52 protein-coding genes, 1 tRNA gene and 1 pseudogene (2 of these 54 cut by a window edge) are annotated in these 57,671 nt (G+C 50.6%); 20 read left to right on the forward strand and 34 right to left on the reverse strand.

What is annotated here, in order from left to right:
• Together Pan161_RS14925 and Pan161_RS14930 are read right to left on the reverse strand one after the other, a co-directional pair.
• Positions 1 to 29: the start of an ROK family transcriptional regulator gene (locus Pan161_RS14925; protein ID WP_145228330.1), read on the reverse strand. The gene continues 1,135 nt to the left of window position 1, outside the view; 29 of the gene's 1,164 nt are visible here — the first part of the coding sequence; it begins with the start codon at positions 27 to 29; its stop codon lies beyond the left edge, outside the window.
• An 841-nt stretch (positions 30 to 870) separates the two neighbouring features.
• Positions 871 to 1,767: a mechanosensitive ion channel family protein gene (locus Pan161_RS14930; protein WP_145228332.1), complete on the reverse strand. Its 897-nt coding sequence runs from the start codon at positions 1,765 to 1,767 to the stop codon at positions 871 to 873.
• Positions 1,768 to 1,972: 205 nt separating this feature from the next.
• Between Pan161_RS14930 and Pan161_RS14935 the strand changes: the two genes are divergently transcribed.
• Genes Pan161_RS14935 through Pan161_RS14945 form a run of 3 tightly spaced genes read left to right on the forward strand, consistent with a single transcriptional unit; the run spans position 1,973 to position 4,795 of the window.
• Positions 1,973 to 2,983 carry a peptidylprolyl isomerase gene (locus Pan161_RS14935; protein ID WP_145228334.1) on the forward strand — a complete coding sequence of 337 codons (1,011 nt, stop codon included), beginning with the start codon at positions 1,973 to 1,975 and terminating at the stop codon, positions 2,981 to 2,983.
• A gap of 36 nt (positions 2,984 to 3,019) precedes the next feature.
• Entirely contained in the window at positions 3,020 to 3,928 is a 909-nt protein-coding gene (locus tag Pan161_RS14940) for a succinylglutamate desuccinylase/aspartoacylase family protein (protein WP_145228336.1), read from the forward strand.
• Between the two features lie 48 nt (positions 3,929 to 3,976).
• Positions 3,977 to 4,795, forward strand: a complete 819-nt coding sequence (locus tag Pan161_RS14945) for an SDR family NAD(P)-dependent oxidoreductase (RefSeq protein WP_145228338.1) — start codon at positions 3,977 to 3,979, stop codon at positions 4,793 to 4,795.
• 11 nt (positions 4,796 to 4,806) lie between these two features.
• Here Pan161_RS14945 and Pan161_RS14950 read toward each other — a convergent pair whose 3' ends face one another.
• Positions 4,807 to 5,760, reverse strand: a complete 954-nt coding sequence (locus Pan161_RS14950; RefSeq protein WP_145228340.1) for an N-acetylglucosamine kinase — start codon at positions 5,758 to 5,760, stop codon at positions 4,807 to 4,809.
• Position 5,761: 1 nt separating this feature from the next.
• Positions 5,762 to 6,658: an N-acetylmuramic acid 6-phosphate etherase gene (gene murQ / locus Pan161_RS14955; RefSeq protein WP_145228342.1), complete on the reverse strand. Its 897-nt coding sequence runs from the start codon at positions 6,656 to 6,658 to the stop codon at positions 5,762 to 5,764.
• Positions 6,659 to 6,907: 249 nt separating this feature from the next.
• Here murQ and Pan161_RS14960 point away from each other — a divergent pair, with 249 nt between their 5' ends.
• Positions 6,908 to 8,380, forward strand: coding sequence for a sodium:solute symporter (locus tag Pan161_RS14960; RefSeq protein WP_232103236.1), 1,473 nt, complete (start codon positions 6,908 to 6,910; stop codon positions 8,378 to 8,380).
• A gap of 12 nt (positions 8,381 to 8,392) precedes the next feature.
• Here the strand turns inward: Pan161_RS14960 and Pan161_RS14965 are convergent, their stop codons facing one another.
• Positions 8,393 to 9,355: a hypothetical protein gene (locus tag Pan161_RS14965; protein WP_145228344.1), complete on the reverse strand. Its 963-nt coding sequence runs from the start codon at positions 9,353 to 9,355 to the stop codon at positions 8,393 to 8,395.
• Positions 9,356 to 9,506: 151 nt separating this feature from the next.
• Positions 9,507 to 12,692, reverse strand: coding sequence for a YCF48-related protein (locus Pan161_RS14970; RefSeq protein WP_145228346.1), 3,186 nt, complete (start codon positions 12,690 to 12,692; stop codon positions 9,507 to 9,509).
• Positions 12,693 to 12,988: 296 nt separating this feature from the next.
• On the opposite strand from Pan161_RS14970, the gene Pan161_RS14975 reads away from it, so the two are divergent.
• Positions 12,989 to 13,073, forward strand: a tRNA-Leu gene (locus Pan161_RS14975).
• 131 nt (positions 13,074 to 13,204) lie between these two features.
• Here the strand turns inward: Pan161_RS14975 and Pan161_RS14980 are convergent.
• From Pan161_RS14980 to Pan161_RS15005, 6 genes are all read right to left on the reverse strand, one after another.
• Complete coding sequence (locus tag Pan161_RS14980; RefSeq protein ID WP_197995307.1) at positions 13,205 to 14,266, reverse strand: site-specific integrase; 1,062 nt, start codon at positions 14,264 to 14,266, stop codon at positions 13,205 to 13,207.
• A 261-nt stretch (positions 14,267 to 14,527) separates the two neighbouring features.
• Entirely contained in the window at positions 14,528 to 14,803 is a 276-nt protein-coding gene (locus Pan161_RS14985) for a helix-turn-helix domain-containing protein (protein ID WP_197995308.1), read from the reverse strand.
• Positions 14,804 to 14,890: 87 nt separating this feature from the next.
• Positions 14,891 to 15,166, reverse strand: coding sequence for a hypothetical protein (locus tag Pan161_RS14990; RefSeq protein ID WP_145228350.1), 276 nt, complete (start codon positions 15,164 to 15,166; stop codon positions 14,891 to 14,893).
• 713 nt (positions 15,167 to 15,879) lie between these two features.
• Entirely contained in the window at positions 15,880 to 16,086 is a 207-nt protein-coding gene (locus tag Pan161_RS14995; RefSeq protein ID WP_145228352.1) for a hypothetical protein, read from the reverse strand.
• Positions 16,087 to 16,377: 291 nt separating this feature from the next.
• The gene (locus Pan161_RS15000; protein WP_145228354.1) at positions 16,378 to 16,800 is read right to left on the reverse strand and encodes a hypothetical protein; all 423 of its coding nucleotides are present in this window, start codon (positions 16,798 to 16,800) and stop codon (positions 16,378 to 16,380) included.
• Entirely contained in the window at positions 16,797 to 17,672 is an 876-nt protein-coding gene (locus Pan161_RS15005; protein WP_197995309.1) for a replication-relaxation family protein, read from the reverse strand. The genes Pan161_RS15000 and Pan161_RS15005 overlap by 4 nt, the downstream gene beginning before the upstream one ends.
• 1,257 nt (positions 17,673 to 18,929) lie before the next feature.
• Here Pan161_RS15005 and Pan161_RS15010 point away from each other — a divergent pair.
• Positions 18,930 to 19,343: a hypothetical protein gene (locus Pan161_RS15010; protein WP_145228356.1), complete on the forward strand. Its 414-nt coding sequence runs from the start codon at positions 18,930 to 18,932 to the stop codon at positions 19,341 to 19,343.
• Here the strand turns inward: Pan161_RS15010 and Pan161_RS15015 are convergent.
• From Pan161_RS15015 to Pan161_RS15035, 5 genes are all read right to left on the reverse strand, one after another.
• Positions 19,280 to 21,040, reverse strand: a complete 1,761-nt coding sequence (locus tag Pan161_RS15015; protein WP_145228358.1) for a type IV secretory system conjugative DNA transfer family protein — start codon at positions 21,038 to 21,040, stop codon at positions 19,280 to 19,282. The genes Pan161_RS15010 and Pan161_RS15015 overlap by 64 nt on opposite strands.
• Positions 21,037 to 21,888 carry a hypothetical protein gene (locus tag Pan161_RS15020; RefSeq protein ID WP_145228360.1) on the reverse strand — a complete coding sequence of 284 codons (852 nt, stop codon included), beginning with the start codon at positions 21,886 to 21,888 and terminating at the stop codon, positions 21,037 to 21,039. The genes Pan161_RS15015 and Pan161_RS15020 overlap by 4 nt, the downstream gene beginning before the upstream one ends.
• 159 nt (positions 21,889 to 22,047) lie before the next feature.
• A complete protein-coding gene (locus Pan161_RS15025; protein ID WP_145228362.1) occupies positions 22,048 to 23,733 on the reverse strand; it encodes a hypothetical protein in 1,686 nt (561 codons plus the stop codon).
• A gap of 237 nt (positions 23,734 to 23,970) precedes the next feature.
• Positions 23,971 to 24,285 carry a hypothetical protein gene (locus Pan161_RS15030; RefSeq protein WP_145228364.1) on the reverse strand — a complete coding sequence of 105 codons (315 nt, stop codon included), beginning with the start codon at positions 24,283 to 24,285 and terminating at the stop codon, positions 23,971 to 23,973.
• 679 nt (positions 24,286 to 24,964) lie between these two features.
• Positions 24,965 to 25,267, reverse strand: a complete 303-nt coding sequence (locus Pan161_RS15035) for a hypothetical protein (RefSeq protein ID WP_145228366.1) — start codon at positions 25,265 to 25,267, stop codon at positions 24,965 to 24,967.
• Between the two features lie 107 nt (positions 25,268 to 25,374).
• Between Pan161_RS15035 and Pan161_RS15040 the strand changes: the two genes are divergently transcribed.
• The 6 genes from Pan161_RS15040 (at position 25,375) to Pan161_RS15065 (ending at position 30,927) form a co-directional block, all read left to right on the forward strand.
• Positions 25,375 to 25,770: a hypothetical protein gene (locus Pan161_RS15040; RefSeq protein WP_145228368.1), complete on the forward strand. Its 396-nt coding sequence runs from the start codon at positions 25,375 to 25,377 to the stop codon at positions 25,768 to 25,770.
• A gap of 7 nt (positions 25,771 to 25,777) precedes the next feature.
• Positions 25,778 to 27,604, forward strand: a complete 1,827-nt coding sequence (locus tag Pan161_RS15045) for an aldehyde dehydrogenase family protein (protein WP_145228370.1) — start codon at positions 25,778 to 25,780, stop codon at positions 27,602 to 27,604.
• A gap of 74 nt (positions 27,605 to 27,678) precedes the next feature.
• Positions 27,679 to 29,124: a sensor histidine kinase gene (locus Pan161_RS15050; protein ID WP_145228372.1), complete on the forward strand. Its 1,446-nt coding sequence runs from the start codon at positions 27,679 to 27,681 to the stop codon at positions 29,122 to 29,124.
• A gap of 35 nt (positions 29,125 to 29,159) precedes the next feature.
• Positions 29,160 to 29,552, forward strand: a complete 393-nt coding sequence (locus Pan161_RS15055; protein ID WP_145228374.1) for a response regulator — start codon at positions 29,160 to 29,162, stop codon at positions 29,550 to 29,552.
• A 78-nt stretch (positions 29,553 to 29,630) separates the two neighbouring features.
• Positions 29,631 to 30,182: an HD domain-containing protein gene (locus Pan161_RS15060; RefSeq protein ID WP_145228376.1), complete on the forward strand. Its 552-nt coding sequence runs from the start codon at positions 29,631 to 29,633 to the stop codon at positions 30,180 to 30,182.
• Complete coding sequence (locus Pan161_RS15065; RefSeq protein ID WP_145228378.1) at positions 30,175 to 30,927, forward strand: hypothetical protein; 753 nt, start codon at positions 30,175 to 30,177, stop codon at positions 30,925 to 30,927. Before Pan161_RS15060 ends, Pan161_RS15065 begins: the two co-directional genes overlap by 8 nt.
• Here Pan161_RS15065 and Pan161_RS15070 read toward each other — a convergent pair.
• Positions 30,919 to 32,055, reverse strand: coding sequence for a hypothetical protein (locus Pan161_RS15070; RefSeq protein ID WP_145228380.1), 1,137 nt, complete (start codon positions 32,053 to 32,055; stop codon positions 30,919 to 30,921). The genes Pan161_RS15065 and Pan161_RS15070 overlap by 9 nt on opposite strands.
• A 267-nt stretch (positions 32,056 to 32,322) precedes the next feature.
• Positions 32,323 to 32,670 (reverse strand): hypothetical protein, encoded by a 348-nt coding sequence (locus tag Pan161_RS15075; protein ID WP_145228382.1) that lies wholly within the window; start codon positions 32,668 to 32,670, stop codon positions 32,323 to 32,325.
• Positions 32,671 to 33,246: 576 nt separating this feature from the next.
• Here Pan161_RS15075 and Pan161_RS15080 point away from each other — a divergent pair.
• A complete protein-coding gene (locus Pan161_RS15080) occupies positions 33,247 to 33,516 on the forward strand; it encodes a helix-turn-helix domain-containing protein (protein ID WP_145228384.1) in 270 nt (89 codons plus the stop codon).
• Here the strand turns inward: Pan161_RS15080 and Pan161_RS15085 are convergent.
• The 6 genes from Pan161_RS15085 to Pan161_RS15110 all read right to left on the reverse strand — a co-directional run bounded on the left by Pan161_RS15085 (position 33,505) and on the right by Pan161_RS15110 (position 39,350).
• Complete coding sequence (locus Pan161_RS15085; protein WP_145228386.1) at positions 33,505 to 34,086, reverse strand: hypothetical protein; 582 nt, start codon at positions 34,084 to 34,086, stop codon at positions 33,505 to 33,507. The two genes, Pan161_RS15080 and Pan161_RS15085, sit on opposite strands and share 12 nt — an antisense overlap.
• 105 nt (positions 34,087 to 34,191) lie before the next feature.
• Positions 34,192 to 35,133, reverse strand: a complete 942-nt coding sequence (locus Pan161_RS15090; protein WP_145228388.1) for an N-6 DNA methylase — start codon at positions 35,131 to 35,133, stop codon at positions 34,192 to 34,194.
• Between the two features lie 60 nt (positions 35,134 to 35,193).
• Positions 35,194 to 35,511, reverse strand: coding sequence for a type II toxin-antitoxin system RelE/ParE family toxin (locus Pan161_RS15095; protein WP_145228390.1), 318 nt, complete (start codon positions 35,509 to 35,511; stop codon positions 35,194 to 35,196).
• Positions 35,508 to 35,792, reverse strand: a complete 285-nt coding sequence (locus tag Pan161_RS15100; RefSeq protein ID WP_145228392.1) for a hypothetical protein — start codon at positions 35,790 to 35,792, stop codon at positions 35,508 to 35,510. Before Pan161_RS15100 ends, Pan161_RS15095 begins: the two co-directional genes overlap by 4 nt.
• Positions 35,793 to 35,815: 23 nt before the next feature.
• Positions 35,816 to 38,173, reverse strand: a complete 2,358-nt coding sequence (locus tag Pan161_RS15105; RefSeq protein ID WP_145228394.1) for a type IV secretory system conjugative DNA transfer family protein — start codon at positions 38,171 to 38,173, stop codon at positions 35,816 to 35,818.
• 292 nt (positions 38,174 to 38,465) lie between these two features.
• On the reverse strand, positions 38,466 to 39,350 hold the full coding sequence (locus Pan161_RS15110) for a replication-relaxation family protein (RefSeq protein WP_145228396.1): 885 nt from the start codon (positions 39,348 to 39,350) through the stop codon (positions 38,466 to 38,468).
• Positions 39,351 to 39,405: 55 nt separating this feature from the next.
• On the opposite strand from Pan161_RS15110, the gene Pan161_RS15115 reads away from it, so the two are divergent.
• Complete coding sequence (locus tag Pan161_RS15115; protein ID WP_145228398.1) at positions 39,406 to 40,620, forward strand: toprim domain-containing protein; 1,215 nt, start codon at positions 39,406 to 39,408, stop codon at positions 40,618 to 40,620.
• A 293-nt stretch (positions 40,621 to 40,913) separates the two neighbouring features.
• On the opposite strand, the gene Pan161_RS15120 is transcribed toward Pan161_RS15115, so the two are convergent.
• The 5 genes and pseudogenes from Pan161_RS15120 to Pan161_RS31385 all read right to left on the reverse strand — a co-directional run bounded on the left by Pan161_RS15120 (position 40,914) and on the right by Pan161_RS31385 (position 45,603).
• Entirely contained in the window at positions 40,914 to 41,315 is a 402-nt protein-coding gene (locus tag Pan161_RS15120; RefSeq protein ID WP_145228400.1) for a transposase, read from the reverse strand.
• Entirely contained in the window at positions 41,315 to 41,662 is a 348-nt protein-coding gene (locus Pan161_RS15125; RefSeq protein ID WP_145228402.1) for a transposase, read from the reverse strand. The genes Pan161_RS15120 and Pan161_RS15125 overlap by 1 nt, the downstream gene beginning before the upstream one ends.
• A 289-nt stretch (positions 41,663 to 41,951) precedes the next feature.
• A pseudogene (locus Pan161_RS15130) lies at positions 41,952 to 42,380 on the reverse strand (DUF1501 domain-containing protein).
• A gap of 42 nt (positions 42,381 to 42,422) precedes the next feature.
• Positions 42,423 to 44,237 carry a SulP family inorganic anion transporter gene (locus Pan161_RS15135; protein ID WP_145228404.1) on the reverse strand — a complete coding sequence of 605 codons (1,815 nt, stop codon included), beginning with the start codon at positions 44,235 to 44,237 and terminating at the stop codon, positions 42,423 to 42,425.
• A 958-nt stretch (positions 44,238 to 45,195) separates the two neighbouring features.
• Positions 45,196 to 45,603, reverse strand: coding sequence for a heavy metal-responsive transcriptional regulator (locus Pan161_RS31385; RefSeq protein WP_390620701.1), 408 nt, complete (start codon positions 45,601 to 45,603; stop codon positions 45,196 to 45,198).
• 207 nt (positions 45,604 to 45,810) lie between these two features.
• Here Pan161_RS31385 and Pan161_RS15145 point away from each other — a divergent pair, with 207 nt between their 5' ends.
• The 5 genes from Pan161_RS15145 (at position 45,811) to Pan161_RS15165 (ending at position 52,550) form a co-directional block, all read left to right on the forward strand.
• Positions 45,811 to 46,947, forward strand: coding sequence for a mercuric transporter MerT family protein (locus tag Pan161_RS15145; RefSeq protein WP_197995310.1), 1,137 nt, complete (start codon positions 45,811 to 45,813; stop codon positions 46,945 to 46,947).
• A 558-nt stretch (positions 46,948 to 47,505) separates the two neighbouring features.
• Positions 47,506 to 48,444 (forward strand): DUF1559 domain-containing protein, encoded by a 939-nt coding sequence (locus Pan161_RS15150; RefSeq protein ID WP_145228410.1) that lies wholly within the window; start codon positions 47,506 to 47,508, stop codon positions 48,442 to 48,444.
• Positions 48,445 to 48,544: 100 nt separating this feature from the next.
• On the forward strand, positions 48,545 to 48,919 hold the full coding sequence (locus Pan161_RS15155; protein ID WP_145228412.1) for a BlaI/MecI/CopY family transcriptional regulator: 375 nt from the start codon (positions 48,545 to 48,547) through the stop codon (positions 48,917 to 48,919).
• The gene (locus Pan161_RS15160) at positions 48,916 to 50,049 is read left to right on the forward strand and encodes a M56 family metallopeptidase (RefSeq protein WP_145228414.1); all 1,134 of its coding nucleotides are present in this window, start codon (positions 48,916 to 48,918) and stop codon (positions 50,047 to 50,049) included. Before Pan161_RS15155 ends, Pan161_RS15160 begins: the two co-directional genes overlap by 4 nt.
• Positions 50,050 to 50,492: 443 nt before the next feature.
• Entirely contained in the window at positions 50,493 to 52,550 is a 2,058-nt protein-coding gene (locus Pan161_RS15165) for an LTA synthase family protein (protein ID WP_145228417.1), read from the forward strand.
• A 310-nt stretch (positions 52,551 to 52,860) separates the two neighbouring features.
• Here the strand turns inward: Pan161_RS15165 and tnpC are convergent, their stop codons facing one another.
• The 3 genes from tnpC to tnpA are packed head-to-tail and all read right to left on the reverse strand — an operon-like array spanning position 52,861 to position 55,183.
• Positions 52,861 to 54,435 (reverse strand): IS66 family transposase, encoded by a 1,575-nt coding sequence (gene tnpC / locus Pan161_RS15170; RefSeq protein ID WP_232103241.1) that lies wholly within the window; start codon positions 54,433 to 54,435, stop codon positions 52,861 to 52,863.
• A gap of 44 nt (positions 54,436 to 54,479) precedes the next feature.
• Positions 54,480 to 54,842, reverse strand: a complete 363-nt coding sequence (tnpB, locus tag Pan161_RS15175; RefSeq protein WP_145225997.1) for an IS66 family insertion sequence element accessory protein TnpB — start codon at positions 54,840 to 54,842, stop codon at positions 54,480 to 54,482.
• Positions 54,836 to 55,183 (reverse strand): IS66 family insertion sequence element accessory protein TnpA, encoded by a 348-nt coding sequence (tnpA, locus tag Pan161_RS15180; protein ID WP_145225995.1) that lies wholly within the window; start codon positions 55,181 to 55,183, stop codon positions 54,836 to 54,838. The genes tnpB and tnpA overlap by 7 nt, the downstream gene beginning before the upstream one ends.
• A 105-nt stretch (positions 55,184 to 55,288) precedes the next feature.
• Between tnpA and Pan161_RS15185 the strand changes: the two genes are divergently transcribed.
• Positions 55,289 to 56,470: a phosphatase PAP2 family protein gene (locus tag Pan161_RS15185; protein ID WP_145228419.1), complete on the forward strand. Its 1,182-nt coding sequence runs from the start codon at positions 55,289 to 55,291 to the stop codon at positions 56,468 to 56,470.
• Positions 56,471 to 56,551: 81 nt separating this feature from the next.
• On the opposite strand, the gene Pan161_RS15190 is transcribed toward Pan161_RS15185, so the two are convergent.
• Positions 56,552 to 57,671 carry the 3' portion of a TolC family protein gene (locus tag Pan161_RS15190; protein ID WP_145228421.1) on the reverse strand. It continues 404 nt past the right edge of the window, so the window shows 1,120 of its 1,524 coding nt (coding positions 405-1,524); its start codon lies off the right edge, out of view — the gene reads right to left on this strand; the stop codon is at positions 56,552 to 56,554.

The following is a 57,671-nucleotide window of genomic DNA, read 5'->3' on the forward strand; positions in this document are numbered from 1 at the left end:
AGTAAGCTCGGTCGGTGTGGGGATTGCATAGTCACTCTACGTATATAGAAAGAAATGAAGTTAACAACGACAGGTTGCCAGATAAATTCAACAAATCACTTGAACATCATTAAAAAGCGAGAACAGGCCCTCATCAGACTGGCGCAACTTGGCGAGTGAAAGCTGCAGAAAAGTGAAACGTCCTGTCGCTGTGACTTAATATAATACGGAATCTTCACATAATTACAAACGCCCCGCAAAATAATGGTATTCATTTTTTCATGTTAGTGATTTTGCCGCCTCGGTTTCAGATATGAAACCGGATCTATCAATTCATTCAGATCAGTACGTAAAAAGACCCGATTGACCAAACAGAAGTCAACTCGGGCCTGCTTGAGTTGGCATCTACCAGGTTTGATCAACCGGGTTACTTATTTAGCTGACATTGGTGATAAAGACTATAAATATAGATTAAAATCAGCCGGGACCTCCGTAGTTCCCGATGACTTCTATAGAAAGTATAAACTACAGTTGAAGTGAATGTGTGGAGGTAACTCCCTGCATATTGGACAAGCAGATCGATTTAATTTCATACCCTTCCGATTATTCCGAATAGTGTCAATTCAAACAGGTATCCTGCTTGCGAATACCTTGCGAATACATAGACTAAAAAACGGATTTGAGGGAAAGGATCAACCGAAAATCAGGTTTTCTTTCATACGAGTTCAGTCGGACGTAAGTGGGACCGGATTTCGAAAAATGCAATCTTCTGGCTAGACAGCTCCGCCTGGAGTAGTTCTGCGGGTAGTTTTGATGTGAAGGAAAAAGTCTCACAACAGAATTCTGTCGCAAGACTTTATGATTTGGATGGAACGGAAACTAAAACTTCTATCAGTCGCCAGAGACCAGAGACTCGTTATAAACATGTAAATCGCGGGTTGGATAGGGAATGTTGAAACCTCGCTCATCAAAGCCCAGTTTGATCCGCTCTATCAGGTCCCAGCGTGTCGTCCAGAAATCTGCATTGTTCACCCAGGGACGCACAACAAAGTTCACACTGCTGTCACCCAGTTCATTTACGGCGACAACGGGTGCAGGGTCAGAAAGTACCCGCTCATCTCCCTGCACGACTTCTTCCAGAAACGACTTGACGGCCCTCAGATCATCGTCATATCCACAACCAATCACCAGATCGATTCTTCTGGTCGGCTTTTTGGAAAAATTCCTGATCGTTCCTCCGGAAATCTGGCCATTCGGAACCACAATCGCAATATTGTCGCCGGTCCGCAGATGGGTGGAGAAGATCTGGATTTCTTCAACTATCCCCGCCGTGCCACCTGCTTCAATATAATCACCCACGCGAAATGGTTTGAATAAAATCAGCATCACTCCCGAAGCAAAATTTCCCAGTGTCCCCTGGAACGCCATCCCAATCGCAAAACCAGCTGCCGCCAATACCGCAGCCAGGGAGTTCGTATTGATTCCCAGTTTTGAAATCGCAGCCAGAATCACCATCACCATCAAGATAGAATAGATGATGTTTGACAGAAAACGAGCCAGCGTGTCATCGACCTTCGCCTGTTTCATCAATCGGTTACAGAATCGACTGAGAATGTTGGTAATCCACTTACCCACCAGAAATATCAGCAGGGCCATTACAATATTAATGCTTAAATGGGTTCCTTCCCTTGCCAGATATTCTTTCACTGTATCCCAGACTCCACTCACTGCATGCAGTGGATCTTCTGCCGTTACAGGCTTTTCCTCTGCGAAAATAATCGACCACATAGACGGGTTCCCTCTGTTAGAAATGAAAACGGAGATGCTCCAGAAACCCGTGTACGCTGGATATTTCCATATACCAGGCCGAACACACGTCGCTGACAGGCAAGATTCTAGGGTGTTTTCTGATTGAGTCCAACTTTGAATTTCATTATTTTGCAAACCAAATTCAGACTGACAAGTCAGCTCCAACACACTACAATCGGCCATCATGCCCAGCATAGCCGGTTTTGATTTCGAATTGATTTTTCGCAGGAAGCAATCTGGAATGTTTATCTCTCTCCGCTCCGTTCTTATCGTCAGCTCGCTGGCTCTCCTGACCTACTCCCCTGCACCCGGCTCACTTTCAGCCGCCGAACAGGCTCCCGCAGCAAAAGACACAACAAAAATTCTGGTCACGGTAAACGGTCATCCAGTCACTCAGGCGGATCTGGATTTCGCGACGCTCACCCGTAGAATGGCCGGCGATCTGAAACCAACCCCTGCAAAAATTCTGGAAAGCCTGATCAACCAGCGGCTGATCCAGGACTTTCTGGCAGATAAGAAAATCACAGTCCCCGCTGAAATCCTCGATCAGAGTGTGTCCCGCGTCCGAGCACTCATGCAGAAAACAGGCAATGATCCGGATCAGGTCCTGTCTAAAATGAACTTCACGCCGGAAAAACTGCGTGCTGCCATCGAACTGCCACTCGCATGGAACATCTATGCCAGCAGTCAGATCACACCGGAAAAAATCCAGCACTACTTCAAAGAGCATCAAGAAGAATTAGATGGCACCCGGATCGAAGCCAGCCATATCTTATTAAAACCGGAAGATCCGTCGAATCAGGAATCCGTCGACAAAACCAAAGCACAGCTTACAGACATTCGTAAACAGATCCTCGAGGGAAAACTCACATTTACAGAAGCAGCGGCACAATACTCAACAGCCCCCAGCAAACAGGAGGGGGGTAAACTGGTCATGTCCGCCTACCGGGGCAAAATGCCTTTGATCTTAACTCAAAATATCTTTCCACTCCAGGAAGGCTCCATCAGCAAACCCTTTCAAACTCCGTTCGGCATTCACATCGCCCGACTCAATAAGAAACATCCCGGACAGTTCAGTCTGGAAGATGTCCGCGGTGAAATCTATCGCAGCCTCTCACGCGCCCTCTGGGAGAAAACGATTCAGTCATTACGCAACTCTGCCAAAATCGACTGGAAAATCGATCGCCCCAGCTGATCTCATAGTTGCATACATCCTCCCAGGAATCGTTCCATGTCAGAGCAGAGCCTGTTTCAAACAGTTATAATCGAAGGCAATCAGCCCGGTCCTCATCTGCTGATCCTGGGTGGTATTCACGGTGATGAATATGAGCCGATGGCTGCGGTTCGCAAATTGATCACAAGCATCGATAACACCAGATTGACCGGCAAAGTCACCCTCGTCCCTGTAGTCAATGAACCCGCTTACGAACGGACCAGCCGAACAGGACCGGACAACCTGGACCTGGCCCGCACGTTTCCCGGATCGCCGGAAGGCACCATTACCGAACAGATCGCCAGCCAGGCGACGCAACTCATTCAGTCGGCCGACTACCTGATTGATCTGCATACGGGGGGCGTGATTTCCAACCTGGCCCCCTTCTCCGGTTACACGCTTCACTCCGATCCCGCGATCCGCGATACACAGCGCAGGATGGCGCTGGCACTGAACCTTCCTGTGGCCTGGGGAACCTCAGCCAATCTGGATGGTCGCTCGCTTTCCGCAGCCCGCGACCTGGGTGTCCCCGCCATCTATGCAGAATGGGGTGGCGGTAGTGGCTGTAATCAGGCAGCCGTCACAGGCTACACGTCAGGCTGTCTCTCCGTGATGACGGAACTGCAGATGCTGGAGTATTCAATCGAACGAAAACCGGTTCTGCATCACATTGAAGACGACCGCAGCGAGAGCGGACATCTGCAGCTGCAAAACAATGCTCCAGAAACAGGCTTCTTTGAGCCTGCCGTAAACCTGATGGATCTGGTACAGGCCGGCGACCCACTGGGAACCATCACCTCCGTCACCGGCGATCAGGTTACGACTGTTTCAGCAAAACAGACCGGCGTGATCCTCGGGCTCCGCACATTACCTTACGTCGAACAAAACGAATGGCTGGCAGTCATTCTGGAAACAGAACGCCATTAATCAGTCCGCGCGACATGTAACACTGAAACAGCATGGAAGGATCAATTTATGAATCAACGCCCCGTAGCCATGATCACCGGCGCCGCAGGAGGTATCGGCGGCGAAACAGCGGTTCGCTTTGCCGAACAGGGATATGACTGCGTACTGTTGGCGCTCCCCGGAGACGACCTGCAGCCTGTCACCAGCCGTATTGAACAGGCCGGAGGCCAGTTCCTGACCTGTCTCGGCGATCTTTCCGATCTGAAGTATGCACAATCCGCCGTCGATCAATGTATCTCAAACTGGGGACGCATTGATGTACTCGTCAATAATGCTGCCTGGCGCGAAATTACCAGCATGCGAAAAATCGAACTCGCCAGCTGGGAAAAAACCCTGCGTGTCTGTCTGACGGCACCCGCGTTTCTCTCCCGCTGGTGCGCTGAACATATGGAAGCTCGGCGGCGTGGCGTGATCATCAATGTTTCCAGCATCCAGTCACAGATGGCAGCCGGCATCAGCCCTGGCTATGTCGCCGCCAAAGGCGGTCTGGACTCACTCACTTATGAATTGGCAACCTTGTATGGACCATCCGGAATTCGAGTCCTCTGCGTCAATCCCGGTGCCATCGACACGGCTATGGGAAAATATGACACCACTCAAAAACAGGAGTCAGGCACAGATCCAGTTCGACAAAGCACACAAGACATGATTCCACTCCGTCGCTGGGCACAACCGGAAGAAATCGCACGCGTCATCGCCATGCTGGCCAGTGATGATGCCAGCTACCTCACCGGAACATCCATCACCGTCGATGGCGGCTGGAAACAGCAGTGCAGCCCCTACTCGATCAAACACCAGCAACTCCCTTCGGAATTTCCCGAAGACTAAATGTCTCTGACTCACTCGGCCTGCAAACCCTTGATCGCCAGCCGAACCGCTCCCAGACTCGCATCATCCACACACTCAATCGTCGTCGGCTGCAACTCCTGCTCCCGTAAACGCTCCAGCAGCGAAACGCGAAAGTCCCGCTGATGCAGCAGGACGCCCCCCGTCAACGCCAGTGCATAGTCGCTGCTGGAAAAAGACAACTGGGAAACGACAGACTGGACCAGGTCCCTCAGTTCGAAAATCGCCTGCTGTAGAATTGTACGGGCCAGCGCATCACCTTGTTCCGCTGCCTCAAACACCAGATGAGACAAACCCGCAATTTCACTTCTTTCCCGTTCCGTATGGTACAGCCACCCAATCAATGCCCGCGGATCATTCAGATCCAGAGCTTCTAGAAAAGCAGGTTGAAGACGCGTGTCCGGTCCACGCCCATCGACGGCGCGAGCAATCCCCCTTAGCGCCGCCAGCGTGATCTGATACCCGCTGCCTTCATCACCCAGCAGATACCCCCAGCCTCCCGCGCGGGCGACCTGACCTGCTGCGTTTGTCCCAAACGCCAGTGAACCCGTTCCCGCAATCAGCGCGACTCCCCTTCCTTCCGGCGTCCCGGCTGCGAGCACGGTTTCCGCATCCGTCACAACGCTTGCCTGTTCTGCAACACCACTCTCCTTAGCCCAACGCATCCAGGCCTGTTGCTCTGCAGTTCGCCCCGCTCCCGACATCCCCAGACAGACCGCAGCAACCCGATGCGGTTCTGTTCCCGCTGACTCAAACGCTCGTTGGATCGCCAGTTGAACCTGTTCCGTCGCAACTTCCCAGACACTGGAATTGAAGTTCGAAGCCCCCGCAGTTCCACGACCCGCAACATGAAACTCAAACGTTTCCGCAACCACCGCCAGCGCAGCGCGGGTGGTAGAGCCCCCTCCGTCGATCCCCAGCACCAGTTGTTTTGACTGCAGATTCATATCACGTTCGCTCTTCCAGAACCCGTCGCAGATGTTCCTCGGCCTGGCTTAACAGTTCACCCGCCGCCTCGGGAGTAACATTCCGTTTGACATGTACGATGGCCGTTTTCAATTTTCCATCACATTTACGAAGCACTGCAGCAGCTTCTTCACGGGATAGATCGGTAAACGCCATCAGAATCCGAATCGAACGATCGACCAGTTTCTGATTCGTCGCCCGCAAATCCACCATCAGATTGCCATACGTTTTCCCCACGCGAACCATCGCCCCGGTCGTCAACATATTCAATACCATCTTGGTCGCTGTCCCCGCTTTCAAACGGGTGGAACCGGTCACCACTTCGGGGCCCACCACCGGGCAGATGGTCAACGCCGCCACTTCAGACAGCAGATTCTTCTGATTGCACGTCAAAGCAATCGTCTGCGCACCCTGCTCTCGCGCGTAGTTCAACCCAGAGATGACATACGGCGTACGTCCACTGGTCGCAATTCCGACCAGCACATCAATTTTACCGAAATTCAATCCCTGCAGATCCGCGATGGCTGATTCACCCAGATCCTCTGCCCCTTCAATCGCATTCGTCAGCGCTGCTTCTCCCCCGGCAATCAAGCCGACCACCAGTTCAGGCGGGCTGTTAAATGTGGGAGGACACTCGCTGGCATCCAGCACTCCCAGTCGCCCCGAGGTCCCCGCTCCCATGTAAATCAGACGACCTCCCTGCAGAAACGCTGCAGTAATCAGATCGATGGCAGCAGCAATCGTCGTTGCTTCCTTCTCCACAGCTGTCGCGATCTTCGCATCTTCCGAATTCATCAGCTGTACAATTTCCAGACTGTTCATTGAATCAATCTGATCTGATGCAGGATTACGCTGCTCTGTCGTCAAATGCTCTAACATGATAATCGTCGGAATCCGCTTGGATAAAACTGTAATAATCCAGATGCGTTCAATACATTGAAATCATCTCGGGCTGTCAAAAACGAAATCGGCCAGCTACTATGATAACCAGGTTCCCGAATCCTGAAAGGATAGAACTCATGATTCTGAATCAGGGGCACTCGCTTCTGATCAGGTTCGTATCGGTTGCCACAATTCGTCCCGGCTCCATAACTCCACAGACCATCCAGAACATCAGGTGTCGTCGCAGTGAATATCGCCATCGGAACCTCAGATATGATCATCCTGGTCCTGTACCTGCTGGGCGTGGTCCTGTTCGGTTCCTGGATTGGTGGTCGTCAGAAAAACCTGTCCGATTACCTGCTCGGTGGAAAAACGCTCCCCTGGTGGGCCATCCTGGGTTCGATCGTCGCCACCGAAACCAGTACCGTCACCTTTCTCAGTGTGCCGGGAATCGCTTTTGAACCAGGTGGTAATCTGCAGTTTCTGCAACTCCCGCTCGGCTATATTGTGGGCCGCTTCCTCGTCATCATGTTTCTACTCCCCTTGTACTTTCGAGGTGAAATCTATTCCGCTTATGAAGTTTTCAAAAAGCGATTTGGGGGCACAACAGAGCGGGTCTCTTCCCTGACTTTTATTGTCATGCGGACACTCGCCGACGGACTCAGGCTCTACCTGACCGCGCTCGTGCTGGAAAAAGTGGTCGGTATCCCACTCCCCCTGTGTGTGGTGGTCATTGGAATTGGCACCATTGTCTACACCTGCCTGGGTGGAATGAAATCCGTTGTCTGGAATGACTGCCTGCAGTTCGTCATCTATATTGCTGGCGCTGTCTTTGCCTTCGCAGTCATTATTAACTCACTGCCAGAGGGCTGGAACAGTTATCAGCAGTACGCTGCCACCAACCACAAATTCATCATGTTTGATTTCGATTGGAACCTCGCGAAGAGTTACACCTTCTGGGCCGGCCTGGTGGGAGGCATGTTCCTCTCCATGGCAACGCACGGAGCCGACCAGCTTATGATTCAACGGTACCTCGGTGCGAAAAACCAGAAAGACGCCGCCAGAGCACTGGGTTTCAGCGGCTTTCTCGTCTTTGCACAATTCGCATTGTTTCTGCTGCTGGGCGTTGCACTCGCCGCGTTCTACGCATCCTTCCCTCCCGCAACTCCTTTCGAGAAACCGGACGAAGTCTTCGCGTCTTTCATTATCGACCACCTGCCTGTGGGAGTCAAAGGGCTGACCCTGGCCTCGGTCTTCGCTGCTGCCATGTCGACGCTCTCCAGTTCACTCAGTTCCACCACCAGCGCCCTCGTCAATGATTTTTATCTGCCCCTGACCTCAACCCACAAACAGCAGTCCGAACTGGTCAGACTCAGCCGTGTTTTCACAGTCTTGTTTGGCTGTGCGCAAATCGCGGTGGGCATTGCCAGTCAGTCTATTTCCAGCAGTGTGGTCGGCAGCGTCCTGGCGATTGCCGGAATTTCCACCGGACTGATCCTGGGCATCTTCTTCCTGGCGACCTTCAGCAGGCAGGCATCACAGGCATCCGCCCTGCTCGGCTTCGTTTTCGGACTCACGGTCGTACTCTACGTGGCCTTCGCCATGAAACAGGAAATCGCCTGGCCCTGGTACACTTTAATCGGCGCCACAACGGTCTTTGTTGCAGGCATTCTCAGCAGCTATTTTCTACCCCAGGCACAGACTCTGGCTGAAGAGTAAGCTCGCTTCGTTTTACTGTCCGCGCCACAGAATCTGGTCTGAAATTTCCAGCTGCTCCTGTGCCACTGCAATCTCACTTTTGAAGCGACGCGCATCGACGGGATACCCCTTCGTCGGCTTCAGATTGTCCACGTGCTGACACCAGTATTGATTGAACTGCTCCATCATCACTTCCCGTGTGTATTTACAGACCATCGAAGACACGGCCACCGGAAAATGTTCCTCCGCTCTCGTCTGAAAACGAACTTCCGTATTGCCAATCTTATACACGCTCTTCTGCGTTGATTCTTCCACGCGAAAGATCATTTCCCCGTCCAGAATCTCGTCCAGAAATTCATCATAACGATTCCGCCCGCCATGTTTATCACCAATGATCAACGTCGGCTCAGATGTCTCACGGTCCCAGACCCGCGTCAGCAGATTCATACACAGCCGCGTCAGCAACACCCCTTTACTGCCATACTCCCGGCACAAAGCATTGAATCGTGCGGGCAACACAATTTCCGAGCAGATCCCCCGCAGTTCAATGCTGGCAGACTCCAGCGCCTGCTGCAGACTTTTTCGAGACTCCTCAACCGCTTCCGCGTCGACGACTGAAGGCAGTTCAAAGCGGCGCTCTCCACTCCAGGGTTCCCCTTGGATTTCCTCCAGATGATCGGGCCCCGCAATCAACACCCGCCATAATTCTCCCAGTGAATCCAGTCGTTCCGTCTGACTGCGCAACTGTAGAAACGGCAGCGTCGAACGTTCCAATGGCTCCAGCCCCGCGCTCGCGGAGTGTACCTGTTTGGAATCGGCTACATGCAGATGTTTGGAATTCTTCCGCGGCTTCTTTTGCGAAACGACCGATTCGAGCGCCGGCCAGAAATCAAACTGACGCGGATCACCGGGTACTTTCCATAAGCTGGCAGTGATGACCAGTGGACCCAGATTGGGACCGTAGCCAGCTTCGTCCATACCAACGATAAATCCCATTTTCAACCACAGTCTGCTCAAGGAAAGTCTTGCAGAGCACACGTCTCTGCTGAAAATCATCTTTGAGACATGATAGGTCATTCACTTTGTCAGCGAAACATTGACCAGTCGCCAAAAACGAAATCATCATCGATTGTGGTTTGCCAGTCGTCTACTCAAAACGGATCAGACCAAACGTATCGGGCCGTGGTTCGACCGTCAGTGGATGATTCCAGCCCTCCAGTCCCATCGCAGGCAGAATCCGCACGACCGAAAGCCCCCACGTACTGCGTTTCAAACGAGTCGAAGGTGCCAGCTCAGACAGGGGAATCGCAATCTCCGTCCGCCAGCTCTGCTGATCCTTTTCCCGGGCCACATACCATCGCGGATTCCAGCTTCGGTCAATCCAGCAGCGGTCACTGGTCCAGCCCCGATGATCGATTTCCATCTGGTAAAACGTGGTGTAATCCCGGTCGATATCAAACGCCAGAGACAGTCGATCCTGCAGCTTCAGATCGGCATCATACCTGCGCCCGGTATCCGGCGCCGCCGGATAATCCAGACCCGCCTTGATCGGAATACTGGCCGCGATGTAAAGGTTTTCATTGTCGTAGGACAACAGCACAAAAGCCCGGTCCAATGGATCGACGCCGGCCCCCGCTTGATTCTCCATCCCGGCGACTGGCTTTTCTGACAGCGTCAATTCCTCAGCGGCTTGCCAGCATTCATCAGACAACAGACCATCCAGGACAGGTCGCGTTTTCGTAAAGCGACACAAATACACAGGTCGTGGCGGCGTATCCGCCGGATGCAGCAACCAGTTCTCCGCTTTGGCTATGTTCCTCCACGATTCATTCGCTTCCGGCTTGTGAAAGTTATGAAAAATATCATCCGCTTTACCATGCGAACCAATCAGCCGATACAACGATGCCAGCGGAATCTGTACTTCGGGTGTTTCAAAAAACGCCGGTGCATACTTCTGGAACCAGCGGACGGCAGACAGCGCCTGCTTCTTCCAGTTCTCCGCAGTCTGCGTACTCCAGTTCTCGGGAGCCCCGGTATTAATCTGCCCCACCTGTCTCACTGTCTCCAGCGACGGAGAAGGCAGTTGCTCTGAAAACTGAAACGCATTCCTTACCGGACTTGCTGCCTGCGTGGGGTTGCTCGTCGATCGCGTCCGCTCCACAGGCACACCGCGATTGCGCTGCCACGCGATTTCTTCACTTGACCAGAGCTGGAACAGCCACAGCATTCCCCGCACTGCTTCCGGTTCTTGCGGAAACTGTTCCACAAGTTCCTGGTAGGTAGCCTCTGCTTTCACCAGATCATAACTGGTCACATATTGTTGTGCCAGTTGCTCCAACTGCAACGCCGCCTGTCGACGGGAGAGCCCCCGGGTAATCGTTTTCAAATGTGACATCAGCTGTGCAGAAAACAGCGGGTCATCAATCAGCTTCGCCGCCATCGCTCTGATATTCCGCTGACGCTCTGCCAGCTTACGATTGCGTTCTTCATCGTCGGCATTGATTTCATTCAGCATCCGGCGGGCATCCGAACCCGGCGCCAGACCAATGCCGGCAAACAGGCTACCCCCGGTCACCGCAGACTGCTCACCCTGATCAACGTCAACCAGACGATAGACACTGCGGGCGGCATTAGAACTCAGTTCTTTTCCGAGAATCTGTTTCCCGGTCGCCGACACTGTTGAAGCCGTCGTTCCCAGTCGTGGCAGATATTCGTCCGCCTCCACAGACACATTCCCCGAACTCCCCTCAGGCAGTCGCAGATAAACTTTCTTGACCTTCCACGGCCCCAGCCCCGCCTGTTCGCGATGCTCAATGTAACGCGTCGGATCGGCGGCATATCGCACGGCCTGCAGCATTGCATCTTTCATCAAAGTCGAAGCCGCATCCTTTCCCACCGGCTGATCCAGAATCAATACTTCCGGTCGCCACGTTCGTAGTTGTGCGACGAAGCGACTCAACGTGACCGATGCCAGCCGCCCTTCTGTATGTCGATTCCATTCCTCAATCAGGCGATCCGCGTTCTGTTCCAGTTCGGGAATCTGTACCGGAAAACGCCAATCCATACTTCCCACAGCGCCCCCCACACTGGTTACTGCTTCATTCAGTCGCAAATCCAGATCTGAATTCTTTTGTCCCTCCGAACCTAGATCGCGACGGATCGGCAACACCACCAGACTGCGATACCCTTGATCGCCGGCATATTTACTCAACAGATCAAACGAAACCTGTTGCGGTTGTGCATGCACACACATGAACGCCACACGACGGGGATCCGCATGATTCGAACGCCAAGTCCGCCCGCCATCGTCTGTCGCAAGAATCGTTCCCAGCGCACCCACAGCATAACCATGCTGATCATCCACAAAATCAATCGAAGCCAGCGGCGCACTCTGATTGGTCCACTGCTGCCGCCACGTTCTGCCACGATCATCCGAATGCCAGACCACCGAACCCGGATCACCGGCGACCCAGATCCGTTCGCCGCGCACTTCGACCGTTTTGAAATCCGTAAAATCTTTCAGTTGATCGGGCAGCGCCGTTTCCGGCATCTCCCACACAATCCCCCGGTTCTCTGTTTTTCTCAACAGCGCTCCATCGCCGACCATCCAGCCGGCTCCTGTCATGGGAACCTGGACATCCTGCAGGCCGCGTAATCCCTGTGGCGGAAATCGTGGAGGCAAAACGGTTCCGCCACCAACGAGCGTCATTCGTCCCTGGGAACCGGCCACAAGTCCTGTATTAACATCAAAAAACGCGGCACTGCGAAAGCCGGCTGATTCGTATCCGGTCACATCCTGCCAGGTCTGTCCGCCATCTGTGGTTTTAAAAACGCCCGTCGCATGCTGCACCGAACTGTCGCCAATCACCACGCCTTCATTCATCCCGAAAAAACGCACGTAATGCAGTCGGGGTAGGCGTTGCTGTACCAGTTCCTGCCACGTCTGACCTCCATCTTTTGTGAACAGCAGCACGCCCTGATTCAGATGCCCGTACTCAGCGGTGCCTCCGCCCGCAATCCAGCCAATCTGGTTCGTCAGAAAACAGATGCTCTTCAAAGGGCAAGCGACGGGACTCGCCACAAACTGCCAGGTACGGCCCCCATCCTCCGTTTTGCGAATTACCCCCCGGTCACCCACGGCCCAGCCGGTATTCTTACCCAGAAACTGGACGGCATGCAGGTTGGCATCGTCCAGCAGAGGCGAACCTGCAGACGGGGATCGTGTGTCAGCAGACAGGGACGGCAGATTCAAACAGCAGCCCAACAGGAAGAGCAATCCCCACAGCAGACAGTGCACGGGGAGTTTTTCGTTCTTTCGGGTTTGAAACAGCATCGGACATCCTTGTTCGAATAAAACGCGTCACAGAGCAGCAGACCAGGTCAGTTCCACAGCCGGGCCTCCGTTGCTCTTGAATTCGGGGCTGTACAGTTTACAAAAAATGCAGATTTTAAGGGAGGGGAAGTTTAAACGCATTGCAGGAGCATTTTCCTGAAATCCCGGTCATTTCATCCCCAGATTGCCATCCACTTCCCTTGATGGCCCTCCCCGGATTGTTATACTGGGAAATCCTCTTCATTGAGACCATTTTCAGTCATCCGTACAGGTCACCTGATTTGAGTCACAAATGAGCCCAAGTGGCGGAATTGGCAGACGCGCTAGCTTGAGGGGCTAGTGGGGGTAATCCCCGTGGAGGTTCGAATCCTCTCTTGGGCACATTGAGATAAAAGGACTTAGGGCAATCTCGCTCTGAGTCCTTTTTTTATGAACGGAATTACCGCGGACAAATCGCGGACAGAATTTCAATGAGATTGGAATTACATTGGAAACCGTAATTGGCGGAGCCTTCAGTGAAATACTGACCAAATAGCTGCTTGTTTCACTTCGGGAAAGAGATGACGGTAACGACGGCGCATTTCTTCAGTCGTGTGTCCGACGAATTCATCGATCAGTCTTTGGTCGATCGAATGGGATGCGAGATTACTGATGAAGGAATGCCGCAGACAATGCCATCCTGGAATAACACTCCATTTACTGTCTTTCAACACTCTCTTAAAGCTGCTGTGTGCCTCGTCACGTGTAATAGCTCGGGCTGTTTTAGTTTGTTTTCGATTCGATGTATCTTTTACGGCAAACGTGTATTTTCCACCGGGATGCTCACTTTTCCATTCATGAAAAGTTTCTTTCAGTAGTGTGGACATCGGAACCCTGCGAGTTGATTCTTGCCCACGGCGACGTTTTTTTTCACGAATCACGATCACATCATCCTTAATGTCGGTCAGTTGCGATCGCATGAGTTCGCTACGACGGGCTCCCGTATGAGCTGCCGCGATAACCATCGGATAAAGAAATGTGTGAGATGCTTTCTCGCGCACATGTTGAATCAATTGATCAATCTCATCTGTTCCCAGATACAGGCACTCCCAGAGATTGTCTTGTTGTTCCTGAGTCAGATTATCCTGTTCAATTTGAACTGTTATTTCATCGAACGTTTGAAAAGAGGGGCGTTCGGTTGATTTTGGAAGTTGCACATCCCGAATTTCAGGGATCTCGGAGGAAAGTTTCCCTCGCTTCTTACCCCATTGAAGTATGCGTCGCAATGTGACAAGTTCCTTTTTAATTGTATTCGCGCTAATTCGTCCTTTCCGGCGACCATTATCTTTCTGACGTTTCTTGCTGTAGACATCAAGCGCGTTCAAATCAATTTCTTTGATGACTACATTCTCCCCCAGTATGCGAAGTAAGTTATTCCGATGCGTTTTTATTAACGAAACAGTAGATTCTTCCAGGGAATCGTCTGGCAATGAAGCAAAAAATGATTTGAAAAGATCGCGGAGAGAAAGCTGAATTTCAGAAATGGAATCGCTGTTACTGACATGTGGAGTTGTGAGTTTTCCATCAGAAAGCAAAAAAGTCGGAATATCGGCATCAGGTGGCAGGGAAATCCGACCACTCTTGACGTCTCGAACTGTCTGCTCAAGATTTGCCAGTAATCGATTGGCTTCCTGCTCATCATCAGTGCAAAGCGACCGTGTATACTTCTTGCCGCCGAATCGAAACACGACGTTGAAATAGCCAGTGCGGTTCTCAAGTGAGGCCATAAGAGATAATCTCACCTTGCAGGAAAAATATTGTGAAGTCCAGGTCAGCCGTATTAAATGACACAGCTTTCAATTTCCGGAAAAGAGTGGCCTCGGACCGTGATTCAGAATGCGTTGCACTTCTTCATGGCTGATGCGCCATTCACGTTTTCGCCCATAGGCTTCCTTTACTGCTGTGATACGACCGAGTCGGCACCATTCGCGAACTGTAAACTCCGCACGTCCTGTGAGTTCAGCGAGGTCCGCGGTGCTGTACCATTCCTTCTGAAACTTTTGTTGGATTAGTTCGGCGAGAAGTGTTTCGATTCGCTCCAGTTGATTTGCAATATCTGGCACGTTCATCATTACGCCTTTCAAGTGTTGGGAGATTGAAAAAAAGTGGGACGGTGATCGAAGTTTCAATCACCGTCCGTCAACGAATTTTTCATGACATCATTCCAGAAGAATTTCCGACTCACAACGTTCGACGTAACCCTGTGTGAGTTGGAGAGCGCGGACTGCCTGTGGCAGTTCTGCCAGATTGAAGGATGATGTGTATTTGACATCCTCTCCATCCTTGTAACGCTTTTGCACATTGACGCTACGAATTGTGATCGGGCCTTCGTCGGTTTCGATTTCGTGTCCGAACACGGACGCGCTAACGAAACCGATGCGGAAGACTTTTTCTGGCGGGTTGTTGTTGCTTCTCTTGGTACTTTTTTTCGCCATTGGTTCAACCTTTCTGTGGAATGAACAGTTGGGGATTACTTCTCAGAATGAGAGGCAACCCGTAAAATTCGCTTCCTGTTTGCACAATGCGAACAGTGGGCGACAATGACACGATTTTGCAAAGTGCGCAAGGAGATCGTGGCATTTATCAAAAAGGTCGTCTGGATGTTCCGAGAGGGGGAATCCAGATCAGAAAGGTCGATTCAATGAATGAATCTTAAATACAGCCAGTGATTGCTGATTGGTCTACCACAGTGGGCAGACTCCATCAGGTACGCCTGGCTTCCCCAAAAGAGGGGAGTGTGGAAGCCTACAGGGGCGGCTCCCATGCATCCTTGCTCGTCATGTCACAAAATAGGCAATACCAAGGATTAACGTAATTCCACTGACAATCAAATCGTAAGCCACTCCAGGAGTGCTGGAAGGGCGAATGTATCGACGCGGTGGTTTCAACATCTCGACATAAACCAATTTTCTAAGACGACGTAAACATCGAGTCCACCATTTGCAGACCCGTTTCATTAACCTCAACAGTATTCTGAGAAACACCATTATTCTGAGAGGCTTTATTGAAATGTGCTTATCCATAAGAAAAGGGGGAACGGAAATTCGTCGATTTGCACGCTGCAGATCGAATCAATAATCACCAAACCGTTACAATTCAAAGCCCAGCATCCCTGTGTGCAGTGCAATTAAAAAGACGTATGGTGGCTTCATGAGTTTGTAGCTTTCGCGTTACTGCCAATCGCTGGATTGGTCTCTTTACGGCTACGGACTTTGACTGCTTTCTGAAGACAACTCCAGCACATGGCTGCTTTGCCAATAAAAGCGTCATTGAATTCAGCGGTAACGCACTCTTTGGTTTTTTCACACCACGTACAGGTTTCAGACGTATGATGCTCTAAGATATTGATGTTCATGGTTCGGACCTTTCCCGAAATGGTTAGATTGAGTTTCAAAAAAATGATTGAGAACAGTACAGGAAAGGTCTGTCCGTCTCGAAAATGTGTGATTACAGTCAGTGATCGCTGATTGGTCTGCCACAGTGGGCAGACTCCATCAGTTACGCCTGACTTCGCAGTGCCAGTTTGTACCTGCGGTTGCTGGAAGTAATATCAAGTCACTTGATGTAAGCGAATCCTGCAATGCAAAGACAAACCGCCATTGGCGGAGTGAAACGGGTTGTCAGGGCAACCCGTTTCGATAGTCGATTATTTGTCCTCCTTCTGACCGTTGGATTCGATGTTGAGAATGAATTCCCATGCCTGTTTGGTGAGCAAACTGACAAGGGGTAAATCATCTCGACCGAAACTGTTAGTCGATTTCCATTCATCGCCCTGCTTGTAGGAACGCTGGAGCGTTACCTTAAAGAAGGTCGATTTGCCATCTTCGGAACTGTTCTCGAAAATAGAGGCAGTGATGCCGCGAAGTCGGAATGACTTTACGGGCTTGTTGGAATCAGATTTTTTTGACATAGTTAAAAGGGGAACGAAACTAAAAGGAGATGACTCTACCACAAAAGCAAGGTCATCACAAAATTCCACACGCTGTTGCTGTGACCATATATGTCCCTGAACAGTCAGGTCACCAACAACAGTGGTTTGGTGTGGCTGCTTAATATCTAAAAATATCATGGAGTCACCACTTCGGTTGAAACTGGTTTCACAATAGAACCCCGTTCACCTTTGTGATTCCATGTAATTTGTCCGTATAAAAACGATTCGGGCGTCAAATCGTGCTGGTCGATGCAGAGCCATAAATCAGGACGTGGTCTGGTCCTGATTCTCTCTGCCATCGTTTGACAGCGGTACGCTGTGGGGGTGATGAAGAGAATTGTAAAGTTGTCGAGCGTGGTTTCGGGGAAATGTTTGCGATGCAGTTTGCGGTTTGCCAGTTCTGCATAGCCCTTCGTTTTACGGGCCGCGATTTGTTTAGGCGAACTGGTCCCTAAATCCTGCTCCAAATAGAAAACTTTCTTGTGACCCCGCAATGACAATACAAAGCCTGCATCGGGAGAACAGGAGAGTGGGGGATTGTCGCTTAGTTTTGTTTGTAGATAAAAGTGCTCTTTCTCATGATCACTTTTGTTAACGGTTTCCCATTCGTTAATCCAATTTTCCAGCACGACTTCTTCCTGCTGAGCGATTGCCTGCTCAATCATCATGCGCGTGTTATTGATTTCAATCCAATGATTCAGCAGATCAGCACGCGGATTACGAGTATTGGTGGCGAGATAGGTACCATCATCGTGGTAAGAAGCCAGTAATTCCGCCCCATTTTTGGTGAGGTAATAAACCGGTGCTGCTCCATTTGTTCCCGGCAAGGCAACTGGGACCCGGTGCTTGAAGAGATAATCTGCCTGCCGAAGTTTTGTGATTCGACGACGGAGTGAACGACCTGAAACCAGATGCGGTGCGCAGAGCCTTTGAATTTGTTCTCGCGTCAGAACATAATAATGGGCAAGCAATGCCAGAATCTGAATATCATTTTCAGTAACAATCATCATCACTCCGTCCCGCGAGGCGGGTTTGTGTTCGCGGAGAACGAGGAATGGTTTTCCATGTTCTCATCCGCGAGACTGATCGTTTTTTTCGTTATGTGGCAATTGCCAGTCTGACTCTGCTTTGAAAATCTCAGGAGAGATTTTATGCAGAAAAAAAGTACCGAGCGAAACTCCGAAAGGTGGAGTGCTCGGTAAAACGATCCCGAAGGATGGCCCCATGGGGGCTTTGATTTACAACCAGGCAAAATCTCTTCACAGCCGGATGGCCGGAACGGAGAAACTGTCAACTGGAGGCAACCTCGAAAGGTCGTACTCTATTTGTATCCAGCTGACAGAAATTGTCAAGAACATTTTGAAAGACCTGACAGGAATTTTCGAATTGCCAGCAGTTCCATTGTGGAGAAGTTCAACAGGTTTCCAGCGACAAGAGGGAGGAGCCGTTTAGACTCGGTAAGCCGACAGGCGAACCGAGATCGCACCCGGCGATAGGAACGAAGGTGAAAGCCCCATGAAATATTGTCATAGATTGTCACTCAAATGTTTCGTTGTGCGATGGGTCGCGAGGGTGCTAACCCTGGCATTATAGATGGAATCGTGGGGTGGAACGACCGACCAATGGTGGGCAATCCAGTGTGAGAAAACGAACACTGGCAACCACTCTACCCGCATCTATAATGCCAGGGTTTGATGAGGGACGAAATCATAACCCTGGCGACCCCTAAACGGCTGGGTGGGAATACGTTATGAAACCAGTAAAGTGTCCGACTCGATGACCCGCCCCGGACATACCTTGGCACACCCTTTGGCCCCCCTTCCCGGCCCCGCAATGCGGGTTTTGTGCCTGCTGTAGCAGAAACTACATTACCGGCGTAAATGAGACCTATCACAGATTCAACCAGTCCCACCGGGACCCGCGGCTTGTGAATTGGTCGCAGAGAATCACCGAAACTAACAGACATCGAACTGACTATATTTCAACATGATTTTCCAAGTGTGTAACAAACCATTTCACAACCGGTCAGCCAGGCCCGATCTGCGGCGGCGGAATGAGTTGTTTTCAGAGTCGATTTTCATTGTGCTAAAACAGTCGAAAATCAAAAGCGTTTTAAGAGCACGCGCCTTGTGGCTGACCTGCCTACCCCGTTGGACTGGATGAATCGTCAAGCAATGTAGATATTTTTCACAAGCGATTGTCACCACACCACATTCAGTGTAAACGCACAAGTGACAAAACAAACGATTTCACCATAAACTGTGGCCATGCGCAACACCCCCGATCGCAGTCCGCTCGACAGCTACGCCAAGACACTGTTTGAGCAGCACTCGGCGCACTCCGCCTGTGGCATCGCACTCCGGCGTGGTGACGCCAAGCTGCGGTTGCAGGAAATTTCACAAGCAGAATCGGCAGTGCAACAGCAGGAAACCATCAATGAGCAAATCACCGATCACATCGCCCGTCAACAGGCGGAACACGCACTCAACATGCAGTACCTGATTCAGTTTGGTGTCAGAGCAGACGAACGCTGGCAATTTCAACAATTGCTTGAACAGGTTTCAAATCACGGGGGTTTATCACTGTGTGAAGCAGCGAATTTGACACACGCAATGACTCAACCAAACGGATCGGACGATTTATCTGCTTCCACAACCGTTTCATCCGAACCGAGGGAATAATCACCTTGAGGCAACAAAAGCGGTGATCCCTGTAGCAATTGTTGCCGGTAGCGTTCTGTTTCCCGGTCTGCCTCGGCGGCAGAGATAAAGAATTCGGACTCAAAATTCTGTTCAATCAACGCATCCACGGCATCCCGTAATTGAGGAGACTCATACAGTGGCAAATGATCGACGTTCACAAAATGCACATCGGAATCACCGGCAAACATGCCAAATGCTTCCCCCGTTTGCAGCCTGCGAATCTCTTTCCCCCATTGCAGAGACTGCTCCTCGAAACTTTCATAGGTGATATTGCTGATTTCCTCGAATGTATCATGGATGGGTACATTCGCCTGACTGCGACCTGATGTGGTCCCCGAACTGTTTGCATTTGTCTGCCCTCGCGCAGTGGAGGAGGTTCTGCCGTCACCTTTCGATTTTGTCGGACGATACATGTCGGGGGGAATGGACTCACCTTGGGATTGATTAAAACCGGTCGCATTCTGTTCCATCTGGGCGGCAGAATGTGTGCTGGTATGGGATTCACTTTCGAGCCACTCTTTGCGGTAACCCACGATCAACTGTTTTTTACTTTTTAAAACTTCTTTGATTTTCTGAGCATCAAAGGTCAGTTTGGTGAGTTCATCGGCGATGATGTCCGCATCCCTGGCATTGTTGGCGAACATCAGGCGACTGCGGGCTTGCCAGATCATCTGAGTCAAATCCACGTCTTCCCGTTCCAACTGTGAGAACGATTGGTGTGCCAGAATCAGCCGCAGCCCCATCTGCCTGACCGTCGGCAGTGCATCTTCAATATCAACGGAGACATATTTCTGAAATTCATCCATCACAACATAGGTCGGATCAACGGCCTGTTTTCCCTCCTTGGTAGAAAGTCGGCTGGCGGTCTCCACAATTTCATTGAGGGCTAAGGCTCCGATGGTGTCGGCCACAAATCCGGGAATTTTTCCGTACTTGCCAAGATTGAGGACCACAATCTTCCGTTCCTGAATGAACCGCTGGCAATCAAACAGGCTGTGTGTGGAACCAAACATCCGTCTGAGATTGGTTGATTCAAAAAAAGGATCCAGCCGGTTGCGCGTCGATTCCAGAATCCGGACAGCCTCATTCCCCCGCGCTCTGAGAATTTCTCCCCAATGCGCGCGAATATCGCCTGGAATATGCGAAAGAATCGCGTCATGTTCCTGCGTGCCGGGATGCAACAGATATTTACACATGGCAATCGGCAGTCCCATCATCGCGGCCGCACAAAACGCTTTGTACGTCCATTGCAACAAACGGGGTTGCTGCGAAACATCCTGAGCGGCCCAGGCGCGGAGGACGATATCGACCGAACGCATCGTCTGGTAATACCGATTCGCTTCGGAAGTATGCGAGAGGGGATTGAAGGGCATGATGATATCTTCTCGGGCGGGCTCGATATAAACCAGGCGATCTCGCACATGCTGCGGGCAGAGCCGTTCATTGACCATCCAACCCAATAAATCCCGCGACAGATTTCCCATGGGATCAATCAGAAAGAGCGCAGACATCTCCGAACGCGTCTGCATCAAGAGCGGCCGCAGTAAAGTCTGGATGGCCGTTGACTTGCCTGAACCAGTGGCACCAATCAGATGAAAATGCGTGCGAAACTGATCCGGATCGAGATGGATGTTTTGATTTGTATTGTTATCAGTGCCAAGAAAAATCGGATTCATGATGATAAAAACTCCCTGATCGCACGGTCTTCCTGTAAATTGAGAGAACTGAGGAAGGACTGTCTGGTTTGGTCATCGTAATTGAGTGAATCGATCTCTTGTTTCTGTTCCTGAAAATATTCCGCAATCTCATTCAGGCTGGCGAACTTCTGTTTGTTGCCCGTCGTTTGTTCTAGTGAGGACGCAATCATCTCTTCGAGCAGTTTTCCACGCTGTTCCACGATTTCGATTGGGAAACCGTCGGACAGATATTGTTCAAAGTATTCTGCCAACCGTTCACGGGGAAAACGTGTCAGCAATGCCGGGGCATGCTGGTCGTACAAGAGTTGACAACTCAAACGGATTTCTTCACGCTGGAGCTGTTCGGCGTTCCGTTGTGCTTCCGCCTGCTGCTGTTCCTGTTGTTGCCGCTCTCGTTCGGGAGCCGTGCGTTCCCATTCATCCTGTTCCTGCCGTCTACGCTCTTTCTCTTCTCGCTCCCTTTGTTTCTGTCCTCTGTTGTATTGCCATCGCGTGACAGCGGTTTGCCATGATCGATTCAATCGACCTAAAGGAGCGAAGAGTAAATCCAGTGCTGAAAGTGCAATCCAACTCATGCCCAGTGCCATCCCGGCCAGTATCAAACCGCGTAACACAATTGCCAGCAATGTCGTGGTATCGTAAATTCCGTTCCAGGAGGCCTCAAAAAGCACATAAGCTGTCAGCGTAAGTAAAGAGAGCCTGAAACCCCATTTTTTGAGTTGCAGATTATGGGCGATCGCCACCTGCCCTACATAATACAACACGGCGACGATGAAAATCAGAGGCAGCGTTTCACCTTGTTCAATGAGTTCCATGAGAGACGACATGCTTCACCAAGTTTCATTCAGAAAACAGTCCTTTAAAAAAAACTTATCCAGACTAGTGGAGTGTCATTTTTGAATTTTGGGGTGATCGAGACCACGGGAGTGCGACAACGGAGCACGTAAACAACACTCCCAGCCCTCAATTCCAAGCTTGACAAAGCACTAGGGTTCTCGAATCGGCTTTTTCTCATAAAAATGGACTAAATTCTGTAACAGTTGTGGCTTTAGTGTTTCAGAAGCCAGTTCGACCGCTTTCTTCTGCCATTTGATGGCAGAACTGAAATCACCGGTCTCCGCATAAGCGGCAGCTAACGTATCCAGTATGTAAGCTTTTTCATATTTCGTCAGTTCACAGGCCTTCTTCGCCAAAGTGACTGCTTCCGAACCATTGCGCGACGAGGCCACCGGGCAAGTGGCACGCAGCCATGCCAGAGAGTTGTAAGCTGGTGCATAACTCGATGACAGCTTAATCACTTTGTTATACTCAGCCGCTGCTTTTTCATATTCTTTGTTTTGATCGTAGTTTTTGGCCTGGTCCCAATGGAAGGCGGCCGGATTCTTGCTGCCAGTATCATTTCCATTCTGGCCGTTAACGGGAATTTTAGCTGCCATCCGTTTAATGACAGTCGGCCGAAATTGAAATCCGGGAGGGGGTGTATTTTTTAATTGACTCAGATAGCGTTGTTCCAGAGCTTTCAACTCACCGGGGCCAGCATAGACCTGACCGTGATGCAAACTGAATGTGTCGGCCGAGTCATGGTCACCTAGAGACCAAGGGTAAGTGCGTTGAGGTAAACTAAAGAGTCCTGCCGAATCATATTTTGCAATCTTCTTTCCCCATGAATTTACATAATCGAGGGATTCCACATACATGGTGATGTATTCGGGAACTTGGTGATCTTCCAAAGGAATCTCCAGATTGAGGGCAGCTTTCTCTTCAAACGTATCAAGGTTCCATTTGATACGACTTCCCGCAAGCACTCCCTTGTAAACACGGCTTCCCACAAGACAGAGCATTTGCACATCCTGGTCCTGATACTTATTTGAATAAAAAGTATACGTCCCCTTGACGGCACGATATTTGGTGACTCCCTTGGAATTCCCAAACGCAGACAACAACCAGGCGGTCCCTGAGTCCCATTGACCTCCCGAGTGTAGAGCAAACACGCAGTATTTGGGACTTTCAGGAGTGTACCTGCTTGTGTCGTAGCTCCACCCATAAAAGTCGTTCCGAAAATAGTCGGCATTCAACACCTTCTTGGGGAACCGGGCCGCGACTTGTTTCCATTGATCTCGAGAGACAAAACCCGGAGGTGAGGTTTTGACGAGGCTCTGCAGCATATTGGAAAGCTTGACCGCTGGTTGCATGTCGAGAATCTTCCCCACAGAAAGATGTGTATTCACACTTTTAAGATAGTCTGAGTCGCCTGTGACGAATTTTCCTTCCCCATTAATCCAGTTCCCCGAGACCGCTGTCGCCACAAATCCTTCCGAAGATGTATCGAGTTCCAGTTGGATGGAGTATAAGGCATCAATGGTGGTTGGGTTGTCAAGATACGAATAATCTCGACACCACCACAAAGTGCGCGCAGGTCCTACCATCGGTTTAAAACAACGCGTGAAACTGATTCGGAGTCGATCAGGTCGGGAAAGCGTATACTTCCCAGAAAATGCAGCGGGGTTAAAACGATCGGCTGAGTCATGCGTTTTAAAATACCAGACAACACCCCGGTCTTTGGAAGCCATGGGGCGAAAGGCCAGAAAGTGCTTCCCATCCACGGAAGTCCAATCACTTTGTGTCAGGTCCGGAACAGCCAGAAGTGACGAAATCAATAATAATGCTTGCATGAGAACATTTCCTTTCTGGGACTAAGCGAGATCATTAAGTCGAGTATTGACAGACTCTTGGATAATCAGCTAGATCCAGTCTCTTTGAAGTCGAGACCGTGGAATTAGTTCACTATGATTAATGTTCAAAACAGCACTTATTGTCTGTGTTTAGTATTGAGTCATCATTTGAGAAATTCAACCCTGGTCTGGTCAAATGTAGTGAATTGTGGAAAAACGATTCCAACACCAAACGGCTTATTGAGGCCCGTATTTCGCTTTTAAATCCTGTTCGATCTGAGATTGTTGCTCGGTGATTTCTTCGATCCTGATGCAAACCCTGTTCGCTTTCTCGTTTCGCAATTCTTGGATCCCGGGTTCAGCAAGCAGCTGCGAAAGATCAGCAGAACTGCCGACTCGCAAGGGATGATGTAGGATTTGTCCCTCTTGGTCGGACGTGGTATGCGTCAGCACATACACGCCCGCTGAGTGAGGCAGCTTGCCATCTAACGGCAATACCATGAAGGGGTAATCCTTACCCGATTGGCCGGTAAAAATCAGCAGGGGAGGCATCTAAGATTGTTGCTGTCGAAGTTTGACTACCAGCAAGGTCTGCAATCGGGGAAACTCGTTGACTGGAATCGACGATTGTATTTGTCATGCGTAACGCTGTGATGATACTATAGCACATCCAATCTAAACATAGCGGCTTCAAAGCGATGATACAAGGACCAAACAGTTCTGTAGACGCTACAATAAACCTGAATTCAGGCCAGAGTCGCTTTCGATTCCCAAACGGGAATTGTCGCCAGTAAAATAGATTAAGGTTCGCAGGGAGGGGAGTCGTACAATGATACGCAATAGAAATTTGTCAAATGGCACTCAAACGTGCAGAGACGGACAACAATCACGGTTAACAGTAAAGTTCGGCTACCAAACCAGACATCAAGACCATTTGACATTAATTCCAGAACTCAGCCTCCATCGGTGAAAATAACAGATTCCCAGAAACAACTTCGCTTTCTGAAGCCAAAAAACGCACACCAGATTAATAGAATTCTCGTTGAACTAAACCCCAGGCGAACGGCCCCCTTTCCGTTCCGTTTGCATGATGAAGCCACGCAAAATCAAACTCACCAATCTCATTGTAGCTGGCTAGTCAATCGTATGTCATTAACAAACAGGATCACGTGTTGCCTTCTCTAGGTGGAGAACAGCAGACAGGGGCAACGCGTGCCCCTGGAGCTACTCTCTACGCTTGCAGGCCAATGTCATCAAAGATGAAGCCCTCATCCTCAAACATTTGGATGAGTTCTTCGTCTGACATCTTGGCATGGCAACTCTCCTTGCGCTGTTGCTCAAGGATGAGTTTCTGGTGCTCCGGGTGAGCATCTTCGTATGCCCAGTAGGGCATACTCTTGTGACCAGTGGGATTGGATAAAAGTACCATGATGTAGGGAGGGGAGAATGAATTAGAAAGTACGCAACGCATGAGCCGAATCGGTGGTGTGGCGACGGCAACGTGGAGACCGCAGGTACTACGTTGCCGTCGCAACCGTTCGGCTATGTTGCCAGTGCTTTCGACATTCCCTCCCTGCAAATGGAAATACATCTGCCGCCTGACATCCCTCGATGCCCAAATGCCGGAGCACAAAAACGAGCGTGTGTGTTTTGCTTCCGCTGGCGGAAGCGTGCTATGGTTTCCGCGATATGACGTTCCTCTCATGGCTCGCAATGATCGGCGCGGTCGCCATCGCCGCTCTGGCGGATGCAGTCAGCACGCTCTGGGCACGCAACCCGACTGAGCTGTCGGTCTACCTGTTTCTACTCCTCCTGCTCGGCCCGCTGGTATTTTTCTGCTTCGGACTTGTCACCCGGCATGTGGGTCTGGCCGTCACGTCGGGAGTCGTGAATTCACTGCTGGTGGTTACCTCAATGGGGATCGGACTGGTGTTCTTTGGAGAGTGGGACAGACTTTCGGTATGGCAATACTGTGGAATGGCTCTGGCCATTGCGGGGATCGTGCTCATGCTCTTTTTCCCCAAGGTGCATCCCTAGTCTCCGTATGCCTGCTACTCCCCCAGCGTCCGGAAACGGCGAGGACACATTTGCTCCCCTGACGGCCATCAGCTTCGCGGACGTGGAAGCTTACGCCTGGAAGTTTGCCGAGCATCTTGAAGCGCACAAAACGGCGTTACACGAGATCCTCTCGCGATACGAGACCTATGAAGTCTTCACCGATGAAATGGATCGCACACTTGATCTGTTGCGGAGCCTGCCTGAGAACGCCGAATATTTTACGCTTCGCATCGGAGCGGTCACATCGTTTCTGCCGAAGAATCAACCGCTTTACGCGCTAACGTGCTTTGTGCTCATCCCAGCGTTAATGGCCAGTGAGGTCCATTTCCGCATTCCGCACGCCATGCGGCAATTCTTTCCGGCCCTGCTCGAGGTGTTGCAGTTGACGGAATTCTTTCCAAACGTGATTGTTTCCGTGCAAGAGCGACTCCCCTTCCTGCAGGAGCGCTCGGCTCTGCTGGTGGATCCGGATTCCCAGGAGAGCCTGCCCGTCAGTGATGCTGTGATTTTTACCGGCACACCGCAGCACGCCCACCAGTTACGACTGGTCTTCCCCCAAAGTACACTTTTCATCAGCAATGGAGCGGGGCACAATCCCCTTGTGGTCACACCGAAAGCCGATATTGCGGCGGCAATTGAAGCAACCCTTGCACTCTGTCTGTACAACCAGGGCCAGGACTGTGCCGCTCCCAACGCGATCCTCGTGCATGAAGCGATCTATAACGCGTTCATGATGGAACTGCGAAAAGAATTATCCATAGTGGGTGTTGGCCCCTACCATGATCGAACGAACCGCGTGGGACCGATCAGAGATGTTGGTGACCTCGTCCGTATTCAAGAGCTACTGGCCCGGAATCACGACTGGATCGATCCCGCGACACCGGGCACGATCCGAACACAGACTGTCATTGTAGAGCCGACGATCATCGAACGACCTCTCGTGGCCGGCGGCAACTTCCGCGAATTATTTGCGCCGCTCATCATGGTCCAGCAGTACGACCGGGACTCAGACCTGGACCGGTACTTTGAACATGCCCACTACGCCCAAAATGCGATGTATGTGACGGTCTACGGGGAGAGTGACTACGTAGAGCAGTTGAGCGGTCAACCCGTGAATGGTGTCGTGCTCTATGATGAGACCACGATCTTGCGGAACACGCACCTGCACGCTCCGGGCGTGGAACGCGGCACGCAGCCCTACGGTGGTTACGGCCCGGGAGCCTCCAGTCTGAGCCTGAATGGTCGACTCATTTGCAAACCAACCCTGCCCCAACGGGATATTTATGAGCACGTTGTGCAACCGCTGCTTACACCGGATGGCCGTGAGCGTCGCTTGCGGTTGTGGCAAACCGCGACGGAACGCAAGACCCGCGACGTGAGCAAGCTGCTGCGACTGAAGAGAGAACTGCCCGGCAGTCAGAGCACAGCATCCAAGGAGTTCTGCTACGTGGATGGAGAAGCACTCCCTTGTGCGCGGCGTTATGCACACGTCCCACCGCAGTTCCTCTACCAACTGCTCGGAAAACCGAACGTGGAGCAGATCGCCGGTCTGCGGCCCGTGGCCCGCGACCGGATCCGGGCCTTACGGAGTCTGCTAAAGGAGCACCCGGATCTGGAGGCCGATGCCTTGACCGCATGGCTGTACGCCCTGCCGAAATCATCCGGCCTCTCCGGCAGGCAGGTGAGGAAACAACAGGCGGCATTGTTTGTCGACCTGTATCAATTGCTGCTCGGAACCGATCGGGGACCTCGTCTGGCCCCCTTTTTGCTGGATGTGGACCGTGATCACGTCTGCCTGTTGCTGGATGTCTAGCCTGTGTCCAGGGGCACGCGCCCTCGTGATTCCGGCATTTGGCGGGATGCCGAAAATCTGCTATACTATTATGGTTGAAAGACGCCCACACCAAAATCTCTAATCCGACCGCCGTTGGTGTCGGCGTGGCCACGCTCGCCGTGCTGGTCACGGTTATGGTAACGACCTTGCTCTACAATCACACCGTCAACCTGCTCACGGATAACCTGCGCGAGCGGCTGCTCGCCATTGTCACCACGCAGGCGGCAAACATCGATGTCGCCGAAGTGGAAGCGCTGCAGGTGGAAGGTGACTGGCAAAAGCCCGAGTGGGCGCGTCTGGTCAAACGTCTGCAGGCAGCCCGTGATCGTAACAGCGATATCGTTTACATCTACCTCTTCCGACGGAATCGAGACGATCCCCGTCAGTTGGAATTTGTCACCGATGCCGGGTCACTCAATCCCTACGCCAACTACGACGACGATCCCACCAACGATGTCGATAATAACGGAGACGGCCTGATCGAACCGGACGATGCCGACTATTTACAATGGCCCGGACAAGAGTATCCCGATCCGCCCGCCGAAGCGTTTCTGGCATTTGAGGGAGGCCTGACAAACGAGGACTTGTACGAGGATGCGTGGGGGCGGGTGCTGACCGGTTATGAGCCGATCCGCAACGAGGATGGCGAGACAGTCGCTGTACTGGCCGTGGATATGAAGGCCGATGATTTCTTCACAATCACACGTCAAACCCTCTATCCGTTTACGATATTCGTCGTCTTTCTGATCCTGATGTTGGTCTGTCTGGCCGGTCTGCTGATCGCCATCTGGCATGCGCGGGTCAAGTTTCTGCAGCAACTGGACCGTGAGAAAGATGAGTTGATTGGGATTGTGAGCCATCAGCTGGTGACACCGATCTCGTCGGTGCGCTGGTCACTGGAAGAGGTCATCCAGGGGGAATACGGGCAGATTCCGGCGGCAGCCAAAGCAGTGCTGCAAACGTCAGGCGGGACCGTGCGGTCGCTGCTGGACGTTGCCACGTTGCTGCTGGATGTATCGCGGATCGAACTCGGCCGCCTGCAAATGGAAAAAACAGAGCAGAATCTCCAGGAACTGTTTGCCTATATCATCCCCCCGATCCAACAGCGGGCCGATGAAAAGGGAGTGACGTTGAACGTGTCGTTACCCGCGAGATTACCGTCCGCGAAACTCGATCGCCGCCTCACGCACATGACCATTGAAAACCTGTTGAGCAACGCGGTGAAGTATACGCCGCAAGGAGGCACCGTCGATCTGACCGTGACAGTCACGGACGGAACATTGCACTGCCGGGTGCAGGACACCGGCATCGGGATCCCCAAGCAAGATCAGACCAAACTGTTCGGCAAGCTCGTGCGTGCCAGCAATGTCGAGAAAGTCGAGGGGAACGGGTTCGGCCTCTACGTGGCCAAAGGGGCGATTGAGCAACAGGGCGGGAAGATTCGTTTCGAGAGCACCGAAGGCCAAGGCACCACCTTCTATGTGGACTTGCCGCTCTGATACTATGCTCCTTCTATTCCCCTTCCCCTCTCACCATGCTAAAAGCCACTACCACAAAACGAGTCCTCGTTGTCGAGGATGACATCAACACCAACCACTCCCTGCAAAAGAAATTGGAAAAGCAGGGGTTTGAGACCGATGCCTGCTTCGACGGCAAAGAAGCGTTAAACCTCATGCGGGAGAAACAGTATGACGCCATTTTGCTGGATATCGTGATGCCCGTCGTCGATGGTTTTGAAGTGCTTGAGACGAGGGGCGAAACGCTGAATGCCACGACCCCCGTGTCTATCCTCACAACGGTTCCTCAGTCGCGGACGGAACGGGCGCTGGAACTCGGTGCGCACAAAGCCTACAGCAAAATGACCGAGTCCCCGGCAAGCGTCGTCGCACACATCAAAGCAGAGTTGGAGGAAGCCCCACAGGCATGATGCTCTGCAGACGATACTCTCTCCCATGCTGGACAATCTTTTGTCTTTTGCGTGAATGCGTTGTAGAGTCGTTGTCTGATGGAAACAATCCCCTTTCTGGAACTGCTGCATCGAGGCCAACGGCGGCAGACGGGCAACAAGTTCACGAGTCATCTGTACGCCGTACGCGACCTGCTCTCCGCAGCGGGTATCGAGGATGAAGAGATTCTGGATGCGGCGTTGTACCACGATGTTCTGGAGGACAGTGCCCTCACGCGGGAGTTTCTGGAGTTTCAATGCGGCACATCCATTGCCACCATTGTGGAAACCCTCACCAAGTCGGGATTGTGGCTGACGCGGTATTGCAAAGCCAAGCATGCCGCTGCGCAACTGGAAAGTGGTCTTGAGCAATGCCCCAAGGCGGCCGTCATCAAAATCGCCGATCGTCTGCATAACGTCAGCACGATTCGCGGGTTTTCACGCCCCAAGCAGCTGCTGTATCTCAGTGAAACCGAGCAGTTTCTGTTGCCGCTGTTTCGGCGGTGGCTCAATGACGAGAGACTGGCAGCATACCGGGGGCCGATGCAGGTGCTCGTGCAATATCTAGAAGAGGAAGTGGCCTGCAAACGTACCACAACCGCTCATGCATAGGGAGCGCTACTCTGTCGCGCAACTGGCTGAGCTGCTGGGTGTCTCCCCCGTCTGTGTGGAAGCGTATGTTGCCCTCGTCGTGCTTGGCAGCCTGAAAAAACAACAGGTCAACGACGTACTCGGCGTGCCCACCTACGTCTGCGATCAGGCCCTGGCCACACTCCGCAAACGCAACTTCATCACTAAGGGACTGCTCACCTACCGGACGGTTCCCTACACGCAGCTGGACCGACTCACGGACCGTCAGCGGCGGGCATTCGGATACATCGCCGGTTTCCGGCGGAAGGACAACGTGCATGACGGTGTGGGGATGATGCAGTATGAGGGATACGAGGGAATCCAGCGGGTCTATCTGGAGGTGCTCGACGAAGCAATCGCCAACGACGAAAGCATTCTGGCCTTTGAGAGCGGCCTGGATGCAGAGAGCGTCGGAGACGAGTTCATGCAGGCCTACATTGAGAAGCGGATTGCCGCCAAGGTGCCCGCATTTGTGTTGTCTCCCAATGAAGAACAGGACCAGGCGTACAAGGCACACTACGAAGGGAATCTCACCCACGTCCAACTCGTCGATGGCCTGGCCCTTGAAGCGAACGTGAACGTCGTCGGCAGTCTGGTCATGACGTATACGCTCAACCCCGCACGCGGCACGATCCGCCGAGACCAGGGAGAGGCGGAAACGCTCAAGTGCGTGTTCTGGAAATTGTGGGAACACGAGAAACGGATTGCGGAACGCGACTCACGCTGAGTCCTGCCGTTCCCACCACGTCGTTTTCCGGTAGCGGATGTTCTGTGGTTTCTCCCCCTGTTTCTCCGGAAAGGTCACCGATGCCGCCTGCGTCGCCTGCATACTCTCCAGGGCTTCCCCCAGGGTGTTGGAGCGTTGCAGCTGCGTGCTGGCGGTTTCCAGATCGACTTTGGCGCTGACTGGCAGAGAGCTGGTCACCGCATACCGTTCCTGGAATCCGTTATCTTCCTTCTCGCGGTTGTCGTGGCCGTTATGGCCCGTGAAGCGAATCTGATACGGAAAGTATTCCGGCTCCTGCTCGTGCTTCCACGAGGTAAGCATCAGATTTTGATGATTGCCGTACAGAATGCCCCGCTCTCCGAGAATCTCCTCACTCCGTCTGCGGGCCGTTTCGTAGAATCCGGGATGATTCACGTCGATGCCATCCTCCACGTAGGCCCCGCCGTCCACAAGGGCCGCATGTATTTTGCGATAGATCGCCCGACGATGCTGGTGCATTGCTGTCGAGCTGGTTGGATCGAGAAACTCATTGGCCACAAACCAGAACGCAATCGCAATCGCATACCGCTGGTGGGCGATATCGGCCGTGCGGAAATCACCGCGCAGCAACTGCAGTTTCACTCCGTCCGTCTCTTGCCAGCCGTCTGTGCCATAGAGACTTTTCGCCTTCTCCTCAATGGCGTCCACATGCGCGTCCATCAGATCGTTCATCACGATCCGCTCAATGCCGATCTTGCGTGCCAGCTGCACGTAGACTTCCAGCAACCGACCATCCCCTGCTCCGATGACGAGCAGTTGCCGGTGTGCCCCCTGCACACTCTCGCCCAGGATCTCGTTTTGCTCCAGCTGCTCGCGGATGCGTTTGATGAGGTCCGTCAGCAGCACGGCATCGGAATAGTTGTGGTCTTCGGCGTAGTCTGCGAGATGGAGGGGGGCGTACGAACGGCAGAGTTTCGTTAGATACTGTTCGTACGGCAAAGCGGTCTGACCGGCGAAGATTTGTTCTGCCGCTTCCACTAGATGGTCGTGCATGATGGCGGGATGCTCTGTTTTTTGTGCAGGACCGTGTTCCGGCAGATTTTCTGCGGGCTCTTCGGTGCCGGAATTGTGATGATTGGGGGTCTGCATGCCTCAAATGGGGATCGACGCATTCGAATGATACGGCGACTCCTTTCGGTATTCCAGAAAGTCGCTGAGAACCTGAAAAGAGGCTGCATTTAACTACCGTTTCGTGAGTGTGTCAACTGTTTGAGCGGTATATACGGAGCCGTTTGAGCGTGGTCGGGACAGCGGCAAGCACACGGTTGGTAATCGTGTGCTGTTATGTGTTATGGCTGTGTTGCGGTTTCCATGTCCCTTTGAGAGCAGAAAAAAAGCCCCGTGAGGGGCTTATTCTCACATCGTTTTGGCGATAATGGCTTCCAACCGGTCAATGGTATCCTGCCGTGATATCCCAGAACACTGCTGTAAGAAACAAAGATCTTTGACCGCTTGATCACAACCCTCGAGAAGCTCAGGAGCAGCTAATAGCAGATTATCGTTGAATCGCTCCTCCTCTTGAAGAGCAAAGACTTCTTCTTCTGTCTCCAGTTCATCCAAACTGTCTGTTGATGTGTTGTGAAGGGTGGCAATGATCTTGCCATTTGCTGCAACCAGGAGAAGGGTGTCATAGCCATCGTCCCCATATTGGATTCGCCAGGGGGAAGGGCTGTGTGCCGATGATGTGTTTGTGGCGTTTGCCATGATGAAAGAAGGAAAGAAAACAAATCGCCGACGTTGCTCGCCAGCATGTTCTTTTTACTGCCCAACAGTCAAGGAGGAGCACCCGTAGGGGAAGCTCCTTGCGTTGGGCGTACAATGTAAAAAAGGCGAGCACGTAACTCTCACGTCTTGAAAGGCTGCTCAACAGAAGAAGATCAATTGGTTACTCTAAAATGGATGATCAAAAGTGAGAGCCCGTGTGTTCCTCTTGCCAAGGCATTTCGTTCCATTCATGTTATGCCTCGTTAGGAATCAATATTCAGCTACTGTCCTCTGAATTCAATCTGCATGCTTGAAACAAGGACGGCAAACGAAATTCTGTTTACCGCCCTGCGCCTGCTTCCTTTAGTTTTCTTCTGAGCTTTGCTTTTGAGAAGAAGTATCCCCTTTGCTTGCTGTTGATAGTGTGGACTTTTCCTGTTTTTCCTCTTCGGGACTCTTTGATCCACCGTTTGTCATAACTTTCTCCTGCTCGAATATAGAGTTCACAATATAGTCCATTTTGGACTATTCCAATACGGACTATACGATTCGCCTTTCTTTTTTTCAAGAGGCGATATGGAAAAGTCGATTTTTACCCAAGAATATTCAATCATGCTCCGCTTGCTGAAAGAAACTCGAAAGAGGTTGAAAGTTTCACAAGTTGATTTGGCTGAACGACTTGGGCAAAGCCAGTCATTCGTGAGTAAGTGTGAACGCGGTGAGCGTCGCATGGATGTGATTCAATTACGAACGGTGTGCCACGCATTGGGAACCACTCTGCCTGATTTCGTCAAAGCATTGGAAACAAGATTGAAGCAGAGTGGTAATAAGAAATCAAGACGTTGATTCATCTGTAGAATCGAGATCAGAGCTATAATTGGTCTGATCTTCTTCTACTTCCATCTCTAACAACTGAGTTGTTCGGTTATAGTATTTTCGAAGTGTATCACGCGAACCCGCAAAAAATATCAACAAAAATATTCCAAGTAAGGCTTCGATCCATCCCATGGGAGCGGACCACAAACCAAGTGAAATCCTCCGGGCACTATAAACTATAATCATGGCAATAATCGAATTGGCATAAAATTGGTAATAGTGGTAATGAATTTCGATCAGTCGATCAAAGGCATTGATATTCTTCTGCAGCTTTGAAAAATTCCAGCCTGGATCAGAAATACCTGTCCAATGGTGAATGGTATCGATGACTATCCAACGAATCGTGCTGACTGTGAGCCCCACTGCGACCGAACCAATTGTGATATATAAGAAACCTCCGACCGTCGGCGATTCGCTGGGAAGTATTCCGATCCAAGTCTGAACCGTAGTGGAAAAAAAGCTGATTCCCCAGAGCGTTGTAAATCCGGGAACAAGATAAGCAATTAAAAATCCAAAGTTGTTGATGGAAACAGTCTGCATTTCATGAGAAGTTTAGCAAGGATTTTCATTAAAGCGAAATGGGAACCGATTGTTTTCCGTACTTTCACATTTTACATAATGTAATCTTGATTCGTCACAGATGTACTAAAACAATTTTTTCTGAGTCTTAGGGTGATCATTTTCAGATGCTGATTTAGTACTTGGAGGTTTTTCTTTCGCTGGTTGATGTGTGCCATTATCAGCATCTCCGTTTTCCATTCGCTGCTCCAGACGGAATAACCACTGGGGAACTTCCATGATATTGTGGGGTATTTTCTGTTCTTGATCTGGTTCGCGTGAATCTGCTTCTTGCTGAGCAAACAAACTCTGTGTTGCTTTTCGGGCCGCATCAGTGATAAAAGGCACCGGCGCCTGTTTCAGCGGGATATCTCGGATTACTCCGCGACGTCTGCCATGGGGAGATTCGTGATAGAAGCTGCCAATCCGGTAGGCAAATTTCGATTCCAGCGTCAGTGAGTTGCCACAAACCACATAACCATACTTGCCTCGCAAACCGAGATTCAAAGCCGTAATCCGGACGCAGCGCGCATCAATGTCTTGGCCGCATAATTCTGCCTGTGGATTGATCTCCCCCGCTTTCAAGAGCATCCGTCCGGTACCACAGCAAGGATCGTTAATCATAAGAGCATGTCCATCATCCGTTTTTTCTTCAGCATCAATGGTCAAATTAGCAAGAAGTTCTGAAACCGATTCCGGAGTCAAAAATTGCCCCTTTTCCCCATACGAAATGCTGGCTTCAAATAAGTCTCCCAGTAAATCTTGATCCTGCTCCGACATACCCTCAATCAGCTGCGCAAGAAACTTCGGAAACAGATCCACGCCCCGCTTTCCTTGAGAGCCCTCTGTGTGCGCTTTGATCGCCTCAAAATAAGCAGGTTCCATCGTTTCTGCGGCCAGGGCGGCCACACACGCTTGGAGGACGTCTTCGAAAGCTTTACCGCGGCTGACACTCGATCTCTGGGAAATACTTTCCAAGGTATTGAATAGCTGCCGGGTGTGGGAATAAAAGAATTGCTCTTTGGCCATGGCCGCGTAGCCTGCCTCAGAATCAAATATGAGGCAAGAGATTTCACAGCGATGTGAAAGTTAATTGATTTTGTCTAATTCATCACGCGGCAGAGCAAGACGTGCTGCATGGCGAACCGTGAGTACATACACGATTTGTTCCCGAATCGTAAACACAATCCGAAATGGGCCGTACAGGGCCTGACGGATTTCTACTTTCACAAATTCGTTTTCGGGGGCCAGACCGCAGGCTTCCGGAAAGGTTTCGAGACCAGCCAATTTTTGCTCCAGACCGGCTTTCCAATCCCGAGGATCTGCCGGTCCCTGTTTACGGATATAAGCAAAGGCACTTTTAATATCCGCTTCAGCCCGCTGAGAGAGTTCTACCCGAAATGTCATGCGTCGTCGAGTTCGGCCAGAACATCACGGAAGGGACGGGTGCGGCCCGCATCCACGTCAGCCAGACCTTTGTTTAATGCGTTAAGGGAAGCCGCCAGTTCCTCATCCGTGCCCACTCCCAGCATGTCGCGATAGATTTCAATCGACATGAGGATGTACTTTCGCCCTTCTTCATCCACTTCCACCAGTCCGTGCTGTTGGTCTAGGGCGTTCCGCTGTTCTTCGGTGAGTCGTGGTTTTAACATAACGCTATTATAGACGATGAGGGGCGCAGTTGTCACTAAGAAAGCCTGACAATTCGGGATCAGCAAAATGCCAGACCATGGTGTCCCACCCAAAAAGAAGAGGGATCAAAGCAATCAGGCATCATCATCCAGGCCGAGGAAAATGCCTTTTGAATCCGTGTCTGCACGGCTTCGAGGGGTTGCGCGTATTGACGCCGTGATTGCGCACGTACAATCGTGGCCCGATTTGAATCGGCGATTTCTTTGAGCTTGATAGTTTCCATCGTGAAGGCAGGGCGGGACATGCCGTCAATCATGAGGCGGACACAGGCACGATATTTGGGGAGTGCGATTAAATCGGCTGCCGTTATATGGCCCGTCAGTTGTTCTGCGAGGAGAGTGGCATCATTCGGGCCTACGGCAAAGACCAGCAGGCTACCGACGTTTCCGAAGACTGCTTGCAGAGTCTCTGGATCGACTTGATCGAGGAACTGGGTTGCCAGACACAGACCGATTTTGTATTTACGGGCTTCGGACAGGAACGCGGAAAAGCTGGAAGTCGCCACATTCTGAAATTCATCGACGTAAAGATAAAACGGCCTGCGTTCCTGCTCCGGGATGGTGGCTCGTGTCATGGTTGCCAGCTGCAGTTGCGTCACGAACAGGGAACCAAGAAACGAAGACGTTCGTTCGCCCAGTTTTCCCTTGGAGAGATTGAGAATGATGATTTTGCCACTGTCCATTGCTGCTTGGAAATTAATTCTGCTCTGCGGCTGTGAGACCATGTTACGGATCACGGAGTTCGTGAGTAATTGCCGCAATTTGTTCTCAACCGAAGCAAACGGATCTTCCCCTTTGAGAGATCGTAGTTTCGGGAAAGTGGTCATCCACCAGTTGCGGACTACAGGATCGTCAATACGGGCCAGAATCTGTCTGCGAAAACTATCATCGAATTCAAACATCCGCAGCATATCAAGAATCGTTGAATCCCCTGCCAGCATCAGTGCCAAGACGGTGTTCCACAGAATGTCTTCCAACCGGGGCGTGTGCGTACCGGTTCCGAATACCTTGCGAAACGTGCTGACCACACCATCGCAGGCCACATCAACCATGGCAGGATCCACATCCAGTGGATTGAAGCCGACGGGATAGCCAATATCACTGGGATCAATCAGGATCACGTCATTGGTACGCTGACTCGGCACGGACGCCAGCACAGCCTCGGCCAGATCACCGTGCGGATCAACGACAGCCAAACCCTCCCCTGCCCGCATGTCAGACAAAATTGCATTCTGCAGCACCGTCGATTTGCCATTTCCGGTTTTGCCCACTATGAACAAATGCCGAAACCGGTCTTCGGTCCGCATTCCGAAGCGTTCCTCTCGCTCCTGAAATGCGACCCGCCCCAATTCCGAGACTCCTGATTCCCTTTTCTTGAGGGGTAACTCCACCGGCGGTTCCAACCGCCGAGAATGGGTTGACTGTAATGAAACATCCCGTACCGAACTGGTCGGCAGATGCCACATCGTTGCCAGTTCTTCATCAGAGAGTAAAAAACCACGACGATGTGAGTGTCTCTCGTACCGGGAGATAGAAGAAGATTGAAACAGCCCTAGTCGTGGTTCGGTAAATTTGTGCAATACCGCAGCCATCTCGTGCAATTTACGCACGGCAGTCTGCTTTTGGTCAGCGGGTGCATGTACCGTTAAACGCAACCGCACTTCAAACAAATGTTGTCCCAGTTTGACTGACGCTGCTTGTAAATCTTTTTCGTTGTCGTGCATGCGGGAAGCCGTTTTGTTGAGTTCTTCGTCCAAGCCGAATCGTTCTTCACTCTTCCCAACGAAGAAACGCACTAAGCACGCAGCTAACACCCGTTGCCAACGCTTCGGGCTGCTGGCGGCCATCGCATATCTGCGGGCCAGACTCCGGTGTTTCCGAAAGAAAGGACGCGCCAAGCGTTCCACCGCCGCTTGTGCCTGCTGGCAACGGCGGGGACTGGCGGGAATCACCGTCAATTCGAACAGCGCCTGAAGATCGCCATGGTCCGGAGCCACCGCCTGCAGCACGCCCCCCATCGGATCATCGACCTCATCATGAATCACATCTTCAAATTGCTGATATCGCAAAATCGGAAACAGATCAGGCCGCAGATGCAAGGTCATCGTCCAAGTTTCAAAACCTACGGGACAATCGAGTGCATCCTCTTCCAGCAGTGTGATCGTACAATCGGGATACTTGGCGTGAAACTGCCCTTGAACCAAACCATGCAACAGACCGGGAAATCGACAATACAAGCCGACTTGTTGCTCATGGCGCCCGATGAGGAACGAAATCGGTAGTTTTTTCGAAGACGCGTGATGCACGGCTGCCAGAATCGACCGCATGTGTCGCGGTCCTCGTTCGTTGGTGGGAGTGTCATTGATGGAAATTAACATGTGGGGCAACAGCCTACAGCAGCAGAACGGAATTGTCAGTGTCAAGCAAACCCGACTCTTCGACAGCAATGGGTTCTTGGATTGTTCAGAATAAAGTCGCTTCGTGACCAAGAACCCGCGTCTGAAGTTGCCTGTTTCATCGGCGGGTCTTGTCCCGTTGTGGCTTGCAATCTGCTCGGGAATGACTGACCAGTCCAGGAGGACATGTCCCACAGGAGTGGCGAGGATGATTTTGAAAAACGACCCTCTGCACCATCGGAGCAACGAGCCTGCCAACAGGAGTCGTACCCTATCACAGGGCAACCGGCGTGGCCAGTACAGCAGAGTGAATCTGAAACTGCCGCGCCTGTGATCGCAACAGCGGAATGTTTTTGTTCTGTGGTGAGTGAAAACAGGGACGGAAGAACGCATCGAGGTCTGCGAGATAGTCATCCAGCAACACCACATAAAATGGTGAGAATGATCGTCCGTCCGTCAATTGCCTGGCAAGATCGACAATATGTTGTAATCGATCTGCTGAACCAGTGATGGGGAACAGCACACGATATGGTTGAGGTGTCACAACGAGATCAAGCAGATAGCGTTGCATTTTACTCAGGATGCTGTCAGCGCTTTTGTAAGAGAGCACTGATTCGGTGCTGTTATCCAATTCCACACAATAAGAGAGCTGGCTTCCATTCGGCAACGTCAGCGTAAACCGGGCATCAGGCCAAAGTGGCCGTTCTCCGCAATCGATGCGGAACGTGTTTTCAGGATGAAAATCAGTAACCTTGATTCCACGAAAATGGGCGGCAAGATAGGTCTGCACGATGAATTGTGACAAGGCCCGCTGATGCCGATGTCGGCCGGGACTGATTTCGCGAAAGAAGCGTTTGGTAGGCGGTTCGATCTGGTCGTCCTGCATCACCGTGCGATAACCGGTCAGCGTTAGTTTGTAGTAGAGCCGGGCACCCCCCTGGCCTGTCGTGGCATACCGCCACGCCTGCAATTGGCTTGCGGCGCTTAAATCTTGCATCCGCTCCTGTACTCGCCGCAAACTGGTAAAGGGTTGTGACCAAGTCTGGCTTAATTTGAGAATTTCTTCCGCCATCAACGGACACCGCGTCAAAGCCATCAGGATTTCCTCATCGCGGGACGTTTTTTGCCAACGTGTTTTTGTGAGGGATCGTGTTGCCATACGTTGGTGATCAACGTAACATGTCTCCCATTTAATTGCTCATACTCTCACTTGCATGACCCAACAAAAACGTGGTTACATCGATGTTGATGCCCTGCAACGGGAACTGATTTCTGCCGGTGATGTTGTGGAACGCATCGCCAGTTTCTACAGCATCTCGTTACCGGAACTGCACAAAACCCAAAACGAAACCCGCATAGCCTGTATATTCGCCTGTGGCAAACAACAGGAAACCGGTGACCGAGCCATCTCCATCAAAACGAAACAGGACGGAGCCGTGTTTCGCTGTTTTCAGTATGGCTGCACAGTTCGCGGTAATTTGCTGAACCTGATGTTTCTGATGAAGCACGATAGACAGCCAACCGGCGATAAGCTGAAGGGTGCAGAGTTCAAAGAAATCGCAACGGACCTGCAAGCCATTGTTGCAGGACATTCACAGGAACCTGGAGAGGAAAAGTTATCAACAAACCATTTACCGGAATCAGTATCCGATGAATCCCCTCTCGAAAATTTTCCACTCAAAGACTCAGAAAATGAACGAGCGAGAGAACTGGTTCGCCTTGATGAACGATTTATGACCGACGTGGCAGAGATGTCTCCCCAAGCCGCCGCTTATAAACGACAACGTCCCTACATGACGCCCGAGATTATGCAAAAATTTCGCTGTGGTTATCTGCCCCATGATGCGGGGAGTCTCTTGCGCGGTCACTTCGTCTATGGATATCCTGATGCCGACGGAGAAATTCTGACGTGGTTTGGTCGCAATCTCAACTACGAAGACCAGCACAAAAAATGGCAACGCTCCGGTGACAGTTCTAAAGAACCCCATAAATTCAAATTTGTGAAAGGTTTTCATCGGGGATTAGAACTCTATGGAGAACCGCAGTTTCATGAGCTCGCGACTCCGGAACAACTCCAGCAAACTGGCATCATTCTGGTCGAAGGGCCCAATGATGTGATCAATTTGCACACCCTCGGCATTCCCGCTTTGGCAGTCTGCAGCAACACCATTACCGAAACCCAAGCTGACAAGTTAGCAACGCTGGCAAACGAAATTCCCGGCGGTCATATCTCGGTGATGTTTGATCTTGACCAGGAGGGCGAAAACGGTGCGAAACAAACTGTGCTGGAATTGGCAAAGCGCTGTCAGGTGCGTTTTGCATGGTCAAACGATCCTGCCGATGGTCAATTTCATATTCGACAACCGGAATCCGTGACATCCGAAGATTGGGATACGACGATTCTTCCGGCCCTGATGCATGTATCGTAAACAACCGCTCGTACGGCAATCGCGTATTTTGTTTTCGCTGATGGCAATTCTAGACAAGGTGTAAGCAATTTATGCTGCGAAAAGATTTTACGTTGGGAAATTTGCTAAAATGAACGTTTTACGGGATGTTAGAAATTGTTCATGTGCCGGATAGTTCTGTAAATATGGGTTGGCTGAATATTTTGACCTTACAGGGTCGCACTGTCTGAATAATATACTTACGCTTTCAAGATGAACCAAAACTCTTGATTAAAGACCTATAGTAACATACTTCAATATTTCTAGAGGTCATCTCAAAACCGTTTTAATAGTGTAAATAGACATCCGAGTATAACAAAGCTTTCGTAGAGATAATCATGGTATTCCCAGCGTGTGACAATCCGGCGGTAGTTGTGCAGCCAGGCGATGGTTCGCTCGACGATCCAGCGCCGTTTGTACCGCCTGAGTTTGCGGCCATCCTGTTTTACAGGCCTCACACGGCCTTTGCGATGCGGACAAATCAAATCGATTCCCTGCTCACAAAGACGATCACGCAATCCGTCCGAATCGGCCGCCTTGTCATAGACCAGACGCTCGGTTTGTCGATTTTGCATTGTCGTTTTTTCAAGCAATGGCTCGATCAAAATCACTTCATTGCGACTGGCCGAAGCTGTGTCGATCGCCATAGGGGTTCCATGACGATCCACCTGAATCATCACTTTAGTTCCTTTGCCACGACGAGTCGGGCCAACTCTTCTACCCCTTTTTTTGCCGAAGCAAATGTGCCATCAGCAAAGGTTTCAGAGAAATCAATTTGGCCGGCATCATCCATTCGTTCTAAGATGATTTGCCAGGCAGCTATGAGCCGCCCTTCGATTGTCCATTGTTGGAAACGGCGATGGCAGGTTGCTTTAGAGGGATATGCTTTGGGTAAATCCTTCCATCGGGCTCCCGTGACCAGTACCCATAAGATTCCTTCGAGGCAGTCACGAGGATGGACCTTGGGACGCCCCCTTTTTCCGCAGGAGGCTTCCAGGGAAACAGGTCTGCCAGCAAATTCCATTGTTTATCGGTTAAAACGACCGGGCGATCCGTCCTGGACACCGAGTTTGTGGAAGACCGATGTCGTTTCGGCCACCAAACCAGTGTCAGATACATGAGAGGTTCTCCTTTCCGGGGAACATTACATGCAAACGTCACGCCAAACAGTTCACCTTTTTTGACCTTTTGAGACTGCTTCTAGTTAAAATTCAGCCGAATAAATTATTCCTATGTCGTCACAGTATCTCTGAATACATCGAATTGTTCTAAAATCAGGGAACCTAAACACCATGACGGTGTCAAGGATGGTTTCATGCAAGAGCATCCTTGATCACTTCTCCATGCACAAACATAAGACGACGTTCAAGACCGTTGTGGTAATAGGTTAATTTTTCATGGTCGAGTCCAAGCAGGTGCAAGATCGTTGCGTTGAAATCATAAACAGATGTGGGATTAATAGCCGTTTTAAATCCGAATTCGTCACTCTGGCCATAACTGAAACCTTTCTTGACTCCCGCTCCGACCATAAAGCATGTGAAGGCATCAGGATTGTGATCTCGCCCAGCTCAGTTGTCCAGCAGAAAAGGCATGCGACCAAATTCAGTACACCAGACAACGAGCGTCTCTTCCAGCAAGCCACGTTGTTTGAGGCCTTGTATCAGAGCAGCAGGCGCTTGACTGCCTGCTGCTTCTGACGTGTTGTGCTTTTGCCTTTGTCGATCAAATGACAATTCAGACATTCGATAGACATTCGGAAAACCTCCCCTCAGTGATTAGTGAATTCACACTCCCCCGGATTCATCAGCTTGTTGAGATTGTCGCTCGGACAACTTTTCCGCTGGGCCGAAGCGGACGGCGTCGTCATGTTCCGACAATGGGACAAAACGGTCCCAACCGACGAGTTCCACCTCTACCCCTTTGAGCTTGTACTCCTGGACGTAGTGGAGGATCGTTTCGACCGACGTGTGGTCTATGACGTTCGATAGCGGAGCAAAATGCAGCCGTAGCGTCTTTGTGTTGTCGTGAACGGACTGCATCTCACGAATGACGTGAAGCAGATTGAAGCAGTGCAACGGCCGATCAAACGTGAGTTCGCACACGCCGTTCTGGAATTCGCGGTTCCCGACCGGATTTCGAAAGAGGCCCAGAAAATGCGAAAAGAAACCGCGCTTGCCATTGATTCCGCTGATGCGGTTTGCCAGGCGGATTAACGACATGTTGATCAGCAGCTTCACAAACACACCAACCGCAATTCCGATCAACAAATCTGTTGAAACCGTGACGACGATAGTCAGCAGAAACACACCGAGCTGCTCGGGCCCGATATTGGAGATGTGCTTCCAAACTTTTGGGCCGCAGAGCTTCCAGCCAATAAAGATCAAGATCGCCGCCAGGACAGCCAGTGGAACTTGATTGATCAGCCCACGGCCAAGGCTCATGAAGACGATTAACGTGACTGCGTTGAAAAAGTTAGCCCACAGTGTACGGCCACCGCCGATGATGTTCGCAGTGCTTTTTACGATACCTGGAATGATCGTCAGTCCGCCCACAATGCTCGATGCTGTGTTACAGATTCCCATCGACTGCAGTGTCTGGTCTGGATCGGAACGGCGTTTGTAAGGATCTAGCTTGTCGACCGCCATGATTGTAGCGAGAGACTCGGTGGCATCGATTAGAATCAGGACCAAGACAAGGTAGCCCAGTGCAGTCCAGGTGCTCGGGGCAAAGATGATCCGACCGAAGTCTGGCATCTGCATACCGTTCTGCAGCGGATTCTCGGGGATCTGTATGCAGTACATCGGATCGATGCCAAAGGTCAACTGTGCCGTGATCGCCCCACCGATAAAAACCCAAACCGGAGGAGGCACGACCTTAAAGAGTTTGAACGGCAATGCGTTCAGGATGAACAGTGCGGCCGTGCAACTGAGCCCCGTGGCCAGCACCGCTCCATTGGCCTCCGAGAACCTGCGTGGTGCTTCAGCCAGGATCTCCCAGAACTCGTGTGCCTCGAACGTAGTGCCCAGCAATAGCGGCAGCTGTTTTACGATGATCAGCATACCAATGGCTGCCAGCATACCTTCAATAGCGGCTGCCGGAAAGATTGCCGATAACCGGGCAACTTTGAATCTCGCCAGAATCGTCTGAAGCACGCCGGCGATTGCGATCGCAACGAGCACGAGTGGATAGCCGATCTCAAGTAACTCGGCTGTTGATTTCCCGGCTGCAACATCTTTACCTACCTCAGCGGTAGCCAACGCGATAATTCCACTGAAGAGTGCCGGAGCCAATCCAGCTGCTGGGCCACTGATCGTGACATACGAACCACCAGCAATCGGCAGGATAAAGCCAGCGATGATCGAAGAAATCACTCCGCACACGGGCGGAGCACCCGACGTAATCGCGATTCCCATTGAAAATGGTAGCGAAATCATCGCTACCATGATCCCCGATCGAAGATCGTAGATCCAGTGCTTCAGACCAGGCAGGCCGTTTTTAGGTTTGCCGGTCAGGGAATTGGTTGATGCACTGTTGCCAGACTCCGTGATCGTTGCTGGGTTAAACCCATCGGTTGTCGTACTAATTGTTTGATCGGACATCGAATTTCCTGCTGATGGTGTTGATATTGAAGTTGAGATCAGGAACTGGATCACACAATTCGCAAACACTCACGGAGAGCAATTGCTGTGGATGACCAACACCCGTGGAGAAAACGGCGGAACGTCAAGCCGTTTGAAAAGGGGTGCGCGAACTTCACTACCTAGCAGAACTCAGTTAGAGCTTGCCAGTACGGGACATCGCAGCACGGGTATCAGCAGAGAGGAGGTCCACGTTCGAGATGAATGGAGACAAGAACCAAGCTCATGCTGGCCGCCGACTCGTGAGCAATACCTTCCTGGTGTTCCGGAGATTGTACCTTCGGCCCACAACAAAGCCGAGCAAACAGCTTCGGCAACTCGTCAAGTTCAACCTCCTCACCGTCGCTCTCGAACTCGCTGGACTTCGCTTGCACCAGGAACGTGTTCACTGTGCCGATTAACTGCGATGCGACAACCAAACCGACCACCAGAAAGGCGAGCAGCCAGTGACATCGACGAATTATTGCGACTGTACCAACCATGTTCGGGATTTTACGCGATTCTCTGTTTTACGTCAACTGACAATCGTTTTAGGCAGCAGAGTATCAATCGACTTCAGCAGCTTGCGTTTGACTCTTGCTTGCGAATGTGCGTCTGGTTCCTTCTAACAGGCATCGCAGCACAAGAAACTAGTTCATCCCCAATTCATAATTTTGTTTTGCTTGGTCTGAAATTAGATGCGAAGAAACCGCTATGACATGCCCTAAAACCTCCCATTTCGCTAACACGTTATTTCAGTAAGATGTGATGGAGTCCGATTGGGAATGAAACGAAGCCAAAGCAAACAACACAAGCGATTCATCAAGTTCTGTTTGCGAAACTCATCAAATACGATACATCAAACAAAAACGAACGATTTCTAGGAAGAATCCGAATTGCACTGAGCTGAACATTACTCCTGCTATCTTATCTGACGGACTCAGTCCGAAAAACCTTGGACAACTTGGCAGCAGTCATTTTTCTTCTGTTTCTGGCACTTCCTCAGAGCGGAATTCAAAACTTTTTGCACGTGTTGAAGGTCTTTTAGCCGTGTTTTAATATCTGCAAGTCGCTCTTCAATTAATCCTTGGACGCTCCCACACGTTGGTGTGTTACCAGAATCGTCCGACAACAGAGCTCTCACGTCGTCTAGCGTGAAGCCCGTTGCCTGAGCAGCACGGATAAATCTCAGTTTTTTCAATGATTCGTTACTGTATAGCCGGTAGTTCCCGTGGCTGCGATCCTCGGGTTCGACAAGCCCTATGCGTTCGTAATACCGTAATGTTGTCGTCGGAATCTCAGCAACTTTTGCCAATTGGCTGATTGTGTATTGGCCGTCCATTGTCATTCCCAAAACTTGGTCGAATGCGAAATTACCGATTTCTATGAAATCGGCTTGACATTGTACTCAGGTGCAACCTCTATAATAATCAAAGAATGAGCATCCGACAAGAAACCATCTCAACGAATTGAAAAAGGTATATCTTCCATGACCACGGATACGACGGCAAAGAAGAGACTTACGTGCCCATCCTGTGAACAGAAAGCAAAACGCGTGAGCACCATCACTCTTGGAGCATTACTTGTTGAGGAATGTGCCAGTCAGTTTGTAAAGGACGGCAATGATCGTTGTGACATTGATGGCTGCAATCCACTCGCTGGAGATACTGGATGGCGGTTCTGTGAGTCTAAGGCCTGTGATGTCGTGTACTTCTCCGAAGAAGGCAACACGATGTTCACAGGATCGCAACTCAAAGTTCTGGTAGGTATCAAGGAAACGGAAGGCGAAAGACCGCTGTGCTACTGTTTCGGCCATTCCGTCGACAGCATTAAGGGCGAGCTTCGGTCGAAAGGACAATCTAGTGCCCTTGAAGACATCCGAGCCAAGATGAAAGACCCCGGATGCCGATGCGAGAACGAGAATCCATCCGGCTCCTGCTGTCTCGGTAACGTGAAGAAAGGGATTAAGGTTGCACAAGAAGAGCTAAGGTTGGCCGATTCTGACATTCAGATGTCAACTCCTGCCAAGTCATCCACTGGCAAGGGTGAGAAGATTGCCAAGATCGGAACCATCGTCTCTGCCATTATGGCGTCGAGTTGTTGTTGGTTGCCCTTGGTTTTGTTGACTGTCGGTGTTTCTGGTGCCGGGATCGCTTCGACAATGGAAGCTTATCGCCCGACGTTCATGGTGGTCACATTTGGCTTTCTGGGAGCAGCGTTTTACTTCACATATCGGCCAAAGAACGCTGTTGTCGCTGGCAGGCACGATTGTTGCTCCACCGAAGCAGCCGTCGAGAACGACTGTTGTGTGTCTGCGTCAAAAAGCCGATTCAGCATGATGACGCTCAACAAAGCCATGCTATGGCTGGTCACTATCATGGCGGTCGCCTTCCTGTTTTTTCCAAGCTACGTCGGAGCGATCATCGGTGGCAGTGATGGCAAGGCCGTTACTGAGAACATGAACCGAGCAGTTATCAAAGTTGAAGGGATGGCCTGTGAAGGCTGTTCGGCCCTTGTTGCCGAGGCAATTCATACCGTGCCGGGTGTTCTAGCCGTAAAAGTTGACTACGAAAAAGGTGAGACCGTTGTCGGCACAAAACTTGATCAGCCCGTACCGATAAAGGAGATTAGGGCTGCTTTGGAGAAGGCAGGATTCAGTGGAGCCTTCGTTCGTGGACAGACTGAGCATTAAGAGCAAGCCGACGGTACTTAGGTATCTACTTACACTTAGTGTTTTAGCCGTGACATGAGCGGTCAGTGCAGTCTATACTGTCCGAGCTTGCTGGTGCCCAGTCCTTGACCATCGATCCCGAGCCCCGTGAGGCTGTGGTGAGGTAACTGAGAATCCGAAGAATCGACCCATTTTGCGGACTCAATATGTGTGCGTGGAAGCCATGCGTATTCGCGGATTCATAGCAAACCAAAAAACTTTGGTCAGAACGGCTCCTGGAGTGTCCGATCAAATCAACCATAAAACAAACGAAATACAGCTTGAAGCTGATAGGCAAAACATCTCGATTTTTTATTACACGCTTCATGGCTCGCGGATGGTTGATTTGTTGTCATACTCTTTGTGTTGAGAGACAGAAGCTGAATTGTCATCCTAATGAGCTCAGAATTTCAGAAGCTTAATGAGTGAATCAGTATTCCCCATCGAAGTGTCCAGATTTTTCACTTGACAAGATACTAAAAGATTAGTATTAATGTGACTTCTTAATGAAATGGAAAGAGATGAAAAGGATTTCTACTCATGCATAATGGGCTGACCGGCATCAGCGAATGTTCGCAACGCCAGCAGTTGAAATGTTTTAGTCTTCATGGATTTAAACCTCTCAATAATCTGTCTCGATCTCGGCAGTCACGTCGTGGCTTTACGATTCTTGAATTACTCGTCACCTTTGGGATCATCGGCACTCTTATGGGCCTGATCCTGCCTGCTGTCGGCTCTGCCCGAGAAGTTGCACGGCAATTACAGTGCAAAAATCAGCTCAAGCAAATTGGTCTCGCGCTCCATTCTTATCACGACACCAATAATTGCCTGCCACCTGGCTGGCAATGGGAGGCATCGAGGCAATCTGCTTATAGTTGGTCCGTGACGCTGCTACCATATCTGGAACAACGAGCACTCTATAGTCAAATTGACCGCAATCAAATCATCGAACATCCTTTCAATGACTCTGCTCGACGCACTTCGATTCCAGACTTCCTCTGTCCTTCAGACATCATTGATCCGACGTTTATGCTTTTTAAAGAGAATGAATTAGCTGGGACAATGTCGACTCTGTTCGAACTTCCGACTGCGAACTATGTTGGAGTATTCGGAACGATCGAGCCGGACGATGAGATTCCTGCCCCGCTTGGAGACGGGGCATTCCTTGAATCCAAACCCGTCCGCTTTGCCTACCTACAGCGCGGTTTAAGCAACACCATCATTGTGGGAGAACGAACGATGGCAAAAGTACCATCAACGTGGCTGGGCATAGACTCTTCTGGCGAAGATGCAGCCTGCCGACTCGTTGGAATGGCAATGACTACGCCTAACTGCAATTTCTGTGATGAGTGTGAATTTTCCAGTCGCCATCCAGGTGGTGCAAATTTTCTGTGGGCCGATGGCCGTGTTCAGATGCTCTCGGAAAATATTAACTCTACGAAATACCAACAACTGGCCCGTAGGACAACAAAGTTTTGATAGTGAAGCTATTTCATGTTACCAAATAAGTGTATTTTTCTTTTTTTGAATTCAGTTACGACAATAGATTTAGTGATCCATTCGCGTGGAAGGAATATTTATGCCTGAACTTCATCTGACCAAATGCGAACTCGAAGTAATGGACGTTGTCTGGCGGAAAAAACGTGTCACTGTTCAGAATGTTGTCGATACTCTCGAACGCCCACTGGCTTATACGACCGTCATGACAACGTTGAAGATACTTGATGAGACACGCGGAGTCGTCCGACGGATGAAGGAAGGCCGCGCCTATGTCTATGAGCCAGCGGTCTCGCGCGAGAAAATTAGTCGCAACATGGCTGATGACCTTACTCAGCGGCTCTTCGGCGGATCGGTGAAATCGCTTGTGCTCAGCCTCGTCGAAAGCGATTCAATGTCGCGATCAGACATCGAGGAATTGAAACAGGCAATTCAATCCTTGGAGAAAGACTCATGACGTCAACACAATTCCTTGAATTGGCTATTTCACTCTCCGTGCAAGTTGCGCTCGTTATTATCGTGGCCCATTGGTTAGGACGGCTCGTAAATAGCGAACAGATGCAGTGTCGCTTATGGACCATCTGTTATGTGGTTCTACTTTCGCTGATCGGAGTTGCCCTATTGTTACCCCATCCCAGATTATTCCAGCCTTGGGTTTCGATTGGTGCGCAGCACACAACAACGCTTGTAACCATAGAAATGCAGTTAGGACAAATATTATTCTTTGTTTGGCTTGCCGGAGCCAGTGTTTCCTTGATGGTATTTTTCTTTCGCTCTTTTCAAGTCAATCGCTTTCTCAATACTTGCCAACCTCTTGATCTCGACGAATTTGTTTCTGAAGAGAATCAACTCGACATTCCTGAACTGACATCCTTTCCATCGAAACAAAGACTTCGATTATTAACAAGTACGAGGTTGACGACTCCATTTTGCTCCCAGTTCCACTATCCTTACATTGTAGTACCGGAATATCTGCTCGGATTTGATCGTCAGAAATTAAACTTCATCATCCGGCATGAATTAGAACATCTCAAAACCGGACATCCGCTGCAATTATTTCTACAGCGTGTAGTTGAAGTGATTTTTTGGTTTCATCCAATGGTTTGGTGGGCATCGCAGCAGTCTTCCATTAGTCGGGAATTCGCCTGTGATGAGGCGGCAATTGATTCACCATCAGATATCGTCATGTATTTGCAAACATTACTTACAATCATGGAATACAGTGCATCGCAAGCGGAAGAGACGCCCACATCACTGGCATTTGGAAGAGGAAAGAGCATCGTTGCCAAACGCGCTCGCCGCCTCACCCAAATTGCCAAGAGAAAAGAAATCGATCGTCGATCCCGAATTTTGGGTCCGGCGGCGTGTTTCAGCCTTGTGATGTTGGCAACCTTGATTGGATTTTTGTGGCTACCAATTGATGTGCTTGCATCGTCTCGTACTAATTGGTCGCCTTGGCCAACTTGGTCTGCAGGCGTCTTACATGACTTTGATATTCCCGCTCGTGACTTCGAAGTTTTCGACCCCCGAATTGAACTGCACGAACTGTTGGAACATCAGACACCTGAGAGTATCGATGACGACTAGTTGAATGAAAATTCAAATACCCATTTTTTTGATCGCAATTACTAATGTCTTAGGAGGTGGGCTTCTTGTGATGCAAAGCACAAATACAAAATTCAGTACAGATATTCGAGTTAGTGAATCGACTTGGCTGACAGGGTTGAGCATCATCGGAATATCCCTCGCTTATAGAAGTATTAACTGGCGTAGTTTGAAAGGTCGGGAAATTTAGATTCTTTGAATCCCTTTTTTTACTACGAACTACTAAGCATTTAGGAATTCCAATGAACTCAAATTGAACACTTGATTGTAAATATGACTTCCGTTGAACGGACTAAGACACCTCCTTATTCGTTTGAAATGACGCTTTGCTCTCCTATCTGTCCGCTGGCAATCATTTATCGATGATCACTTGTCTGACAGTATTACACTAAACATGAGACTTTTCGAAAAAGGACTTTCGATACATGTCAAAAAACTTTTTACCATCAAACATGCTTTCAGGATTATCCAATCCGGGTCCAAATGCATCGGGCGAATTATCAGAAGGCGCTTTGAAGGAACATTCAGGCTTCGTTTATACCGTAGGGAACTGGTATTCCGTTTTATCTGAATGGTCGGGTCGGTATTTCGTGATTGCCATTATTTTTGCAATTACTCTTTCGTATCTGTTGCTTTTGCGAACCATCATGGTGGTGACCTATGCAAACTTTGACAAACTCTCTTTCGGGGATGGTCTCAGTTTGTTTTCAGTGGGATTGCAGTTTGATGTACTCGTTGCGCTTTGCTTTGTGGTGCCTCAGTTATTTCATATCACCATCTTTTCGAACCGCAGAGTCAGGGGGAAAACGAGTCGCCTGTTGCTGGACGGGGCATGGATCATTGCCTTTTTGTTTCTGCCATTTATATGTATTGCTGAATTCATTTTTTTCGATGAGTTTCAATCACGGCTGAATTACATTGCCTTTGAATATATAGTCTACCCTACCGAAGTGTGCTGCAACATCTGGGAGTCATATCCACTCATTGACCTGATAGCCATTGTTGGTGCTTGTGGAGGAAGTCTCTGGTTTCTATTGCGAAAGAATTTTCATAAGAGGATCGCAACGCCAATGCCCTGGAAACGGCGTTATGGATTTTTGGTAAGCTGCCTCACTGGGATGATGATCTTATGGTCCACAATCGGAGCAGACAGTCGACAGATCTCTCGCGACCGTGTCGCAAACGAATGCACCTGGAACGGATTATATAGTTTTGTGTATTACGCTTGGACTTGCCGGTTTGAATTCAAGGAAAATTATGTCACACTCGACGGTTCTGATTCTGTTCAACGGTTACAACAACAGGTTGTAGGAGAGGGAGACAAACTGAAAACAGGATCAACCAATCCTGTCGACCGAATTGTTGACACCGACGGACCTAAACAAAATTTCAATGTTGTGCTGATTTTGGAAGAAAGCCTGGGTTCTGACTTTGTTGGTGTTTTGTGTGATGGCCGGAAGCTCACACCCCACTTTGATGAGCTTACCCGCAAAGGGATCTTATTTGACAATTTCTACGCCACGGGAAATCGAACTGCACGTGCATTGGAAGCGGTGCTGACCTCCATGCCACCGATTCCCACCGAGTCCATTCTTAAACGAGATCATTCCGACCGTGTGTTTACTCTGGCAAACGTTCTTGCCAAGCGTGGCTACGAGCGGCTGTTTATGACCGGAGGCCGTGGGCTGTTTGACGGCGTGCGTTCATTCATGAAGGCGAACGGTTTCAATCATTTCATTGAACAATCAGATTTTAAAGACCCTCTCTTCGCCAACGCTTGGGGAGTCAGTGATGAAGACTTATTTCGAAAGGCTCTTGGCGAACTCGATAATTTACACGGAACTGGAAATCCATTTTTTGCCACAATCCTTACGGTATCCAACCATCGGCCTTACACATATCCAGAAGGGCGAATTCCTAATAAGGAACAAACACGCGAAAACGCAGTAAAGTACGCCGATTGGGCATTGGGTTATTTCTTTCGTGAAGCACAGTCGCACGATTTCTATCGCAATACAATCTTCATTGTAATGGGTGACCATGGAGCCCGAGTTTCCGGTAGTCAGCTTTTTCCAATGAGTTCCTATCGAGTTCCGGTTTTGATGATTCAACCGAATGGAAAAGACCAGGGAACACGCTGCAATACTTTAGCTTGCTTACTGGATATCGCGCCAACCATTATGGGGCGACTTGGCGGCGATTATCGGTCTGTCTTTTTCGGCTACGATGCGCTTCTGGCTGATCCAAAGAAAGGACGCGCTGTCATGCAGCATAACCACGACGTGGCATTACTCGATTCTCAGAATCGCATGGTCGTTCTGGGGTTTGGTAAATCAGCAGAAGGCTTCGAACTTGATCAAACCAACCATCAGCTTGAACAAAAAGAATCCCCTGACTCTGATATGCTACAAAACGCAGTATCACTTTTTCAATCAGCTTTTGAACTATATTATTCTGATCGATGGTTTCCAGGTTCCGGTTGATAAGAGAGAGGTTACTCTTTCAGAATTTGATAATCCTGAAACCAGCTACTGTGAGAAGAATCTTCTTGAGCGGCCCTTGACGAGCAGGATTACCACGTTTTACATACTCTGACTCATATCGATTTGATCTCATCATTTGGGTTCTCATTGTCTGAGATTTCCTGATTGACCTGAATCCCTTCCCAACTTCATCTCGACCTTGGTCATTTTTACCTAATATTTTTGTAACCGTTTCAGGAAATACACGGTCTATCAACGGGCATCGAAAGATATGCCTTTGAGAGTCATGAGTAACTGAATCACTGTCGGTTCAGCGTCGGCGGGTGTAGTGAGCTTCGGGGTGTTGCTTCAGCCATTGGTCCGGCAGCAGTTCTTCCAGACGATCGGAGGCGTGATCGGTTATCCGACTCAGCACATCTCTCAGATAAGCAAACGGTTCTACTTCGTTTGCTTTGCAACTGGCCATCAGACTGTAGTGCACGGCGGCGGCCTCGCCGCCCCGATCACTGCCGACGAATAGATAATTCTTCCGGCCAATAGCACAGGGACGCAAGGTGCGTTCGGCCAGATTGTTGTCAATCGACAGAATGCCCTCTGTACAATACCGCGTAAAACCGGACCAACGACTTAACAGATATTGAATCGCCGCTGCCACCGGACTTTTCGGCAACAGACTGCGCACGGTTTCCGTCAACCAGTCACGGAACTGTTCCAGAATCGGTAACGCCTTTTCCTGTCGTAACTGCCGGCGGTGCTGCCAACAGCGTTCACGACCCTCCGGCTGTGGCAGATCCGACTTCAACTCGTCGGCTTCCCGTTCAATCGCGTATAACTGTTGAATAAACAATAATGCCCGATGGGCGGCTTCCGGCTGCACGGTCCGCGCATCGTAAAACTTACGTCGCGCATGCGCCCAGCACAAGACCTGCTGAATCCTGCCTGACCGGTATAGTTCTTCATAGCCGGCATACGCGTCTGCCTGCAGATAACCGCAAAAGTGTTCTAAAAACGCCTGGGGACCGGCGCGCTCCCGGTTCGGTGTGAAATCATAGACCGAATACGGGTGCGCGGCATCGCCACAGTAAACCCAGAACCGGCCGGTCCGCGTGCGGGAAAGCCGTTGGTCCTGGACGGGAATCGTCGTGTCGTCCGTATGCACGACATGCGACTGTAAAACCCGGTTCTTCATCAGATCGGTTAACGGTTGCAGTAATTCCGCGGTTTCCAGTACCCAGCGGCTCATCGTGCTCCGTGAAAGCTGCACGCCGTTCCGGCTGAGAATCGATTCATGACGATACAGGGGGAGATGGTCTGAGTATTTCCCCACCAGGATCGTTGAGAGCAGGCCGGGCCCGGCAAAGCCTTTGGCAATCGGCCGGGCAGGAGCTGGAGCCAGCGCCACATGCTCTTCACACTCCCGGCACGCGTATTTGAAACGTATGTGTTCGATCACTTTCAGGCTGGCGGGAATGAATTCCAGTTGTTCGTGGCTGACCTTTCCGATCCGCTGCCGTGTCTGGTCACAGCAGGGACAGCGTTTTTCCGATTCGGTCAGGTCATGTTCTACCCGTTCCCGGGGTAGATGATCGGGTAGCTTGTTGCGGCCGCCGCCACGACGGCGATGTGCGGAAACCACAGTGGGAGGAGGTTCATCGTCCTCAGGATCGGCTGTTTCCTCCAGGGTATCGGGTTCGTCAAACAGACTCATTTGATTGGGGGCGATCTTTTCAGAACGGGCACCAAAGCGTTGTCGCAGCAGCCGATCAATGAAATGTTTGAGTTGCTCGACTTCCCGCTGTTGCTCTCCCACGGTCTCACCCAGTTTATGAATCATGTCATGGCAGGATTGGACGTCGTTCGGCAGTGAAGATCGTTTCTGGTTCATGTCCCACGTCTTAACATAATCGTTATCAGGCGGGAACTGTTTTTTTATGAAGTCGATGCTTTTTCTGAAATCTGATAGCGTTTTCTGCGCTGCACGCTGGTCAGGTCGATGCCCTGCAGCAGGAGTGCCAGATCGGTAGAGGACAGTTGCAGGCCGTGTATGCCCTCCGGGCTGGAGAGACGCTGGTATGTGCCCGCTTCCAGCCGCTTGTACCAGATGGCCAGACCATCGTGGTCCCAGTACAGCAGCTTGATGCGATCCTGTTTTTTGTTGAGGAACACAAACAATCCCCCGTCGAGTACGTTTTGCTGCAGGTAGACTTCGGTCATTCGCAGCAGGCCGTCAAAACTTTTACGCATATCAGTGGGGACCGTGCAGAAATAAATGCGGGTCGGCAGATTCAGCATGCGCGCTGCTCCAATGCGGCGAGCACGGTTTCGAGCGTGGTCCGATCACAGCCGTTACCGACGCGAACCGTGGTGCCATGGGAGAAGACGATTTCAATCGACGTGGCAGGGAGATGGACTTCAACGGGCAGAAAGGAAGCTGCAGCGGTTTTCGCGGCATCGCGTTTTTTCAGTTCCCGCCGCCAGTAGTGGTAAGCTGGTTCGCTGAGTCCCTCACGCTGACAGAAGGCACGGATCGAGAGTCCGGACTGCAGTCGGTCTGAAAGGGTTTGTCGCCAGAACGCTTCACGGTTCGGGTTCCGTCGCTGGTCGGCACGCGGGGTTGGCTGGGATGCGGACATCGCTTTTGCTCCTGAATATGCTGGTGATTGAAACACATTCAGAATACGATACACGTCAAGGTGTATTTGGTGGGCCGGTTACATATTTTTAGCACGTAGCAGTTAATGAATCCACTGAGAACGCTGACATTGCAAATGCAAAATGCGCTATTCTTGGCGAAAGAATTCCAAATGCTGGTCTCTTTGAGTGTGAGCGCGCTCGTTCTATTAACAGGATGTATCACCACCACCAAGACGACTCGAATCGAATCATCCATATCAGGTCAAATTAGTGAAATCGCTCAACCATCAGGTTACCAACAGATCAGTGATCCAATTAAAAATGATGATAACGAATCTGGAATTGCCAGCATTGTTGGTGACAGTTCGTCTTATCCGAATTGGTTTGAGCTGACGCCAGACCTGATCAGCTCTCTCCCACTGCATCAGCAGCTTGAAACGGGGACAACTCACTCTGGAGAGGTAAACGAACCACTAGGGTTGGTCACGATCGAGGGATTCCTGTCAAACAACCTTCCCGATGATCCCGCTGGATTCAATTCCGTTTTCGACGACGACATGCAGTTAGAAAATCTGACTCTCTGGAAGCGCATTAAATCTGACCATACCAACTACTATTCAAAAGATTCACTCACTTGGTTAGCAGGCGGCCTCGGCGTGGGAGCCATCATGGCAAATACATCAATTGACGAGGGAATCCAAAATCACTTTCAGACCAGCGTTCACAGTGCGAGCTCAGACGATTGGATCGAAACGTTGCATGCGCAAAAAGAATGGGGCAACGGGCGCTATACGTTGCCGATTTTCGCGGCAGCCTGGGTGGCGGGAAAACTCTTTGAGAGGGTTCCACTAGCAAGTACAACAGGGGAATGGGGCGAACGCTCGATCCGGGCGATCCTGGTTGGCACACCTCCGATGCTCGCCATGCAATATGTAACTGGTGCCTCGCGCCCAGGAGAGACAAGTTCCGGTTCAAGATGGAAACCGTTTCAAGATAATAACGGGGTAAGTGGTCACAGTTTCATGGGGGCAATACTATTTCTGGCTGCTGCAAAGATGACTAAAAAACCACTTCTTAAGTTGGCTTTCTACGCCGGTTCCACTTTGGCACCGTTGTCCCGAGTTAATGATAACCACCACTACCCCTCACAGGCTTTTCTAGGTTGGTGGATGGCTTGGATCGCCACGAACGCCGTCGATGCAACACAGAAGGCAGATCGAAACTGGTCCGTATTTCCGATTTCGTATCCAGGTGCGAGTGGTATTGCTGTGGAATTTCGGTGGTAAGTATCCAGCATCAGAGATTAGGACTAATCCTGCGGCCATTATTCTGGAGGAAGTCTGTATTCTAACTGTAGTTGGCAAATATCACTGACCCATGAGCAGGTCTAAAGGCATGCCGGTCGCGCCAACTAAGAGAGCGGCGGACTGAGCGAGTTCGTTGAATAGGTTGAGTTGAGCGCGTTGATTTTGTAAAATACTGGTTCGAGCCTGGATGATCCGAACAACATCCACTTCTCCTGCAAGGAATTGTTTCTCCAAACTCTGCAATTCTTGTGGCAACTCTGAAATACTGTACGTTTTCTCTTTGGCGAGTACGTCAAAAGCGAGTTTGTATCGTTCGAACGCCGCCTGTGCTTCTAACTCAGCTTTCAGAAGCGTCTGGCGCCATAATGCAGTCCTCTGATTTAGTTCGGTCATACGCTGTGTTTCGAGAGGTCTACCTGTATTAATAATTGGCAGGTTCAGTTCTGCCCGGAGTCCAAAACGTGCCAACCCATCCGGGTCTTGCTGATAATAAGGTCCCATCGTCAAATCGGGAACACGGTCTGCAGTAGCAAGATTTAAATTGGCTGATGCTACATCGATATTCGCGTGCGCCACAAGCACATCGGGCCGGGATGCGGCCCAACTCGCCATCCACGCCTGATTGTCGTTGGGAACATCAAGACTTTGAAGACCCATTCCAGATGTCATCGATCCCTCGTTCCCCGCAGTGGGAAGCAGCCATCGGATCATTCTCAGGTCACCTTCAATCTCTTCGGGAGAGTCCGGTGGCAGTCCAAGCTGGCGTCGAAGATTACGAAGTGCTGTCTGATAATTTGCTTCTGCTAATCGCAATTGCTGGTTTGTGGAGCGTGTATCGATACGAACCGTAGCAAGGTCAGCACCAGAGATATCACCTGCCTCAAATCGCTTTATCAACGATTCGAGCAAACGCTCATTATTGCTCTGACTGGCCTCTGCTATCTCCAAAAGTCCTCGCTGGTAAAGTGCCGTGAAATATAACTGTGCAGTAAGCGCAGTCGTTTGAAGTTCGGCTTGATGAATATTCCAACGCACTCCATTTAACGATGAATGCGCTGCGTCCTCACGGTACTGTTGTTGATGTGCTAACTGAATTCGTTGCATCAATAGTACATAGTGTGAAGTGGTCCCAGGTCCTCTATTGGGAATCTTTCGGTTTTCCTGACTGGGAGTGACCTGT

Origin of the sequence: Gimesia algae, from assembly GCF_007746795.1 — a bacterium.
In the GTDB taxonomy this organism is placed as follows: Bacteria; Planctomycetota; Planctomycetia; order Planctomycetales; family Planctomycetaceae; genus Gimesia; species Gimesia algae.

Bases quoted from the DNA above. Each gene is read 5' to 3' on its own strand.
- Pan161_RS14935 (WP_145228334.1), top strand. From the start codon at position 1,973: ATGCCCAGCATAGCCGGTTTTGATTTCGAATTGATTTTTCGCAGGAAG.
- Pan161_RS15085 (WP_145228386.1), bottom strand. From the start codon at position 34,086: ATGCAGACTGTTTCCATCAACAACTTTGGATTTTTAATTGCTTATCTT.
- Pan161_RS15025 (WP_145228362.1), bottom strand. From the start codon at position 23,733: ATGCAAGCATTATTATTGATTTCGTCACTTCTGGCTGTTCCGGACCTG.
- Pan161_RS15120 (WP_145228400.1), bottom strand. From the start codon at position 41,315: ATGATTCAGGTGGATCGTCATGGAACCCCTATGGCGATCGACACAGCT.
- Pan161_RS15110 (WP_145228396.1), bottom strand. From the start codon at position 39,350: ATGGCAACACGATCCCTCACAAAAACACGTTGGCAAAAAACGTCCCGC.
- Pan161_RS15185 (WP_145228419.1), top strand. From the start codon at position 55,289: ATGAATCCACTGAGAACGCTGACATTGCAAATGCAAAATGCGCTATTC.
- Pan161_RS15080 (WP_145228384.1), top strand. From the start codon at position 33,247: ATGGAAAAGTCGATTTTTACCCAAGAATATTCAATCATGCTCCGCTTG.
- Pan161_RS15060 (WP_145228376.1), top strand. From the start codon at position 29,631: ATGGAAACAATCCCCTTTCTGGAACTGCTGCATCGAGGCCAACGGCGG.
- Pan161_RS14950 (WP_145228340.1), bottom strand. From the start codon at position 5,760: ATGAATCTGCAGTCAAAACAACTGGTGCTGGGGATCGACGGAGGGGGC.
- Pan161_RS15165 (WP_145228417.1), top strand. From the start codon at position 50,493: ATGTCAAAAAACTTTTTACCATCAAACATGCTTTCAGGATTATCCAAT.
- Pan161_RS14985 (WP_197995308.1), bottom strand. From the start codon at position 14,803: ATGATGAACGTGCCAGATATTGCAAATCAACTGGAGCGAATCGAAACA.
- Pan161_RS15065 (WP_145228378.1), top strand. From the start codon at position 30,175: ATGCATAGGGAGCGCTACTCTGTCGCGCAACTGGCTGAGCTGCTGGGT.
- Pan161_RS15150 (WP_145228410.1), top strand. From the start codon at position 47,506: ATGCATAATGGGCTGACCGGCATCAGCGAATGTTCGCAACGCCAGCAG.
- Pan161_RS31385 (WP_390620701.1), bottom strand. From the start codon at position 45,603: ATGACAATGGACGGCCAATACACAATCAGCCAATTGGCAAAAGTTGCT.
- Pan161_RS15020 (WP_145228360.1), bottom strand. From the start codon at position 21,888: ATGTCGTCTCTCATGGAACTCATTGAACAAGGTGAAACGCTGCCTCTG.
- Pan161_RS14970 (WP_145228346.1), bottom strand. From the start codon at position 12,692: ATGCTGTTTCAAACCCGAAAGAACGAAAAACTCCCCGTGCACTGTCTG.
- Pan161_RS15045 (WP_145228370.1), top strand. From the start codon at position 25,778: ATGCCTGCTACTCCCCCAGCGTCCGGAAACGGCGAGGACACATTTGCT.
- Pan161_RS14945 (WP_145228338.1), top strand. From the start codon at position 3,977: ATGAATCAACGCCCCGTAGCCATGATCACCGGCGCCGCAGGAGGTATC.
- Pan161_RS15125 (WP_145228402.1), bottom strand. From the start codon at position 41,662: ATGGAATTTGCTGGCAGACCTGTTTCCCTGGAAGCCTCCTGCGGAAAA.
- Pan161_RS14990 (WP_145228350.1), bottom strand. From the start codon at position 15,166: ATGGCGAAAAAAAGTACCAAGAGAAGCAACAACAACCCGCCAGAAAAA.
- Pan161_RS15015 (WP_145228358.1), bottom strand. From the start codon at position 21,040: ATGAATCCGATTTTTCTTGGCACTGATAACAATACAAATCAAAACATC.
- tnpA (WP_145225995.1), bottom strand. From the start codon at position 55,183: ATGTCCGCATCCCAGCCAACCCCGCGTGCCGACCAGCGACGGAACCCG.
- Pan161_RS15155 (WP_145228412.1), top strand. From the start codon at position 48,545: ATGCCTGAACTTCATCTGACCAAATGCGAACTCGAAGTAATGGACGTT.
- Pan161_RS15160 (WP_145228414.1), top strand. From the start codon at position 48,916: ATGACGTCAACACAATTCCTTGAATTGGCTATTTCACTCTCCGTGCAA.
- tnpC (WP_232103241.1), bottom strand. From the start codon at position 54,435: ATGAACCAGAAACGATCTTCACTGCCGAACGACGTCCAATCCTGCCAT.
- Pan161_RS15010 (WP_145228356.1), top strand. From the start codon at position 18,930: ATGCGCAACACCCCCGATCGCAGTCCGCTCGACAGCTACGCCAAGACA.
- Pan161_RS15005 (WP_197995309.1), bottom strand. From the start codon at position 17,672: ATGATGATTGTTACTGAAAATGATATTCAGATTCTGGCATTGCTTGCC.
- Pan161_RS14995 (WP_145228352.1), bottom strand. From the start codon at position 16,086: ATGAACATCAATATCTTAGAGCATCATACGTCTGAAACCTGTACGTGG.
- murQ (WP_145228342.1), bottom strand. From the start codon at position 6,658: ATGTTAGAGCATTTGACGACAGAGCAGCGTAATCCTGCATCAGATCAG.
- Pan161_RS15090 (WP_145228388.1), bottom strand. From the start codon at position 35,133: ATGGCCAAAGAGCAATTCTTTTATTCCCACACCCGGCAGCTATTCAAT.
- Pan161_RS14940 (WP_145228336.1), top strand. From the start codon at position 3,020: ATGTCAGAGCAGAGCCTGTTTCAAACAGTTATAATCGAAGGCAATCAG.
- Pan161_RS15105 (WP_145228394.1), bottom strand. From the start codon at position 38,173: ATGTTAATTTCCATCAATGACACTCCCACCAACGAACGAGGACCGCGA.
- Pan161_RS15030 (WP_145228364.1), bottom strand. From the start codon at position 24,285: ATGCCTCCCCTGCTGATTTTTACCGGCCAATCGGGTAAGGATTACCCC.
- Pan161_RS15095 (WP_145228390.1), bottom strand. From the start codon at position 35,511: ATGACATTTCGGGTAGAACTCTCTCAGCGGGCTGAAGCGGATATTAAA.
- tnpB (WP_145225997.1), bottom strand. From the start codon at position 54,842: ATGCTGAATCTGCCGACCCGCATTTATTTCTGCACGGTCCCCACTGAT.
- Pan161_RS15000 (WP_145228354.1), bottom strand. From the start codon at position 16,800: ATGATATTTTTAGATATTAAGCAGCCACACCAAACCACTGTTGTTGGT.
- Pan161_RS15135 (WP_145228404.1), bottom strand. From the start codon at position 44,237: ATGTCCGATCAAACAATTAGTACGACAACCGATGGGTTTAACCCAGCA.
- Pan161_RS15070 (WP_145228380.1), bottom strand. From the start codon at position 32,055: ATGCAGACCCCCAATCATCACAATTCCGGCACCGAAGAGCCCGCAGAA.
- Pan161_RS15075 (WP_145228382.1), bottom strand. From the start codon at position 32,670: ATGGCAAACGCCACAAACACATCATCGGCACACAGCCCTTCCCCCTGG.
- Pan161_RS14930 (WP_145228332.1), bottom strand. From the start codon at position 1,767: ATGTGGTCGATTATTTTCGCAGAGGAAAAGCCTGTAACGGCAGAAGAT.
- Pan161_RS14965 (WP_145228344.1), bottom strand. From the start codon at position 9,355: ATGGGATTTATCGTTGGTATGGACGAAGCTGGCTACGGTCCCAATCTG.
- Pan161_RS15055 (WP_145228374.1), top strand. From the start codon at position 29,160: ATGCTAAAAGCCACTACCACAAAACGAGTCCTCGTTGTCGAGGATGAC.
- Pan161_RS15115 (WP_145228398.1), top strand. From the start codon at position 39,406: ATGACCCAACAAAAACGTGGTTACATCGATGTTGATGCCCTGCAACGG.